Origin of the sequence: Priestia sp. YIM B13490, from assembly GCF_042787735.1 — a bacterium.
Taxonomy (GTDB): domain Bacteria; phylum Bacillota; class Bacilli; order Bacillales; family Bacillaceae_H; genus Priestia; species Priestia megaterium.
Genome location: NZ_JBHZOT010000017.1, coordinates 1 through 56,381, shown reverse-complemented (window position 1 = coordinate 56,381; position 56,381 = coordinate 1). Strand labels below are relative to the sequence as shown.

Here is a 56,381-nt window from a genome sequence, read left to right as displayed (position 1 = left end):
TCTTTTGAAAGCCGCTGAAGAAACACAAGGTGGACAAAAACAAAGCAGCGACGATGGTGGTTCTTCTTCCTCTGGATCTGATTCAGGCGGAGAACAGCAACAGCAGTGATTAAATACGCATCTCATATGAGGTGCGTATTTAATTATGTCATTTATTTTTATTAAAAAACCTAAATAACTTCTTTATATTTTTTAATACTTAGTATTTTTATTGGAATTGTAAACTTTAATTCTTAGCTTTATGGTAAAATATTAGAAATTAACACAATCGTTTTATAGCAAAAGGAGGGAATTCGATGGAATTTCGCGTTATTAAAACGTTTCAAACCATTGTTCGTTTAGGAAGCTTTCAATTAGCCGCTGAATATTTAAAGTACTCTCAGCCTACCATTACACTGCACATTCAAAAGTTGGAATCCGAACTAGGATTTAAGCTTTTAGAACGAGGAAAAAGCATAAAACTTACTGAAGCAGGTAAAATCTTTTACGAGCGGGCAAATATTTTACTAAAGGAATATGAATATCTAAATAACACCTTAAAGGATTATTCAACAGGCGAAGCTGGCACTATCCGTATAGGTGCTGCAGAGCCTACAGCAAGCAGTCGACTGCCTTCCATTCTCTCATTATTTAAAAAAAGATATCCCAACACAGAAATTAGCTTACTCGTTGCAGACGAAAAGCATCTTCATCAACATATACGCAATCAAGAAATTGATTTCGCGATTGGCACTGTCTCAGAATCGTTCAGAGATATAGAATTTGAGGCACTACTAACGGAAAAACTTGTGCTGCTACTACCATTCAATCATGCTCTAACAAAAAGAAAAACAATCTTTGCAAAAGATTTAATACACGAAACGCTGATTACAGCTGGGCACTCTTCCGTTCAAAAGAAAATTGAGCAGCTAATCTTTGAACGAACAGGCCAACTGCCTGCTAAAGTCCAGTTAGGCACTATTAGCACACTTCAGCATTTTGTAAAAGAAAACTTAGGAGTAGCCGTTGTTCCACAAATAAGCGCAACTCTTCCGCCAGATCAAGTGGTGGTTAAAACGATTCATGACTTGCATGAGGGGCCTGCAATCGGCATTTTAAAGCACCAGTCTCACACCGTAAGTACAGCCGGAAAAACATTTTTAGCTCTCTTAAAACAAAACCTTGCATTTGATTTAAAAAAGGCGCAGATTGAACTCTCTGTATAATAGCAAAAAGCACGCGCTGTTCGAGCGCGTGCTTTTCGTTATTTTCCTGTTGCTGCTTTTTCATTTTCGCAAATAAATGCAATCTTGCTTGCAATCTCTCCATATATTTTACCTAAACGATGCGATTCATCGTAAATGGAAGGTGCAAAATCTTCTTCATTCCAGTCAGGCTGACTTAACGGAAGCTGTCCTAACAGCTCTGTCTGAAGTTCCTCAGCGAGTTTTGGACCTCCGCCTTTACCAAATACATACTCTTTTTCCCCTGTTAGCTGGCTTTCAAAGTAGGCCATATTTTCTACAACTCCAATTACCTCATGGTCGGTTTTCAAAGCCATAGCACCCGCTCTAGCTGCAACAAATGCCGCTGTAGGATGTGGTGTTGTAATAATCACTTCTTTACAAGCAGGAAGCATAGAGTGAACGTCTAATGCGACATCACCTGTTCCGGGAGGTAAGTCTAGTAGAAGATAATCTAATTCTCCCCATTCAACTTCTGTAAAAAAGCTTGTCAACATTTTTCCAAGCATAGGTCCTCGCCAGATAACAGGTGAATTATCTTCTACAAAGAAGCCCATGGAAATAACTTTTACTCCGAAACGGTCAACTGGGATAATCTTTTCACCTTCTACTACAGGACGCTGTGTGATTCCCATCATATCTGGAACGCTGAATCCATAAATGTCAGCATCAATTAAACCAACTTTCTTTCCTAAACGAGCTAGAGAAACGGCCAAGTTAACAGAGACTGTTGATTTACCAACGCCTCCTTTACCGCTAGCAATAGCAATAAATTCAGGCGCATTCGGACTAGTTAGTAAGTTGCCAGTATTCGGCTGCTCAGCGCGGTACTGCTGAAGTTCCTCAGGCGTAAACTCAACAAATCGCAGTCCAACCGACTGTACACCTGCTTTTTTTAATTCTTCTACAATTGTGCCTTGAAGGCTCAGCTGTTCACTAGTACCTGTTTTTGCAACAGCAATCTTCAGGCTTATATGCTGTTTTTCAGATTTAATCGTTATTTCTTTAATCGCATCTGTTTCTGATAGTTTTTTATTTAAAAATGGATCTGTAATTTCCCCTACTACTTCTTTTACTTGCTTTTCCGTTAGCATACTCCCACCACCATGTTAAAATCTATTTATTTATACTATCAAGTATATCATACATATTAGATTTTTCTGAATAGAAGGATGCTATGCTTTTTATTTCGGCTTTTCTCCAGTAAAATACCGGCTGACTCCTTCATAAACGGATTCAGCTAACTTTTTTTGATAGCGTTTCGATTGAAGCATTTTACGTTCTGTAGGATTTGATAAGAACCCTACTTCAACCAAAGCACCGGGTGGCTTAGAATGCTTAAGAAGGTAAAGAGTTTGAATAGCTTTTGCTTCACGAGTCGTATTGTCCAGGTTATTTCTTAGCTCTTGTTGAATGAGTTTGGCCACTTGCTCGTTTTCTTTTAGGGATCCGTAATAGAAAGTTTGAGCCCCTCTCCACGCAGAGGATGGAATAGCATTCAAGTGAATACTTAAGTACAAATCAGCATTGGATTTATTAATCATCGTTAAGCGATTTTTTAAGTCTTCTACTTTTCTGCGACTGTATCCTCTTGTATCTTTGGCCGCTAAGTCTTCGTCTTTTTCTCTCGTCATAATAACAAGTGCCCCTTGCTCTTGTAGATAGTCCCGAAGCATTAATGAAATTTTAAGAGTTATTTCTTTTTCAAGCACTTCATCCTCTCCTACCGCTCCTCCATCAACACCGCCGTGTCCAGGATCTAGTACAATAACTCTCCCGCTAAGAGGGAGTGAAAGCGAACCGGATGATGTTCTATGATCTATCTGATATTGTACAATGACAAAAAGAACGAGAAGCGCTATAATTGTGCTCATTATTTTTACTTTAGACATTTTATCCCTTCCCTTCTTGCCTCACCTATTTATTTCTATATGGGACAAGAACGGGAATTATGAGTACTTTTTAATGCAAACGTAACCGACGTCTTTTTTCTGCGGTACGATAACCTTCTTTCCACCAGTCTTGCACATATCCTTGACACAAATAATACAGACCGTCTTGATAAAGATCTGTTACAGACATGCTGACGGCTCCGTACAATGTATCAATTAAAAGAGACTCTTCTTGCTTACTGTGCTTCTGAAAGTCTTCGTAGCCTTTACCACGTTTACTCACCCGGGCACCTAATAAAAATGATTCGATGGCAATATCAAGACAGTACTCCTCCACATGTTCGTCTCCTAGCATATTCCACTGAAACATGGGATGAAAATAACGGCGCAGCCTCTCTTGAAGTAAATCAAACGACAGTTCTCTTAGGACTTTGCGTTCATATTTCATTTCTTTTTCATAACGTTTTTCTTTTAAATATGTAACCTCGTTCACCATAACGCCTCCCTTTTTTACATATTGTCTGCACAAGCCTTCGTCTCATACGCAAACAACAAATAAAAAAAGCCTTGGTCCAAAGACCAAGGCTTGAAACGTAATATAAAATTAACGTTTTGAGAATTGTGGTGCACGACGAGCGCCTTTAAGACCGTATTTTTTACGTTCTTTCGCACGAGCGTCACGAGTTAATAGACCAGCACGTTTTAATGTTCCACGGTATTCAGGGTCTGCTTCTAATAAAGCACGAGAGATTCCGTGACGAATAGCGCCAGCTTGACCTGCATAACCTCCACCATTAACGTTTACAAATACGTCATAGTTACCTACAGTTTCAGTTAAAGCAAGTGGTTGTTTTACTACTTCACGTAGTGCAGCAAATGGAATGTATTCTTCGATTTCACGACCGTTGATTGTTACGCGACCGTTACCTGGTACTAAACGTACACGAGCAACAGAGCTTTTACGACGACCAGTTCCGTAATATTGTACCTGTGCCAAGATAATAACCTCCTCTTATTAATTATCCGCGAAGTTCGTAAACTTCTGGTTTTTGTGCTTCATGTGGATGTGTTTCACCAGCATACACATGTAATTTTTTGAACATTTGACGGCCTAGGCTACCTTTTGGAAGCATGCCTTTGATTCCTAATTCAAGCATTTTCTCAGAGTAGTTAGTACGCATTTCTAATGCTGTACGTTGTTTCAAACCACCTGGGTGCATGCTGTGACGGTAATAAATTTTATCAGTTAATTTTTTACCTGTTAGTTCGATTTTTGACGCATTGATAAGGATCACGTGATCACCAGTATCAACATGTGGTGTAAAAGTTGGTTTATGTTTACCGCGTAAGATTGATGCTACTTCACTTGCTAAACGACCTAAAGTTTTACCTTCAGCATCGACAACATACCATTTACGCTCTACTTCGTTTGCTTTCGCCATGAAAGTTGTACGCATGAGTTTCCCTCCTAATTTTCATCATCAATTATAAAATTATTTCAACCTTCTATTTCAACACGATTAATTTCCGGGGCTAACCGTGGGGTTAAAATACATACCATATGATATATTATATCTTTAAGCTACTAATGTCAAGAAAATGTTACACCAGGTTTAGTTGTCATAGAAAACGCGCCATAAATATAGTCCTTGCGAAGGCGCAGTTTTTCCTGCACGAGGACGTGATTTGCTTTCTAGAATATCTTTTATAGCATCTGGTTCAATACGGCCTTGTCCCACTTCTAAAAGCGTTCCAACAAGAATACGAACCATATTATACAGAAAGCCACTTCCAACGAATCTAAACACAAGCTGACTATTCTCTTCATACATATCAATCTTGTAAATCGTACGAATCTTATCTTCCACTTCTGTTCTCGCTGAACAAAAGCTTGTAAAGTCGTGTGTACCGAGTAAATATGTGATGGCTTTTTTCATTTTTGAGTAGTCTAATGGATAAGGGTAATGGTATGCATAAGAACGAGTGAAAGGATTTCGATCTTCGCCGCGCAAAATATGATAGCGATACTCTTTTGAAGTAACGTCATACCGGGCGTGAAAATGTGCATCAACTTCACATACATTCTTCATTACAATATCATCTGGTAGCATTGAATTCAATGCTTTTTTCCACTTATCACATGGAATATTTAGGTTTGTATCAAAATGAATGACTTGCCCCTGTGCATGAACATTTGTGTCCGTTCGTCCAGAGGCGTAAATCGGAACTTTTTTGTTATGCATTTTCTCTAAAACGGCTTCAATCTCCAGTTGAACAGTTCGCTTATTGGGCTGAACTTGATAACCTGAAAAGTGTGTACCGTCGTATGCAACTATACATTTTAAACGTTTCATCTTTTCACCAAACAATCTTTACGTTCTAATCAGCACTAAAACAACTGCTACTGCCAGCAGAAGTAAAAGCATAATTGTATCTATGCTTCCCCATTTCAATTGACGATACTTTGTACGCCCTTCTCCGCCTTTATAACCCCTTGCCTCCATGGCAATAGCTAGCTCTTCAGCACGCTTAAATGAACCTATAAATAGAGGAACAAGTAAGGGAACGACAGCTTTCAAACGATCCCTAAGGGGGCCGCTGCTAAAGTCCACTCCTCGTGCTGTCTGCGCTTTAATAATTTTATCTGTCTCTTCCATCAATGTAGGAATAAAGCGAAGAGAAATGGACATCATTAAAGCTAATTCGTGTACGGGAAGCTTAAGCTTTTTAAATGGATTCAGCAAGCTTTCCATTCCATCTGTTACTTCAATAGGCGTAGTCGTTAAAGTTAGCATCGTCGTAATTAAAATTAAGAACAAGAAGCGCAAGGAAATTAAAAGACCTTGAATAAGGCCGCCTTTATAGACAGAAAACCATCCCCATTCAAACAAAAGAGGACCTTCCTTTGTCATAAAAATGTGCAAAAGAAACGTGATGATAATAATAAACATAACGGGCTTTAACCCTCTTAAAATAAACGAGACGGGCACTTTACTCATGGCCACTATCATAAGGGTATACACACCTAAAAAAGCATAGCCGATAGGATTATTTGCTAAAAACACAATTAATACATACGCAAATACGAGAAGCAGCTTGGCCCGAGGATCCATTCGATGGACAACCGAATGACCCGGCACATACTTACCAATAATGATTGAGTTCATCATAATCGTTCACCTTGCTGCATAAGGTGCTGCACTTTCTCTACCACCTCAGAAAAGGTAATAACCGTATCCGATGCTTCAAGCTGAAATTTCTCTTGCAGCTTCAGCATAAAGCGAAGCGATTCTGGAACATCCAATCCATATTCTTTTAACTGCGTATGCTGACCAAATACTTCTCTAGGTGACCCTTTCATCGCAATCGTTCCCTTATTCATCACAATTAGCTCATCTGCGTACATAGCTGCATCTTCCATGCTGTGAGTCACGAGAATCGTCGTCAAGCCTTTTTCTTTATGAAGACGATAAATCATATTCATAATTTCTTGACGCCCTCTAGGGTCCAATCCAGCAGTTGGCTCATCTAAAATTAGCACACTAGGATTCATCGCTAGAATACCTGCTATCGCTACACGACGCATTTGTCCACCACTCAAATCAAAAGGAGATCTGGCGAGAATGTCTTCTGGCAATCCTACTAACTTGATAAGCTCTCTTGCTTTTTGCTTTGCTTCTTTTTCCGAAACGCCATAATTCATTGGTCCAAAAGCTATATCTTTTTCCACCGTTTCTTCAAAAAGCTGATGTTCTGGAAATTGAAACACCACGCCTACTTGCTGACGAATAGCTTTTAAATTCTTTTCTTTTCGATTGGCTTTAATGGTGCGCTCACCGATTTGAATTTCACCAGCAGTTGGCTTCAATAAGGCATTCAGATGCTGTATGATTGTTGATTTCCCAGAACCAGTATGGCCAATAACAGCCAAAAATGTACCTGATTGAATGTTTAAATTTAAGTCATGTAGAGCAATTCGTTCAAATGGTGTATTAACTTGATAACGGTGCTCTACTTCTTTGAATATAATGTCCATAGTTCGTCCACCAAGTCCTCATCTGTTAAATGAATTTTTGATAAAGGAATTCCTACGGAAGCAAAACGATGGCTTAGTTTAACGGAAAACGGCAAGTCTAGTCCAATATCCGTTAACTTGGAACCTAATGCAAATACTTCGCGTGGAGTACCTGTTGCATAGATCTTCCCTTTGTTCATCACAACGACTCTGTCAGCCATTGCTACTTCATCTAAATCGTGAGTAATTGAAATAACCGTCAGTTGTTTTTCTTCTTTTAATTTTCTAACAGTTTCAAGTACTTCAGTTCGCCCAATAGGATCTAACATAGATGTTGCTTCATCTAGAATGATGACAGATGGCTGTACGGCAATTATACCCGCAATGGCCACACGCTGTTTTTGTCCACCTGATAGCTGATGAGGCTCTTGATCCAGAAAAGCACTCATATTGACCATTTCGATTGCTTCAGGTATACGTTTTTCCATAATCTCAAATGGAATCCCGTTGTTTTCAAGCCCAAAAGCAATATCGTCTTGAACGGTTGAGCCAACAAATTGATTATCTGGATTTTGAAACACCATTCCAATCTGCTTGCGCACATCCCATATTGTTTCTTCAGATAAAAGAGTATCGCCCACTCGAACCGTTCCTTTTTCAGGTAGCAAAAGGCCGTTTAGAATTCGTGCCAGCGTCGACTTACCAGATCCATTATGTCCAGCTATCGCTAACCATTCACCTTTATAAGCAGAGAGAGAAAGGTGATCTAATGTTAGGTCTGCTTCAGGATCGTATCGAAAGCATAAATCTTTTACCTCTAAAGACATTTCTTTCAACGCTATCTTCCTCTCAGCTTTTTCTATTGCAGCATTGCCTACATTGATTTTTTACGCTATTTACCCAGTTTTAGGTATAAAAAAAGGGCAACGACTAGTTACACACTGTCTCGCCCTTTTCTATCTGTATTAAAAATATTAAACTAATTCAATGATAACCATTGGAGCACCGTCACCACGGCGAGGTCCAACTTTTAAGATACGAGTGTAACCGCCTTGGCGATCTTCGTAGCGAGTAGCAATATCGCTGAATAGTTTTTGTAAAGCGCTTTGACCAGCTTCTTCGTTAGCTACTTCATTACGGATGTAAGATGCAGCTTGACGACGAGCGTGTAGATCTCCACGTTTACCTAAAGTAATCATTTTTTCAACAGTTGAACGTAATTCTTTTGCACGAGCTTCAGTTGTCTCAATGCGTTCACTGATGATTAAATCAGTTGTTAAATCACGAAGAAGCGCCTTGCGTTGTGCGCTTGTACGACCTAATTTACGGTAAGACATGTGAGGTCCCCTCCTTTGTTAAGTAGTTAAACAGGTAGATATAATCAGTCGTCCTTACGTAGACCCAAACCTAATTCTTCAAGTTTAGCTTTAACTTCTTCTAAAGATTTACGGCCTAAGTTACGAACTTTCATCATATCTTCTTCTGTTTTATTAGCAAGCTCTTGTACAGTATTGATGCCTGCTCGTTTTAAGCAGTTGTAAGAACGAACAGATAAATCCAGTTCCTCGATCGTCATCTCTAGAACTTTTTCTTTCTGGTCTTCTTCTTTTTCTACCATAATCTCTGCTTTTTGAGCTTCATCTGTTAAGTTAACGAAGATATTTAAGTGTTCAGTTAGAATCTTTGCACCTAAAGCAACAGCTTTTTCTGGCTCGATGCTACCGTCAGTCCAAACATCCAACGTTAACTTATCGTAATTTGTCATTTGACCAACACGAGTATTCTCTACATAATACGATACGCGAGTAACAGGCGTATAGATTGAATCAATTGGAAGTACACCAATTGGTTGGTCTTCACGCTTGTTAGCATCGGCAGGATTATAACCTCGACCTGTGCGAGCAGTAAGTCTCATACGGAAATGAGCATCTGACTCAAGTGTTGCAATATGAAGATCCGGATTTAGAACTTCGATATCGCTGTCTGCTTGAATGTCAGCAGCCGTTACTGTACCAGGACCTTTAACATCGATCTCAAGTGTTTTCTCTTCATCAGAGTAAATCTTTAACGCTAACTTTTTAACGTTTAAAATGATGTTTGTTACATCTTCAACAACTCCAGGAACTGTTGAAAATTCATGTAATACACCTTCAATTTGAATAGATGTTACAGCTGCACCAGGGAGTGAGGATAATAGGATACGACGTAAGGAGTTACCCAAAGTAGTACCATATCCACGCTCAAGTGGTTCGACGACGAATTTACCGTACTTTCTATCATCGCTGATTTCTACCGTTTCGATTTTTGGCTTTTCAATCTCTATCAATATAAACCCTCCTTCAAAACGTCGAAACCTCGGCTAGACGGCTGATTTCTCAAATGCCTAACCGAAATTCCCTATTAGACAGTTCCCGAATGTGCACAACAAATGGAAAACATTTCGTTGCATGAATAAATTCTACACCATCATCATTATAGACAACGAAATAGAATCTATACATATTAATTATACACGACGACGTTTTGGTGGGCGGCATCCGTTGTGAGGTACAGGAGTAACATCTTTAATAGCTGTTACTTCTAAACCTGCAGCTTGAAGAGCACGGATAGCTGCTTCACGACCAGCACCAGGGCCTTTAACTGTAACTTCAAGAGTTTTCATTCCGTTATCCATAGAAACTTTAGCAGCAGTTTCAGCAGCCATTTGCGCAGCAAATGGAGTAGATTTACGAGAACCTCTGAAGCCAAGTGCGCCTGCACTAGACCAAGCAATCGCATTACCGTGAACATCTGTAATTGTTACAATAGTGTTGTTAAACGTTGAGCGAATATGAGCTACACCAGCTTCAATATTCTTTTTCACGCGACGTTTACGTGTATTAGTTTTACGTGCCATCTGTTAATGACCTCCCTTACTAATTATTTCTTCTTGTTCGCTACAGTACGGCGTGGGCCTTTACGTGTACGAGCATTGTTTTTACTGTTTTGACCACGAACTGGTAAACTACGACGGTGGCGGATACCACGGTATGAACCAATCTCAATTAAACGTTTGATGTTTAAAGAAACTTCACGACGAAGATCGCCTTCTACTTTATAGCTATCTAAAATATCACGAATTTTACCTAATTCTTCTTCTGTTAAGTCACGAACGCGAGTATCTTCAGAAACTCCAGCTTCAGCTAGAACTTTTTCAGCAGTTGGACGACCAATACCGAAAATGTATGTTAATGAAATTACTACACGCTTGTCACGAGGAATATCAACACCAGCAATACGTGCCATATGAATAGTGCACCTCCTTATTGATTAACCTTGTTTTTGTTTATGCTTAGGGTTTTCACAAATTACCATTACTTTACCTTTTCTACGGATAACTTTACATTTTTCGCAGATTGGTTTAACTGATGGTCTGACTTTCATGTTTCATACCTCCTTGATAGTACGGAGTGCATAGGTTTTATTTGAAACGGTACGTAATTCTACCGCGAGTTAAATCGTATGGTGACAATTCTACAGTTACTTTATCACCAGGTAAGATTCGAATGAAATGCATGCGAATTTTTCCTGATACGTGAGCAAGTACTGTATGACCATTTTCTAATTCTACCTTGAACATAGCGTTAGGTAAAGTTTCAGCAACTGTACCTTCAACTTCAATTACATCGTCTTTTGCCATTAAAGTGCTCTCCTTTCTTTGAAACAGTAACAAGCTATCATTAAACGACTTAAAAAGAACCTGTTCTGAACATCCGGAGATCGTAATCATTAAATTCAAGATGATTGACGCTAATATACATCTTTACCATTTTAACAGCAATTCAGACGAAAAACGATCATCGTGAATTTAGATAATTACTGTTTACTGTCCAGTGCATCTAGCGAGGAATGGATAGAGATAACATCCTTTAACATTACAATGCTGTCAGAATTTCATATCCCGTCTCAGTAATTGCAATAGTATGTTCGAAGTGCGCACACATTTTACCATCTACTGTGACAACTGTCCAGTTATCAGGTAATGTTTTTACATATCGCATACCAGCATTCACCATTGGCTCAACTGCCAATACCATGCCTGGACGTAGACGCGGTCCTTTATTCGGTGGACCATAATGAGGTACTTGCGGATCTTCATGTAAGTCTTTGCCGACCCCATGGCCAACATATTCTCTTACAATCGAAAAGTTACGTGATTCTGCGTACTGTTGAATAGCATGTGAAATATTCGACAAACGCTCACCCGGCTTAGCTTCTGCTAATCCCTTGTAGAGAGATTGCTCAGTCACATTAAGCAGCTCTTGATTTTCTAATGAAATCTTTCCTACTCCATATGTCCAAGCTGAATCACCGTGATAGCCACCGAATTTAGCTCCGATGTCTAAACTGATGATATCTCCTTCATTAAGCTTGCGTTCACCCGGAATACCATGAACTAATTCTTCATTCACAGAAGCACATACACTGCCGCGAAAACCATTATACCCTTTAAAAGACGGAATTGCATCATGTTGACGAATAAAATTTTCAGCAATTGCATCCAATTCTATAGTCGTAATACCTGGAGCGATATGCTTTTTTAACTCTAGATGAGTTAAAGCCACGATTCGTCCAGCTTCACGCATGACCTCAATTTCCTCTGGTGTCTTGCAAATGATCATTGCTTAACCCCAGCAAGTAATTGACGAACATCCTCAAACACAATGTTAATATCTTGATTACCATTAATATTGCGTAGATAACCTTTTTCTTGATAGAAATCAAGTAGAGGTTGAGATTGTTTAACATTAACTGAAAGTCTAGTTGAAACCGTCTCAGCATTGTCATCTGCACGTTGGTAAAGCTCTCCGCCACATTTGTCACAAACTCCTTCTTTCGCAGGAGGATTGAATACTAAGTGGTAAGTAGCTCCGCAATCTTTACAAATGCGGCGTCCAGTAAGACGCTCCATTAAAATGCTTTGATCTACATCAATATTAATCACATAATCAATTTGCTTGTTTAGTTCTTTTGTAATTGTTTCAAGAGCTTCTGCTTGGGCTACTGTTCTTGGGAAGCCATCAAGTAAAAAGCCGTTTTCACAATCTTGTTTGTTTAAACGCTCGCGCACAATTCCAATTGTTACTTCATCAGGAACAAGGTTACCTTGGTCCATAAATGATTTAGCTTTTAAACCTAGTTGCGTTCCTTCTTTAATTGCAGCTCGGAACATATCTCCTGTTGAGATATGAGGGATATCGTAATGCTCAACGATTTTTTCTGCTTGAGTACCTTTCCCAGCACCAGGAAGGCCCATTAACACTAAATTCATTTCTTGCTTCCCCCTCAGTATCTTATCCGTTTAATGGGAAAGCAGCTTGCTTCCCACTAAACAGCTTTACTTAATAAATCCCTTATAATGGCGTTTCACTAATTGACTCTCAAGCTGTTTCATTGTCTCAAGAGCTACACCGACAACAATTAACAAACTAGTACCGCCGATCTGAGCAGATGATGGTAAGTTTGCAATTTTGATGAACAGAACCGGCAACACAGCAATTAACGCAAGGAATATCGAACCGATTAATGTCAGACGATATAACACTTTCGTTAAATAAGCTTGTGTGCTTTTACCAGGACGGATGCCTGGGATGTAGCCACCTTGCTTTTTCAAGTTCTCTGCTACTTGTTCAGGGTTAACTTGAACAAATGTATAGAAGTAACAAAAAGCAATGATTAACGCTACATACACTATCATACCAATTGGCTTAGTATAGTCAAATGTATTCTGAATCCACGTCGTTACATCATTTGGACCGAAAAATGATGCAATTGTTGGTGGTGTGATAATAAATGAAACTGCAAAGATAACAGGAATAACCCCAGCTGCATTTACTTTTAACGGTAAATGAGTGGATTGACCTCCAACAGGATTACGACCAGCTGAACCCTTTGCATATTGAATAGGAATTTTTCGTAGCGCTTGTTGGAAGTAAATAACCCCAACAATAATAGCTAAAACTGCAATCGCAATTAAAACTACCGTTACGATACGAATGAATAATTGATCCCCAACGTCTTCAAATTGCTGTGCATAAATTTGATTTAATGTTGTCGGAATACCAGCTGCAATCCCAGCAAAGATAATGATGGAAATACCGTTACCTACGCCTTTTGCAGTAATCTGCTCTCCTAACCACATTAAGAAGGCAGTACCTGCCGTTAACACTGTAGCAATTAGAAGATACGTAGAAATTCCTGGATTAGCGATCAATTGTCCGCCCGAAATATTGTTGAATCCTATAGACATACCTAAAGCCTGGATAAATCCAAGCACAATTGTTCCATAACGAGTTACTTGAGCTAATTTACGGCGCCCAACATCTCCCTGCTTTGACCATTCTGTAAACTTAGGTACAACATCCATCTGCAATAATTGGACGATGATGGATGCTGTAATATAAGGCATAATGCCCATAGCAAGAATGGAGAAGTTTTTTAACGCGCCGCCGCCAAATGTATTCAGAACCCCGAATACATTTAACCCATCTTGCAATTTTAGTACATCCGTATTAACACTTGGTACAGGAATAAATGTACCAATTCGGAAGACAATTAACATTAACAAAGTGAAAAAGATTTTTTGTCTTATTTCACGCACGCGCATTAAATTGGAGATTGTTTGAAACATTAGATCACCTCAACTGTACCGCCAGCAGCTTCGATAGCTTCTTTAGCAGTTGAAGAGAATTTAGCAGCTTTAACAGTTAGCTTAGAGTTTAATGTACCGTTTCCTAGTACTTTAACGCCAGCTTTTGCTTTGCTTACTAAACCAGTTTCGATTAATAATTCTGGTGTTACTTCAGTTCCATCTTCAAAACGGTTAAGAGCTTCTAAATTAACGATCGCGTATTCTTTGCGATTGATATTAGTGAACCCACGTTTTGGAAGACGACGGAATAAAGGAGTTTGACCACCTTCGAAGCCAGGTCTTACGCCACCGCCAGAGCGAGCGTTTTGCCCTTTGTGACCTTTACCTGAAGTCTTTCCGTTACCTGAACCAGTACCACGACCTACACGGTTACGTACTTTACGTGAACCTTCAGCTGGTTTCAATTCATGAAGTTTCATTCCGGAGCACCTCCTTAGAGTGACAATTTATACTTATTGCTCTTTTACTGTAACAAGGTGAGCTACTTTGTTAATCATTCCGCGAATTGCAGGATTATCGTCTTGAACGACAGTTTGATTTAACTTACGTAGGCCAAGTGTACGAACAGTTACACGTTGATCTTCTGGACGACCAATTACGCTACGAGTAAGGGTAATTGCTAGTTTGTTTGCCATTCCATATCCCTCCCTTATCCTAACAGTTCTTCTACAGTCTTGCCACGTAGTTTTGCAACATCTTCAGCACGTTTTAGGTTAGCTAAACCGTTAAGAGTTGCACGTACCATGTTGATTGGAGTGTTTGAACCTAAAGATTTAGATAGAATATCACTTACTCCACCCAATTCTAGTACCGCACGAACTGGGCCACCAGCGATAACTCCTGTACCTTCAGAAGCAGGTTTTAAGAAAATTTGACCTGCACCAAATTGTCCAAGGATTTCGTGTGGAATAGTTGTACCAACCATAGGTACAGTAATTAAGTTTTTCTTCGCATCTTCAATTGCTTTACGGATTGCATCTGGTACCTCTTGTGCTTTACCAGTACCGAATCCAACGTGACCGTTTTTGTCACCAACTACAACTAATGCAGCGAAGCGGAAACGACGTCCACCTTTCACAACTTTAGCTACGCGGTTAACGGTAACAACACGTTCTTCAAGCTCTAATTTATTTGGATCAATACGACGCATGATTTTCCCTCCTTTTACAATTAGAATTGTAATCCAGCTTCACGAGCAGCGTCAGCTAATGCTTTAACACGGCCATGATATAAATAACCGCCACGGTCGAATACTACTTCGTTTACACCTTTTTCTACTGCGCGTTTAGCGACTAATTCGCCAACTTTGATAGCAGCTTCAGTGTTACCAGTGCTTTCTAAAGTCAGGTCTTTATCTAACGTTGAAGCACTTGCGATTGTTACTGAATTTAAATCGTCGATAACTTGTGCGTAAATATGTTGATTAGAACGGAACACGTTTAAACGCGGACGAGTTGCAGTTCCAGATAACTTCGCACGAACACGAGCATGTCTTTTTTTACGAACTTTGTTTTTATCAAGCTTCGTGATCATTTCGGGCACTCCTTTCTTTTACCTAACCGGCATTACTTCTTAGCAGTTTTACCTTCTTTACGACGTACATATTCGCCTTCGTAACGAATACCTTTACCTTTGTAAGGCTCTGGTGGACGAACGTCACGAATATTTGCAGCTAATGCACCTACGCGTTCTTTATCAATACCTTTAATAACGATCTTAGTTTGAGAAGGAACTTCGATTTCGATTCCTGTTTCAGGAGTAATCTCAACTGGGTGAGAGTATCCAACGCTCAATACTAATTTGCTACCAGATTTTTGTGCACGGTAACCTACACCGACTAATTCTAAACCACGTTCGAATCCTTTAGTAACACCTTCAACCATGTTACCTAAAAGGCTACGAGTAGTTCCGTGAAGAGCGCGGTGCTCTTTATTGTCACTAGGACGATTAACAACTAATACGTTGTCTTCAACTTTAATTTCGATTTCAGGGTGGAATGTACGAGTTAATTCACCCTTTGGTCCTTTTACAGTTACAGTGTTGCTCTCGTTCGTAACTGTAACACCTGCTGGAAGTTCTAAAGGCTTTTTACCAACACGTGACATAGTTACACCTCCATTCACATTTAAAACTTATTACCAAACGTACGCTAATACTTCTCCACCAGCTTGCTTTTGACGAGCTTCTTTGTCAGTTAAAACACCTTGAGAAGTAGAAACGATTGCGATACCTAAACCGTTAAGTACACGTGGTACTTCGTTATTTTTTGCATAAACACGTAGACCAGGTTTACTGATACGTTTTAAGCCTGTAATTACACGTTCGTTATTTGAACCGTATTTTAAGAAGATACGGATAATACCTTGTTTGTTGTCTTCGATGTATTCTACATCACGTACGAAACCCTCACGCTTAAGGATTTCTGCAATTTGCTTCTTAATGTTAGAAGCAGGAACTTCAATTTTCTCATGACGAACCATGTTCGCATTGCGGATACGAGTTAGTAAATCTGCAATAGGATCAGTCATTACCATATTAATTTACCTCCTTCCCAAACTTGGGTTTTACCAACTAGCTTTTTTAACACCAGGAATTTGACCTTTATAAGCAAGCTCACGGAAACAAATACGGCAAAGCTTGAATTTACGTAGTACTGAGTGTGGACGTCCACAACGTTCGCAACGTGTATACTCTTGTACTTGGAATTTTTGCTGGCGTTTTTGCTTCGCAATCATTGATTTTTTAGCCACATTTTCGCCTCCTCTGCTTAACGTTGGCAGTTATTACTTCTGGAATGGCATACCGAACTGAGTTAAAAGCTCACGAGCTTCTTCATCAGTGTTTGCTGTTGTAACAATAACGATATCCATACCACGAACTTTAGTTACTTTATCATAATCGATCTCTGGGAAGATCAATTGTTCTTTAACACCTAACGTGTAGTTTCCACGACCATCAAATGCTTTTTTAGATACACCACGGAAATCACGCACACGTGGAAGTGATACTGATACTAGTTTATCGAAGAATTCGTACATACGCTCGCCGCGTAAAGTAACTTTCGCACCGATTGGCATACCTTCACGAAGACGGAAACCAGCGATAGATTTTTTCGCACGAGTTACAACAGGTTTTTGACCAGTGATTTCAGCTAGTTCTTCAACAGCATTATCTAAAGCTTTTGAGTTAGAAACAGCATCACCGATACCCATGTTGATTACGATCTTGTCGATTTTTGGCACTTGCATTACAGATTCATAATTAAACTTGCTAACTAGAGCAGGAGTAATCTCTTTTGTAAATTTCTCTTTAAGACGGTTCATGTGAACTAAACCTCCCTTCACATTTCATTAATTATTTATCTAAAGTTTCACCAGATTTTTTTGCTACACGTACCTTTTTGCCATCGATAACTTGGTACCCAACACGAGTTGGCTCACCAGATTTAGGATCCAACGGCATTACGTTTGATACGTGGATAGGTGCCTCTTGGCTAACGATTCCACCTTGTGGATTTACTTGAGAAGGTTTAGAGTGTTTTTTCACAACGTTCACACCTTCAACAAGTACACGGTCTTTCTTTGGGAAAGCTGCAAGTACTTCACCTTGCTTACCTTTGTCTTTACCAGAGATAACCACTACTTTGTCGCCCTTTTTAACATGCATCCTATTCGCACCTCCTTAAAAGGCATTTTGTATTTGTTCTATATATCAATTAGATAACTTCTGGAGCTAATGATACGATCTTCATGAAGTTGTTATCACGTAATTCACGAGCAACTGGTCCGAAGATACGAGTACCACGTGGTCCTTTGTCGTCACGGATGATTACGCAAGCATTTTCGTCGAAACGGATGTAAGAACCGTCAGTACGGCGAACACCACTTTTTGTACGTACAACAACAGCTTTAACAACGTCACCTTTTTTAACAACGCCTCCTGGTGTTGCTTGTTTCACCGTACAAACGATAACATCACCAATGTTTGCTGTCTTGCGACCTGAACCACCAAGTACTTTAATAGTAAGTACCTCACGTGCACCAGAGTTGTCTGCAACTTTTAAACGAGATTCTTGTTGAATCATGTACGAAACCTCCCTTCGGATGAATCATTCTTATCCGATCTATCTTAACTATTAGATGATAACAGCTTTTTCTACAACTTCTACTAGACGGAAACGTTTAGTAGCTGATAACGGACGAGTTTCCATGATCTTCACGATATCGCCTAGTTGAGCTGTATTGTTTTCATCGTGAGCTTTGAATTTCTTTGAGTATTTTACACGCTTGCCATAAAGCGAATGCTTTTTGTAAGTTTCAACAAGAACAGTAACAGTCTTATCCATTTTGTCAGAAACTACGCGGCCAGTGTAAACTTTACGTTGGTTGCGTTCACTCATTCTGAAAGCCTCCTCTCAGACTTAATTATTTATTAGCAGCAATCTCTCTTTCACGAACTACAGTTTTCATACGAGCGATCGATTTGCGCACTTCGCGAATACGAGTAGTATTCTCTAATTGTCCAGTCGCTAATTGGAAACGAAGGTTAAACAACTCTTCTTTTAAAGCCTTAACTTTTTGTTCAATTTCAGCAGTGGTAAGGTCACGAATTTCATTAGCTTTCATTAGAATCACCACCAATTTCTTCACGTTTTACAAACTTACATTTTACAGGTAGCTTGTGTGCAGCTAAACGTAAAGCTTCACGTGCAACCTCTTCAGATACACCTGAAATTTCAAACATTACTTTTCCAGGTTTAACAACTGCTACCCAACCTTCAGGAGCACCTTTACCAGAACCCATTCGGACTTCTAGAGGCTTAGCAGTATAAGGTTTAGAAGGGAAAATTTTAATCCATACTTTACCGCCACGTTTCATGTAACGAGTCATTGCGATACGAGCAGCTTCGATTTGACGGTTTGTAATCCAAGAAGCTTCAGTAGCTTGTAAACCGAATTCACCGAAATGTACTTCCGTACCACCTTTAGCGCGTCCACGCATTTTTCCGCGGTGTTCGCGACGATATTTAACGCGTTTTGGTAATAACATAATTATTTTCCTCCTTCCTCAGTTTTCTTTTTAGTAGGAAGAACCTCTCCACGATAGATCCATACTTTCACACCAAGTTTACCATAAGTAGTATCTGCTTCAGCGTGAGCATAGTCAATATCAGCGCGAAGTGTATGAAGTGGAACTGTACCTTCACTGTAATATTCAGAACGAGCAATATCAGCTCCGCCTAAACGACCAGATACCATTGTTTTGATACCTTGTGCGCCAGCACGCATGCTACGTTGGATAGCTTGCTTTTGAGCACGACGGAATGATACACGGTTCTCAAGTTGGCGAGCGATGTTTTCAGCTACTAGTTTAGCATCTAAATCTGCTCGTTTAATTTCAAGGATGTTAATGTGTACACGCTTGCCTGTTAATTGGTTAAGAGCTTTACGAAGTGATTCTACTTCAGTACCACCTTTACCAATTACCATACCAGGTTTTGCAGTGTGGATCGTTACGTTTAAGCGGTTAGCAGCGCGTTCGATTTCAACTTTAGAAACAGCTGCATCGTTTAAACGTTTAGCGATATATTCACGTACTTTTAAGTCTTCATGTAATAAGTCAGCGTAGTCTTTGCCAGCGAACCATCTTGATTCCCAATCACGGATGACACCGACGCGAAGACCGACCGGATTTACCTTTTGACCCATGAATTATCCCTCCTTCTTTTCTGATACCACGATTGTGATGTGGCTTGTGCGCTTGTTAATTTGGCTTGCACGTCCCATAGCGCGTGGACGGAAACGTTTTAAAGTTGGACCTTCGTTAACAAAAGCGTCAGTAATAACTAAATTGTTAGCGTCCATTTCATAATTGTGTTCTGCATTGGCAATAGCAGATTTTAATACTTTCTCAACGACTGGAGAAGCAGCCTTCGGCGTGTGAAGTAGCACTGCTAGCGCTTCACCCACTTGCTTACCTCGAATTAAATCTACAACTAAACGAACTTTACGAGGAGCAATACGTACTGTTCTCGCGACAGCTTTAGCTTGCATTTAAAAGCCTCCTCTCATATTAGCGTCTTGTTTTCTTATCATCACTTGCGTGACCTTTGTAAGTACGAGATGGTGCGAATTCACCAAGTTTGTGACCTACCATGTCTTCAGTAACATAAACTGGTACATGTTTACGACCGTCATATACAGCAATTGTATGACCAATGAACTGAGGGAAGATAGTTGAACGACGAGACCAAGTTTTTACTACTTGCTTGCTGTCAGTTTCGTTTAACTTCTCAATTTTGTTGATTAAATGGTCATCTACAAAAGGTCCTTTCTTTAAGCTGCGACCCATAAATGAACCTCCCTTCGTGATTGTCCTACGGTTCGTTTGAACCGTAGCTCAATCCCGTTATTTTTTACGACGACGAACGATAAATTTATCGGATTTGTTTTTCTTCTTACGAGTTTTGTAACCAAGTGTTGGTTTACCCCATGGACTCATTGGAGACTTACGTCCGATTGGAGCACGTCCTTCACCACCACCGTGTGGGTGATCGTTAGGGTTCATTACAGAACCACGTACAGTTGGACGGATACCTAACCAACGAGAACGACCGGCTTTACCGATGTTGATTAACTCGTGTTGTTCGTTACCAACTTGACCTACAGTTGCACGACAAGTTGCAAGGATCATGCGTACTTCACCAGAAGTTAAACGTACTAATACGTATTTACCTTCTTTACCAAGTACTTGAGCAGATGTACCTGCAGAACGAACTAATTGTCCACCTTTACCAGGTTTCAATTCGATGTTGTGTACTACTGTACCAACAGGAATGTTAGCTAAAGGAAGCGCGTTACCTACTTTAATGTCAGCTTCAGGACCTGACATAACTTCTAAACCTACTTTTAGGTTTTTAGGAGCAAGGATGTAACGTTTTTCACCATCAGCATAATGAATTAATGCGATGTTAGCTGAACGGTTTGGATCATATTCGATTGTAGCAACGCGTCCAGGTATTCCATCTTTATCGCGTTTAAAATCGATGATACGGTATTGACGCTTGTGCCCACCACCTTGGTGACGAACAGTCAATTTACCTTGGTTGTTACGACCACCTTTTCTCTTGACAGGTGCAAGTAACGATTTTTCTGGTTTGTCAGTAGTAATTTCAGCGAAATCAGAAACTGACATGCCACGACGACCATTTGAGGTTGGTTTATACTTTTTAATCGCCATCTCAATTTCCCTCCTTCTCTAGTAATCTTAAGCTTCGAAGAATTCGATTTCGTTGCTCTCTTGAGTTAGTGTTACTACCGCTTTACGACGACGGTTAGTAAGACCACTGTAGCGACCTACACGCTTGAATTTACCTTTGTAGTTCATGATGTTTACTTTTTCAACTTTTACGTCAAAGATTTTTTCGATAGCATCTTTAACCTCAGTTTTATTAGCTCTTACATCAACATCAAACGTATATTTTTTCTCAGCCATTAAGTCTGTTGAACGTTCTGTAATTACGGGGCGCTTAATAATATCACGAGGATCTTTCATTATGCAAGCACCTCCTCTACTTTTTCAACTGCGTCTTTAGTGATTACAAGCTTATCATGGTTCATAACGTCTAATACGCTTAAACCATTAGCTGCAACAACTGTTACACCAGGAATATTACGTGCTGAAAGTGCAACGTTTTCGTTAAGATCAGCAGTTACTACTAATGCTTTGCGTTCTACTGTTAGGTTTTTAAGAACTGCTACCATTTCTTTTGTTTTTGGAGCATCAAAAGAAAGAGCTTCAAGAACAACGATGCTGTTATCTTGAACTTTAGTTGATAATGCAGACTTAATTGCTAAACGACGAACTTTTTTAGGTAATTTGTAGCTATAGCTTCTTGGAACTGGACCAAATACTACGCCACCACCACGCCATTGTGGAGAACGGATAGATCCTTGACGAGCACGACCAGTACCTTTTTGACGCCATGGCTTACGGCCACCGCCTCTTACTTCAGAACGATTTTTAACTTTAGAAGTACCTTGACGTTGAGATGCGCGTTGCATTACGATCGCGTCGAAAAGTACTTTGTTGTTTGGTTCGATACCGAAAACGGCATCTTGAAGTTCGATTTCTCCAACGTTTTCACCGTTTTGGTTAAACAATGCTACTTTTGGCATTGGTTATTCCTCCTTTCTCGAAGAATTATTATTTAGATTTAACTGCAGATTTAACAGTAACTAGAGATTTTCTAGCTCCTGGCACGTTACCTTTTACTAATAAAAGATTGCGTTCTGCGTCAACTTTAACGATTGATAAGTTTTGCACAGTGATGCGCTCTCCACCCATGCGTCCTGGTAATAATTTACCTTTGAATACGCGGTTTGGAGCTACAGGACCCATTGAACCTGGGCGACGGTGGTAGCGAGAACCATGAGACATAGGTCCGCGAGATTGTCCGTGGCGTTTAATAGCACCTTGGAAACCTTTACCTTTTGAGATTCCTGTTACATCAATTACATCGCCTTCTGCGAAAATATCAACCTTGACTTCTTGACCAACTTCATATGCTGAAGCGTCCACACCGCGTAACTCACGGATGAAGCGCTTAGGAGCAGTATTAGCTTTAGTAGCATGTCCTTTTGCAGGTTTGTTAGATAGTTTTTCACGGATATCTTCGAAACCTAATTGGATCGCTTCGTAACCGTCTGTCTCAGCGTTTTTAACTTGAAGAACTACGTTAGCAGAAGCTTCAATTACTGTTACTGGGATCAAGTCACCATTTTCAGCAAATACTTGAGTCATACCGATCTTTCTTCCTAAGATTCCTTTGGCCATTAGTCACACCTCCTAAGTATCTTTTCATTCTTTATTTTAAATTAAAGTTTAATTTCGATATCTACACCAGATGGTAAGTCTAAACGCATTAATGAATCAACAGTTTGTGGTGTTGGATTCACGATATCAATTAAGCGTTTATGCGTGCGCATTTCGAACTGCTCACGAGAATCTTTATATTTGTGTACTGCACGTAGAATTGTATAAATTGATTTTTCAGTCGGTAATGGAATCGGACCAGATACAGCCGCACCAGAACGTTTTGCAGTTTCTACGATTTTCTCAGCAGATTGATCAAGAATTCTGTGATCATATGCTTTTAAACGAATGCGAATTTTTTCTTTTGCCATTATTTTCCCTCCTTTTTCGCCTATTTTACAATAGACATTCTCCGCGGAAATTTCCCCACACTCGCCATGGCAAAGCGGCCGGGTGTGTCGGCAACCTTCCGCATCATCGCAGTCAAAGACCAACATTTTTATTATACTAAAAATGGGTTCATATTGCAACAATAAAGTTAAAAAACTTTTTTATGTGTCGCACACTTTTTTCATTATATATAAAAGGAGATCATTTTGCAAGTGTAATAGTAAAAACTATCTTTACCTTTTATCACCAAATAAAAAAGGAGTAGGTTACCCTACTCCCTTTACTGAAACGAGAAATTACTCGCTGATTTTAGCTACAACGCCAGCGCCTACTGTACGTCCACCTTCACGGATTGAGAATTTAGTACCTTCTTCAATCGCGATTGGAGCGATAAGTTCAACAGTCATTTCGATGTTGTCGCCAGGCATTACCATTTCTACGCCTTCAGGTAAGTTACAAATACCAGTTACATCAGTTGTACGGAAGTAGAACTGTGGACGGTAGTTTGTGAAGAATGGAGTGTGACGTCCACCTTCGTCTTTAGAAAGAACGTATACTTCAGCAGTAAATTTAGTGTGTGGAGTGATTGAGCCTGGTTTAGCTAATACTTGTCCACGTTGGATTTCTTCACGTGCTACACCACGAAGTAAAGCACCGATGTTGTCGCCAGCTTCAGCATAGTCAAGAAGCTTACGGAACATTTCTACACCTGTTACAGTAGTAGATTTTGGCTCTTCAGTTAAACCGATGATGTCGATAACGTCACCAACTTTAACTTGTCCACGCTCTACACGACCTGTAGCAACTGTACCACGACCAGTGATTGAGAATACGTCCTCAACTGGCATCATGAATGGTTTTTCAGTGTCACGTTCTGGAGTTGGGATGTACTCATCAACAGCGTCCATAAGCTCGATGATTTTAGCTTCCCAATCAGCTTCGCCTTCAAGAGCTTTAAGAGCAGAACCTTTGATTACTGGTACATCGTCACCAGGGAAGTCGTATTCAGAAAGAAGGTCACGTACTTCCATTTCTACTAATTCAAGTAGCTCTTCGTCGTCTACCATGTCACATTTGTTTAAGAATACAACTAGGTAAGGTACACCTACTTGACGAGAAAGAAGGATGTGCTCACGAGTTTGTGGCATTGGACCATCAGCAGCAGATACTACTAAGATACCGCCATCCATTTGAGCAGCACCAGTGATCATGTTTTTAACATAGTCAGCATGTCCTGGGCAGTCAACGTGTGCATAGTGACGAGTGTCAGTTTCGTACTCAACGTGTGCAGTTGAGATTGTGATTCCACGCTCGCGCTCTTCTGGAGCAGCGTCGATCATGTCGTAAGCCATTGCTGCACCTTTACCACTTTTCTTAGCAAGAACAGTAGTGATAGCAGCTGTTAAAGTTGTTTTACCATGGTCAACGTGACCAATTGTACCGATATTGGCATGTGTTTTTGAACGGTCGAATTTTTCCTTAGCCATTCGAAAATCCTCCTTAAAATTCATGTAGTTTATGTTTTATGAGGCCGTGAAAGGGAATGAACTCCACTTTCACAGCGTACATAAGTAGTTATACTTCAATAAAGAGTGAAAATCAATTATTCACCTTTATTTTTTTTAATAATTTCTTCTGAAATTGATTTAGGAACTTCTTCGTAGTGATCGAAGTGCATAGAATATGTTCCGCGACCTTGAGTGTTTGAACGTAATGCAGTTGCATAACCAAACATTTCAGAAAGTGGAACGAATGCACGTACAACTTGAGCGTTACCGCGTGCTTCCATACCTTCTACACGTCCACGACGAGACGTAATGTCACCCATGATATCTCCTAAGTATTCGTCAGGGATAACAACTTCAACCTTCATCATTGGTTCAAGGATAGCTGGGCTACATTTTGATACTGCGTTTTTAAGAGCCATAGAAGCGGCAATTTTAAACGCCATCTCACTTGAGTCAACGTCATGGTAAGATCCATCAACTAAAGCAGCTTTGATATCGATTAATGGATAACCAGCAACAACACCGTTTTGTAATGCATCTTCAAGACCAGCTTGAACTGCAGGGATGTATTCACGTGGAACTACACCACCAACGATTTTGTTCTCAAATTCAAAGCCTTTTCCTTCTTCGTTAGGTTCGAACTCAATCCAAACGTGACCGAATTGTCCACGACCACCAGATTGACGAGCGAATTTACCTTCAACTTTCGCACCAGCGCGGAAAGTTTCACGGTAAGCTACTTGAGGAGCACCAACGTTTGCTTCTACTTTGAATTCGCGACGCATACGGTCAACGATGATATCAAGGTGAAGCTCACCCATACCAGAGATGATGATTTGACCAGTCTCTGTATTAGTTTCCGCACGGAAAGTTGGATCTTCTTCTTGTAACTTTTGAAGAGCTGTAGTCATTTTATCTTGGTCAGCTTTTGATTTTGGCTCAACAGATAAAGAGATAACTGGCTCTGGGAATTCCATAGACTCAAGAATTACAAGACTCTTTTCGTCACATAGAGTATCACCAGTAGAAGTATCTTTTAATCCTACAGCTGCCGCGATATCTCCAGCGTATACTTCAGAAATCTCTTCACGAGAGTTAGCATGCATTTGTAGGATACGACCTACACGCTCACGCTTACCTTTTGTAGAGTTTTTGATGTATGAACCAGAGCTTAGTACACCAGAGTACACACGGAAGAATGTTAATTTACCAACATAAGGGTCCGTCATAACTTTGAACGCTAATGCTGAGAAAGGAGCGTTGTCGCTAGACTCACGCGTAACTTCTTCTTCTGTGTCAGGTACGATACCTTGGATTGATGGTACATCTACTGGAGATGGTAGGTAATCAATTACTGCATCTAGCATTAATTGTACACCTTTGTTTTTGAATGCTGAACCACAGATAACTGGGTAGAATTCAACGTCACAAGTACCTTTACGGATACCAGCTTTTAGTTCTTCAACTGTAAGCTCGCCTTCGTCTAAGTACTTCATCATTAATTCTTCGTCAAGTTCTGCAACAGCTTCTACTAAGCTTGCACGGTATTCTTCAGCTTGCTCTTTGTATTCCTCAGGAATTTCACGAGACTCTGAACGAGTACCTAAGTCATCTTCGTAGAAGTATGCTTTCATTTCCACTAGGTCAATGATTGCTTCGAACTCATCTTCAGCACCAATTGGCAACTGAATTGGGTGAGCATTTGCACCTAAACGATCGTGGATCGTTTTTACAGAGTACAAGAAGTCAGCACCAATTTTGTCCATTTTGTTAACGAATACGACACGGGGAACACCGTACGTAGTCGCTTGACGCCATACTGTTTCTGTTTGAGGCTCAACACCAGATTGAGCATCAAGAACTGCCACAGCGCCATCAAGTACACGTAATGAACGCTCAACTTCAACAGTGAAGTCTACGTGTCCAGGAGTATCAATGATGTTAACGCGGTGACCTTTCCAAGAAGCAGTTGTCGCAGCAGACGTGATAGTGATACCACGTTCTTGCTCTTGCTCCATCCAGTCCATTTGTGAAGCTCCTTCATGAGTTTCACCAATTTTATGGATACGGCCAGTATAATAAAGAACACGCTCAGTTGTTGTTGTTTTACCAGCATCAATGTGAGCCATGATCCCAATATTACGAGTGTTTTCTAAGGAGAACTCTCTTGCCATCTTAGGTATTTCTCCTTCCATATTATAATTTGTTTTTTAAAAAGTTTCGTTAAAAGATTACCAACGGTAATGAGCAAATGCTTTGTTAGCTTCTGCCATTTTGTGAGTATCTTCACGTTTCTTAACTGCAGCACCAGTGTTGTTAGCTGCATCAAGGATTTCGTTAGCTAAACGCTCTTCCATCGTTTTTTCTCCACGAAGACGAGCATAGTTTACTAACCAACGAAGACCTAAAGTAGTACGACGCTCTGGACGTACTTCTACAGGAACTTGGTAGTTAGAACCCCCTACACGGCGTGCTCTAACTTCTAGTACAGGCATGATGTTTTTAAGAGCTTGGTCGAATACTTCCATAGCTTCTTTACCACTGCGCTCTTGTACTAAATCGAATGCTCTATAAAGAATAGCTTGTGACTTACCGCGCTTTCCATCAAGCATCATTTTGTTGATTAAGCGAGATACAAGCTTAGAATTGTAAATCGGATCTGGTAATACGTCTCTTTTTGCAACAGGTCCCTTACGTGGCATTCTACTTCCTCCTTTCACTTTTAAAAGTTTATCTATTAATTGTTAAGCTATTATTTTTTAGCTGCTTTTGGTCGCTTAGTACCATATTTAGAACGACCTTGCATACGGCCATCCACACCAGCAGTATCAAGTGCACCACGTACGATATGGTAACGTACCCCTGGTAAATCTTTTACACGTCCACCGCGGATAAGTACCACGCTGTGTTCTTGTAAGTTGTGACCAATACCTGGGATATAAGCTGTTACCTCGATACCGTTTGTTAAACGTACACGAGCATATTTACGAAGAGCCGAGTTCGGTTTCTTCGGTGTCATAGTACCCACACGTGTACATACACCACGTTTTTGTGGAGAAGATTGGTTAGTTTGAGCTTTTTTGAAGCTGTTGTAACCTCTGTTTAAAGCAGGTGAGTCAGATTTTTTACCTTTACTCACACGACCATTACGGATTAATTGGTTAATAGTAGGCATTTAAATTTTCCTCCTTTCGCCTTTTGTAAGACCACACATCCAGGTGGTTCATTTTTTAGCAAAAAACAAAGTCTTTGAAACTAAAAGTTCAAAAACGTGTTAACTAATAATTGCAACAGTTGCAGCGTTAACTTCTATCCTACAAGCTTGACCAAGCTTTCGCATAGAAGGGACATACGTATACGGAACGTTTTCTTGCTGTGCTGTTTTTGCCACAATGGATGTGACATAAAAATCAGCGTCTTCAGCAATGATGACTTCCTTTACTGTACCTTTTTTTAATGCTTTCACCGTCTGCTTTGTTCCTACAATAATATGATCAGCCTGTAATACTTTTTCATAAGACATTATCATATCCTCCAAAGTAACAGGTAGTTTATAGGAGCACCTTTGATATAGTATCATTCCCTAGAATGGATGTCAACTAACGTTTTGTAGTTTTTTTAAAAAACATCCATTCTAGAGTAATGATTTTATAATTAGTCGATTGTTACCGTTTCTTCAGCTTGGTTTTTGATCGGTTCAGCATTACGATATCTCGTCATACCTGTACCAGCCGGAACTAGCTTACCAATGATAACATTCTCTTTAAGTCCAAGCAACTCATCACGTTTTCCTTTGATTGCAGCATCGGTAAGAACACGCGTTGTTTCTTGGAATGATGCAGCAGATAAGAAGGAATCAGTTTCAAGAGATGCTTTTGTAATACCAAGTAATACAGGACGACCCGTCGCTGGACGATTGCCTTCAAGTAATACTTTTTCATTTGCATCAGTGAATTGGTGAATATCAAGTAATGAACCTGGTAATACATCTGTATCTCCTGAATCCATTACGCGCACTTTACGAAGCATTTGGCGAACCATTACCTCTACGTGTTTATCTCCAATTTCTACCCCTTGCATACGGTATACTTTTTGCACCTCACGAAGCAAGTACTCTTGTACAGCCGTGATGTCTTTTACTTTTAGTAGTTCTTTAGGATCAATTGAACCTTCTGTTAATTCTTGACCACGTGCAATGCGCTGTCCTTCAATAACTTTCAGGCGTGCACTGTACGGAGCTGTGTAAGAACGCGTTTCAATCTCTCCTTGAACAGTAATTTCATGTTGACGATCGCGTCCTTCAGAAATGCCGGCAATTGTACCTTCAATTTCAGAAATAACGGCTTGACCTTTAGGGTTACGCGCTTCGAAGATCTCTTGGATACGCGGTAAACCTTGAGTGATATCGTCTCCAGCAACCCCACCTGTATGGAATGTACGCATCGTTAACTGTGTACCTGGCTCACCGATAGATTGAGCAGCGATGATACCAACTGCTTCACCCACTTCAACTTCTGAACCAGTTGCAAGGTTACGACCGTAACATTTTTTACATACACCGTGGCGAGTGTTACAAGTGAATGCAGAACGAATCCATACTTCTTCAACACCAGCATCCACAATTGTTTCAGCTAGGTCTTCTGTAATTAGTTCGTTTTCTTTCACTAACACTTCGTTTGTTCCTGGGTGAAGTAGGGTTTTTCTTGCATAACGTCCAATTAGACGCTCATCAAGTTTCTCAATTTCTTCTGTTCCTTCTTTGATTGCAACAGCCAGAATACCGCGGTCTGTACCACAGTCGTCATCACGTACGATAACGTCTTGTGCCACGTCAACCAGACGACGAGTAAGGTAACCTGAGTCAGCAGTTTTAAGAGCCGTATCGGCAAGACCTTTACGTGCACCATGGGTAGAGATAAAGTACTCTAATACTGTTAAACCTTCACGGAAACTAGATTTGATTGGTAACTCAATGATACGACCAGACGGGTTGGCCATTAGTCCACGCATACCTGCAAGCTGAGTGAAGTTAGATGCGTTACCACGGGCACCAGAGTCACTCATCATGAAGATTGGGTTGCGTTTGTCTAATGACGCCATTAATTTACCTTGGATAACGTCTTTCGCGCTACTCCATACAGAGATAACACGCTCATAACGCTCATCTTCAGTAATTAAACCGCGACGGAATTGTTTTAGTACGTTATCTACTTTAGCTTGCGCTTCTGTTAAGATAACTTCTTTTTCTCCTAAAACCACGATATCAGCTACACCAACTGTAATACCGGCTTTAGTAGAATATTTGAAACCTAGGTCTTTCATACGGTCAAGCATTTTAGAAGTCTCAGTAATTTTGAAACGTTTAAATACTTCAGCGATAATATTACCTAAGATTTTTTTCTTAAACGGTGCGATAGCCGGTTGATTCTTGATGAATTCCTTCACATCTGCACCTTTTTCAACAAAGTACTTCTCAGGAGTTTTCACTTCTAAGTTTTCTCTTGTTGGTTCGTTAATGTATGGGAACGATTTTGGTAAAATTTCGTTGAAAACTAATTTACCAACCGTTGTAACAAGCAACTGTTGATTTTGTGCTTCTGTAAACGTTTCGTTGTTTAAAGAACCTGCATACACACCTACACGTGTATGAAGATGCACATAACCGTTTTGGTACGCTAATAGTGCTTCATTTGTATCCTTGAACACCATACCTTCTCCAACTGCCTCTTCACGCTCAAGCGTTAAGTAGTAGTTACCTAATACCATATCCTGTGAAGGTGTAACAACTGGTTTACCATCTTTAGGGTTCAAGATATTTTGAGCAGCAAGCATTAAGATACGTGCTTCTGCTTGTGCTTCTGCAGATAATGGAACGTGAACCGCCATTTGGTCACCGTCAAAGTCAGCGTTATATGCTGTACATACAAGCGGGTGAAGACGGATAGCGCGACCTTCTACAAGCGTAGGTTCAAATGCTTGAATACCTAGTCTGTGTAGCGTTGGTGCACGGTTTAAAAGAACTGGATGCTCTTTAATAACCGATTCTAATACGTCCCATACTTCAGGTTGCACGCGTTCAATTTTACGTTTTGCACTCTTGATGTTATGAGCTAAACCGCGTTCAACAAGCTCTTTCATTACGAAAGGTTTGAAAAGCTCTAACGCCATTTCTTTTGGAAGGCCACATTGATACATCTTTAAGTTCGGACCTACAACGATTACCGAACGGCCAGAGTAGTCAACACGTTTACCTAATAAGTTTTGACGGAAGCGACCTTGCTTACCTTTTAACATGTGAGAAAGAGATTTTAATGGACGGTTACCTGGTCCTGTTACCGGACGTCCGCGACGACCATTATCGATTAATGCATCTACAGCTTCTTGAAGCATACGCTTTTCGTTTTGAACGATAATGCTAGGAGCTCCAAGGTCTAATAAACGCTTTAAGCGGTTGTTACGGTTAATTACACGACGATATAAATCATTTAGATCAGACGTAGCAAAGCGTCCACCATCTAATTGAACCATTGGACGAAGTTCTGGCGGAATAACCGGTAGAACGTCTAAAATCATCCAAGAAGGTTCGTTACCAGAATGACGGAAAGCCTCTAGTACTTCTAAACGTTTAATAGCACGTGTACGACGTTGACCTTGAGCAGTTTTCAATTCTTCTTTCAAAGCATCTACTTCTTTATCAAGATCGATGTCATGCAATAATTTCTTAACAGCTTCAGCACCCATTGCTGCATGGAAAGTTTGTCCGTACTTCTCACGATACGCACGGTATTCTTTCTCTGATAAAAGCTGTTTCTTTTCAAGTGGTGTATCACCAGCATCTGTTACTACATAAGAAGCAAAATAAATGATTTCCTCTAGCGCACGAGGGGACATGTCTAAGACAAGTCCCATGCGGCTAGGAATACCTTTAAAGTACCAAATATGAGAAACAGGTGCAGCTAGTTCGATATGACCCATGCGTTCACGACGAACTTTTGCGCGCGTAACTTCTACGCCGCAACGATCACATACAACACCTTTATAACGAACGCGCTTATATTTTCCACAATGACATTCCCAGTCCTTTTGTGGACCAAAAATACGCTCACAGAATAAGCCGTCTTTTTCAGGTTTTAACGTACGATAGTTGATCGTTTCAGGTTTTTTTACCTCACCGTACGACCAAGAACGAATTTTATCTGGCGAAGCTAGACCGATTTTCATATACTCAAAGTTATTTACATCTAGCAAGGAGCCTACCTCCCTTTTAATCTACAGGTTTTTTCCCTTAACGTTTATATGAAAGTAATTCCTTACTCTTTTGTGACAGGATCTTTTTGTCCTTCAGAAAGGCTTTCTTCGTTATCAGCAATAATTGATTCTGTTGGTTGCTCATGGTCCTCTTCTGAGTCCATGATATCAATTTCTTGCTCGTCAGCAGAAAGCATCTTCACATCCATACCTAAACTTTGCAGTTCTTTAATTAATACTTTGAACGATTCAGGTATGCCAGGTTCTGGAATGTTTTCACCTTTAACAATTGCTTCGTATGTTTTCACACGACCTACTACGTCATCTGATTTCACTGTTAAGATCTCTTGTAATGTGTAAGCAGCACCGTATGCTTCAAGTGCCCATACCTCCATCTCACCAAAACGCTGTCCACCGAACTGCGCTTTACCACCAAGTGGTTGTTGTGTAACAAGTGAGTATGGTCCAGTAGAACGAGCGTGAAGTTTATCGTCTACCATGTGAGCAAGTTTGATCATGTACATGATTCCTACTGATACACGGTTATCGAATGGTTCACCTGTTCGACCATCATATAGAACTGTTTTAGCATCACGAGACATGCCAGCTTCTTCGATTGTTGCCCAAACATCTTCCTCACGCGCACCATCAAATACTGGAGACGCAACGTGAATGCCAAGCTTACGAGCAGCCATACCTAAATGAAGCTCTAGCACCTGACCGATGTTCATACGAGATGGTACCCCTAATGGGTTTAACATGATGTCAATTGGCGTACCGTCTGGTAGATAAGGCATATCTTCTTCAGGTAAAATACGTGAAATTACACCTTTGTTACCGTGACGACCGGCCATTTTGTCACCTTCAGAAATTTTACGCTTCTGAACAATATATACACGGACTAATTGGTTTACACCTGGTGGTAATTCGTCGCCATCTTCACGGTTGAAGACTTTAACATCAAGAATGATTCCACCGCCGCCGTGCGGTACACGAAGAGAAGTATCACGAACTTCACGCGCTTTTTCACCGAAAATAGCGTGTAGAAGACGTTCTTCAGCTGTTAGTTCTGTTACACCTTTTGGCGTTACTTTACCAACTAAAAGATCTCCGTCTTTTACTTCTGCACCAATGCGGATGATTCCACGCTCATCTAAGTTACGAAGCGCATCTTCACCTACGTTTGGAATGTCACGCGTAATTTCTTCAGGTCCAAGCTTCGTATCACGAGACTCAGATTCATATTCTTCAATATGAACAGACGTATATACATCGTCTTTCACAAGGCGTTCACTCATGATGATGGCATCCTCATAGTTGTAACCATCCCATGTCATGAAACCAACCATTACGTTTCGTCCTAAAGCAAGCTCACCTTTTTCCATTGAAGGACCGTCGGCTAAGATCTCACCTTTTACTACTTCGTCGCCAACTGAAACAATTGGACGCTGGTTGTAACAAGTACCTTGGTTAGAACGAACAAATTTTAATAATTTGTATTGATCTAAGTTACCTTTAACTTTTTGTCCGTCTACTTCTTCATAGCGGCGAACAAAAATTTGTTTTGCTTCTACGCGCTCTACAACACCAGGATATTTACAAATCACGGCTGCACCAGAGTCTTTACCAGATACGTATTCCATACCTGTACCTACGATTGGTGCTTCAGGATTTAATAAAGGTACTGCTTGACGTTGCATGTTCGCACCCATTAATGCACGGTTAGAGTCATCGTTCTCTAAGAATGGGATACATGCTGTAGCGGCAGATACAACTTGTTTTGGTGATACATCCATATAATCTAAACGATCGCGACGGATAACCGTGTTTTCTCCACGGAAACGTGCAACGACATTTTCATCTAAGAATGAACCATCATCACCTAGACGAGCGTTCGCTTGGGCTACAACATAGTTATCTTCTTCATCAGCTGTTAAGTAGTCAATTCGCTCTGTCACTTTACCTGTTTCAGGATCGATACGACGGTAAGGTGTTTCGATGAAACCGAATTTGTTTACTTTTGCATAAGAAGATAGTGAGTTGATTAACCCGATATTCGGACCCTCTGGCGTTTCAATCGGACACATACGGCCATAGTGGGAGTAGTGAACGTCACGCACTTCGAAACCAGCGCGCTCACGAGTTAGACCACCAGGTCCTAGAGCTGAAAGACGACGTTTGTGCGTCAATTCGCCTAATGGATTCGTTTGATCCATGAACTGTGATAATTGAGAACTTCCAAAGAACTCTTTAATCGCCGCAATAACTGGGCGAATATTAATTAATTGTTGAGGTGTGATTGTATTCGTGTCTTGAATTGACATTCTTTCACGAACAACACGTTCCATACGAGATAAACCGATACGGAATTGGTTTTGTAACAATTCACCTACAGAACGCAGACGACGGTTACCTAAGTGGTCGATATCATCTGTGTCTCCTACTTGATGAAGCAAGTTAAAGAAGTAACTGATTGATGCTAAAATATCAGCAGGTGTGATATTTTTAACTTCTTCTGTTACATATGCGTTACCTGATACAGTGATGATTTTTTCACCTTCTGGATCATTTGGCGCATAAATCTTAATAGATTGTAATGTAACATCGTCTTCTACTACTCCACCAACCGGACTATAAGTCTTGAAGTTTACTCCACCTTCAAGCATCGGAATCAAGCGATCTAGCAGACGGCGGTCAATCATTGCGCCTTTTTCTGCAATAATTTCACCTGTTTCAGGATCAACTAATGTTTCAGCTAGCTTTTGATTAAATAAGCGATGTTTGATATGAAGCTTTTTATTAATTTTATAGCGACCTACGTTCGCTAAGTCATATCGTTTTGGATCAAAGAAGCGAGATACTAATAGAGACTTCGCATTCTCAACTGTCGGTGGTTCACCCGGACGTAAACGCTCATAGATTTCTAATAGCGCTTTTTCCGTTGTTTCCGTATTATCTTTTTCAAGCGTATTACGGATGTATTCATTATCACCGATTAAATCGATAATCTCTTGGTCAGAACCGAAACCTAGCGCGCGTAACAGCACTGTTACTGGCAGTTTACGAGTACGATCAATACGCACGTATACTACATCTTTTGCATCAGTTTCATATTCTAGCCATGCACCACGGTTAGGGATAACAGTTGCTGTATATCCTTTTTTACCGTTTTTATCAAGCTTTCCACTATAGTAAACACTTGGTGAACGAACCAACTGTGATACGATAACACGCTCAGCACCATTAATTACAAAGGTACCTGTTTCGGTCATCAATGGGAAATCCCCCATGAACACATCTTGGTCTTTTACTTCACCTGTTTCTTTATTAATTAACCGCACCTTAACACGAAGAGGTGCTGCATAAGTTACATCACGTTCTTTGGACTCTCCTACTGAATACTTTGGCTCACCTAAGCTGTAATCAATAAATTCTAGTGATAAGTTACCTGTAAAATCATCAATTGGAGAAATATCTTGGAACATTTCTCGTAAACCTTCATCTAAAAACCATTGGTATGAAGCCGTTTGAATCTCGATTAAGTTCGGTAACTCTAAAACTTCACTAATACGAGCATAACTTCTGCGTTGGCGGTGGCGTCCATACTGAACTAGTTGACCTGTCAACTGATTCACCCCTCAAATCAAGCGTTATTATTCAAAATATATAATAAACCATATGTTTATTATTGAACAAAAGAAAAATGGTCTCTTTAAATAGAAAACCACAATTTCATAAAAACGTACTATTGATTTTATTAGTTTTTCCCATATAATTCAAAATTATACCTTTTATTTTATGTATAACCCGAGCTTATATGGAATATTTATATATTGGCATTTTATAATGCTAACACACTAAAAAATATTAGTCAACATTTTTTAGCACATATGATATAATACCCTTTTTTCTTGTCTACTACTTCCACTTCATTAAATAGAGATTCTAATTTCGCAAGAGCAGATGGCGCTCCTTGCTTTTTCTGAATCACAATCCAAAGTTCTCCTTGGTCGGCAAGGTGATCTAATGATTTTTCTAGAATTTCATGAACAACTTTTTTACCCGCACGGATCGGCGGATTACTAAGAATAGCTGCAAAATTCGTTTCCTTCACATTTTCATAGCAAGAGCTTTGATAGATTGAAACATTTGATACTGAATTAACTTCAGCATTTTTTTGAGCTAGCGCTAATGCACGTTCATTAACATCAACCATATGAACGTTTCTTTGGCTGTCCTCTTTTGCAAGTGCCAACCCAATTGGGCCATATCCGCATCCAACATCCAGAAGCGGGCTGGGATTCTCGGGCATTTGAAACGTTTCAATTAACAGGCGCGATCCAAAATCGATCTCTTTTTTTGAAAAAACACCGCGGTCACTCGTAAATGAAAAAGAGGTTCCTCTCAATTCAAATGAAAAGCGCTCTTCATTACTTGCAGACGATGGTGTATTAGAAAAATAATGTTCTGTCAAAATAGAACCTCCTAATCAATATGTTCTTCTTTACTATAAATGAAAAGGATGACAGAAGCAAAAAAGCTCGCTTGTACAAGCGAGCTTTTTTATATCAGTTGTTAAGCAATAATTACTTAACTTCTACAGAAGCGCCAACTTCTTCAAGTTTAGCTTTTGCTTCTTCAGCTTCTTCTTTAGAAATACCTTCTTTAAGAGCTTTTGGAGCGTTATCAACGATTTCTTTAGCTTCTTTTAAGCCAAGACCAGTGATTTCACGTACTACTTTGATAACTTTGATTTTTTGTCCGCCAGCACTTTCAAGTACTAGGTCAAATTCAGTTTTCTCAGCAGCAGCTTCACCAGCAGCACCGCCAGCTACAGCTACAGGAGCAGCAGCAGTTACGCCAAATTCTTCTTCGATTGCTTTTACTAAATCGTTAAGTTCTAAAACAGTCATATTTTTAACTGCTTCAATGATTTGTTCTTGAGTCATTGTTAATTTCCTCCTTGTGATTGTGTTATATATAACAGACTAGATTATGCACCTTGTTCTTCTTTTTGATCTGCCACAGCTTTTGTAGCAAGAGCAAGGTTGCGAATTGGAGCTTGAAGCACGCTAAGCAACATAGAAAGTAAGCCTTCGCGAGATGGTAGTTCTGCAAGTGCTTTAATTTCTTCAACAGATGCAACATTACCTTCAATTACACCAGCTTTGATTTCTAACGCTTCGTGTTCTTTCGCGAAGTTGTTTAAAATTTTAGCTGGAGCAACAACATCTTCTCCACCAAATGCGATTGCATTTGGACCTACTAACGCATCATTAAGATCTGTTAGTTCAAGTTTTTCTACAGCACGGCGAGTTAAAGTGTTTTTGTAAACTTTGAACTCAATGCCTGCTTCACGTAATTGCTTACGAAGTTCAGTAACTTCAGCAACATTCAAACCACGGTAGTCAACGACAACTATTGAGTTACTCGCTTGAAGTTTTTCAGCAATTTCGTCTACGACTTGTTTCTTTTGTTCAATTACGTTGCTCATCTTTACACCTCCTGTAGATTTCCTTCCGTACACTCAGACAAGGTGCAATAAAAAACCTCCATGACAATAAAGACATGGAGGTGTAGTAAGCGAACCATAACGTTTCACTAATTTATCTCACACACCTCGGTAGGAAATTAAGCTTTGCAGCACCTACTGTCTACGGTACAAATGTTATTCTTTTTAACAACATTATCTATTATAATCAGGGACTTTCAAAAAGTCAACACCGATTTATTTCCAAATTTATTAAGCAGAGAATGAAGCAGTATCAACTTTGATACCAGGGCCCATTGTTGAAGTAACAGCTACGTTCTTCATGTATGTGCCTTTTGCTGCTGCCGGCTTAGCTTTTACCATAGTTTCGAAGATTGTAGTGAAGTTTTCAACTAACTTGCTCTCTTCGAAAGATACTTTACCGATTGGTACGTGGATGTTACCAGCTTTATCAACGCGGTATTCTACTTTACCAGCTTTGATTTCGTTAACTGCTTTTTGAACATCAAATGTTACTGTACCAGTTTTAGGGTTTGGCATTAAACCTTTAGGTCCTAATACACGACCAAGTTTACCAACTTCACCCATCATATCTGGAGTAGCTACGATTACATCGAACTCGAACCAACCTTGTTGGATTTTGTTGATGTAGTCAGCATCGCCAACGTAGTCAGCGCCTGCAGCTTCAGCTTCTTTAGCTTTTTCGCCTTTAGCGAATACTAATACACGTTGAGTTTTACCTGTACCGTTTGGTAGTACTACTGCACCACGAATTTGTTGGTCAGCTTTCTTAGGGTCAACTCCTAAACGGAATGCTACTTCTACAGTTGCATCAAATTTAGTTGTGTTTGTTTTCTTTACTAATTCAATCGCTTCTTGTACTGAATAAGTTTGTGTACGATCTACAAGCTTAGCAGCTTCAACGTACTTTTTACCTTTTTTAGCCATTTTTGTTTCCTCCTTATGTGGTTTTAACGGAATAACCTCCCACTAATAAAGGTTGCGAGCATAGGAAAACTTCCATTTCTCGCAACCTTCTAACACCCAATCAAATGGAATTAGTCTTCAACTACGATTCCCATACTGCGCGCTGTACCTTCTACCATGCGCATTGCAGATTCAACGCTAGCAGCGTTTAAGTCAGGCATTTTAGTTTCAGCAATCTCACGCACTTTGTCACGCTTGACTGTTGCAACTTTATTACGGTTTGGTTCACCAGAACCAGACTCAATACCAGCCGCTTTCTTAAGTAGTACAGCAGCAGGTGGAGTTTTCGTAATAAATGTAAATGAACGGTCTTCAAATACCGTGATTTCAACAGGAATGATAAGACCAGCTTGATCAGCTGTGCGAGCGTTAAACTCCTTACAGAAACCCATGATGTTAACACCGGCTTGACCTAATGCAGGACCAACTGGTGGCGCTGGATTTGCTTTACCTGCAGGAATTTGTAACTTAACAAGTTTAATTACTTTTTTAGCCACGAGACACACCTCCTTAAGTCCGTGATGTGGTAATAGGGCGATGCCCTCCCACTCAATGTTCTTTATATATAAAATAAAGAAATAGTTGTTTTAGTCTCTAGTTTTGAGACATACTGACTTATGAAATATTAACATTAAACTTCATGAATTGCAAGGTCTTACAGATTATATTTTTTCAATTTGTGTAAAGTCTAGCTCTACTGGTGTTTGTCTTCCGAACATATCCACATGAACCTTAACTTTACGTTTATCTGTATCGATTTCTTCAATGGTACCTTCGAAGTTTGCAAACGGACCTTCTTGAACCAATACTGTTTCTTTTAGTTCAAAGTCAAAGTCAGCATGCTTCTCGTCCATGCCCATTTGTTTTAAGATCATTTCTACTTCTTCTGGTAGAAGAGCAGTTGGCTTTGAGCCAGAACCTGCTGAACCTACAAAGCCCGTAACGCCAGGTGTATTACGAACTACATACCATGAATCATCCGTCATGATGATTTCAACTAACACGTACCCTGGAAATACTTTTTTCTTTGTAATCTTTTCTTTGTTGTTCTTAATTTCTCTTTCTTCTTCTTCAGGAACAACAACGCGAAAAATTTTATCTTGCATACCCATTGTTTCTACGCGTTTTTCTAAATTTGTTTTTACTTTATTTTCATATCCAGAATAAGTATGGACTACATACCAATTTTTCTCCATTTCTGAGGACTATACGTCCTTCCCTCCCAGCTCACTATAAAATAAGATGTCCTAATCTATTGCACAGACAACGCACTAGGAAAATAGTTGACTCCTAGCACAATCATTCTTAAAGCAAATTAAAAAACCCGTCTCCGGGCTTTTCTGAAAAAAACATAATTTAGCTTTATTATACCATGATTCAAGTCAATTTATTCAAGGGATTAAACGAATAAGTGACGAAATTCCGTAATCAACTACTACAAAAAAGAGTGTCATAAATACAACTGTAGAAATAACAGTAATTGTATAACGAGTTAGCTCATTTTTTTTAGGCCAACTTACCTTCTTCATCTCACGCCCAACATCACGCAAGAAATTTCCTACACGGTTCATGTTTGTAACCTCCAATAAATTAAAAGGGGTATTAGTCTGTGCAGATTATTGATCTACTTTGTTTCACGATGAATCGTATGTGCGTTACACGTTTTGCAAAACTTCTTCATTTCTAAACGCTCTTCGTTTTGCTGTGTGTTTTTCATAGTCGTATAGTTACGACTAGCGCATTGCACACACGCAAGTACAACTTTTTTACGCATAATGTCAACCACCTATAGAGTGATAATGTCTATAAAAAAGTATCACAGACTTTCTTAGCATGTCAATATGAGGATAGAAGGCTACATTGTGATTTCACGAATCTCGAGGTAGCGCTCTAATTTCCTCTTCACACGCTGAAGTGCATTATCGATGGATTTGACGTGGCGGTTTAACTCTTCTGAAATCTCTTGATAAGATTGACCATCTAAATAAAGAACGAGAACTTTTCGCTCAAGATCACTTAAAAGTTCAGCCATCTTTAATTCAATATCATCAAACTTCTCTCGATTAATGAGCAACTCTTCTGGATTTGCTACTTTTGTCCCCGAAATAACATCCATTAAGGTTCGGTCGGACTCTTCATCATATATTGGCTTGTCCAATGATACATAAGAGTTTAATGGAATATGTTTTTGCCTTGTTGCGGTTTTAATAGCGGTAATAATTTGCCTGGTAATGCAAAGTTCAGCAAAAGCTTTAAACGAAGTTAGCTTATCTTCTCTAAAATCTCTAATTGCCTTATATAACCCTATCATACCTTCTTGTACAATATCTTCACGGTCTGCCCCAATTAAAAAATATGACCGCGCCTTTGCTCGCACAAAGTTTTTGTATTTATGAATCAAATACTCTAATGCGTCAATATCGCCTTTATGCACAAGATCGACAACTGTTTCATCCTCTTGTTGTTCGAAATGAGCATGCAGTTTTCTCCCATAATTATCGCCCATATCGATCCCCCCGACCGCACAGTAGATAGAAATATTATACAGTAGCTAATTCCGTACCGTCAATAACCTCACCGCTGTCCCCGACGCCATTTTTCGAAAATTTCGGCTACTTGATTGGAAAGTTGAATGCGTGCCGCTGGCTTTTGATTTTGAATAGACTTCACATCAAGATTAATATGTTTCTCAATCTGCTCAATTTCGTTGTACAATTCTCGAGCAGAAATTCTGAGCGCACCTTGTCCAAAGATTGCCCACTGCTCCGTGAAATCAGATGTAGCAACATGAATCTGTGTCTTTACATTGTTTAGCTCTTGAGCCAGCTTTTCAATGTACTCATCCGCTGTTTCATTTTCTCTTGTAAATACAACGTCAACCTTATGATTTTTTGCCTTCTTTTCAATTCCTTCGACCATATGAGCATCGAAGACAATAATGACACGATACCCCATATATGCTTGATACTCTGCCATCTTTTCGATTAACAGATCTCGAGCACCGGCTAAATCATTATCTCTAAGCTTTCTTAGGTCGGGCCACGCACCTATCATGTTATAACCATCCACCAGTAGAATATCCATTCTTATTCACCTAGAGGATGGCGTTTTCGGTAAACCTCATACATGAGAAGACTAGCTGCTACAGATGCATTTAACGATGTAACATGCCCAACCATTGGAAGCTGTACAAGGAAGTCGCATTTTTCACGAATCAAACGACTCATGCCTTTTCCTTCGCTTCCAATAACTAACGTAAGCGGCATACCTCCATCTAAGTTGCGATAATCATCGCTTTCTTTCGCATCTGTTCCAACAATCCATACGCCTCGATCTTTTAATTCATCAATCGTCCTTGATAGGTTTGTTACCCTTGCTACGGGAACATGTTCAATCGCTCCTGTAGAGGCCTTAGCTACAGTGGCCGTTAATCCAACTGAACGGCGCTTTGGAATAATAATACCGTGTGCGCCAACGGCATCGGCTGTTCGCATAATAGAACCTAAATTATGGGGGTCTTCAAGCTCATCTAGCAGAAGAAAAAACGGACTTTCATTACGTTTTTCCGCTAAGTTAAATAAATCATCTAACTCTGCATATTGATAAGCAGCAACTTGTGCAGCTACTCCTTGATGAATACCTTCTACCATTTGCTCAATTTTCTTTTTCGGTACAAACTGCACCAATACACCATTACGTTTTGCTAACTGCGTGATTTGCCCCATAGAACCGCCTTGCGATCCTTCGGCAATCCATAGTTTGTTAATGTCGCGCCCAGACTTTAGGGCTTCTAGGACCGGATTACGTCCAATGATAAATTCATGTTCCATGATTCATTCCTCCCTCTCCTTCATCGACGAAAGAGATAGCTTTAGTAATAAGTTCCATCATTCTTTCTTCTTCACCTAAAAGATACAAATAGCCTACGACCGCTTCAAATGCCGTACTGTAGCGATACGTTTGCACATCTGTGTTTTTAGGGACTGTACCGGACTTTGCATTGCGTCCTCGGCGCAGTACACCTTCTTCTTCTTCAGTAAAAAAGTTTTCATTTTTAAAATAATATACGATTTGCGCTTGTGCTTTTGCTGATACGTATTTTTTAGCTTTATTATGAAGCTGGTTAGGGCGCACTGTCCCTAACACCAGCAGGTGGCGGCGAACATGTAAATCAAACACCGCATCACCCATATAAGCAAGAGCTAAGCTATTTAGCTGTTTTACATCTAATTTACTGCTGCTCATAACACTATTATCCTCTTTTCCATCTTGTTCCTTGCGCCGTATCTTCTAAAATAATATTTTTAGCCTTTAATTCATCTCGAATTTGATCTGCTAATTGGAAATTACGATCTTTACGAGCCTGAATACGATCTTGGATCAATTGATCAATTTCTTCGTCTAGAAGTTCAGCTTCTCCAAACGTAATGCCTATTGCAGCACCTAGTTCTTTAAACTCTTTAATAAAGGCTTCAATTACATCTGTAGACGTTGTTTGTTCTAATAAATACAAGTTAGCTTGCTTTGCTAGCTCGAACAGAACAGAAATGGCATTTGCCGTATTAAAATCATCATCCATCTCTTCAACAAACGTTTCGCGAAGCTCTTTTAGCTTTTCGAACCATTCTGAAGCATCTTCTTGAAGATTTGTTGCTGCCTCTAGACGGTGAGTTAAGTTGCCGTAAGCTGTTTGCAGACGCTCAAACCCTTTGCGCGTATTCTCTAAAATTTCTTCGTTATAGTTAATTGGGTGACGATAGTGAACGGATAAAATAAAGAATCGAAGTAGGGACGGATCATGCTTTTTAATAATGTCATGAACTAACACGAAGTTCCCTAGTGATTTAGACATCTTTTCATTATCAATATTGATATATCCGTTATGAAGCCAGTATTTCGCAAACGATTTCCCAGTGAGCGCTTCTGATTGGGCAATTTCATTTTCGTGATGAGGGAAAGCTAAATCCTGACCGCCTGCGTGGATATCAATTGTATCACCTAAATACTTGCGTGCCATCGCAGAGCACTCGATATGCCAGCCTGGTCTTCCTTGACCCCAAGGGCTATCCCATGCGATTTCTCCATCTTTGGTTGCTTTCCAAAGAGTAAAGTCTAATGGATCTTCTTTCTTTTCTCCAACTTCGATACGAGCACCGGATTGCAATTCATCAATAGATTGATGTGATAATTTTCCGTATCCTTCAAACTTACGTGTACGATAGTATACATCACCCTCTGACTCATATGCATATCCTTTTCTCACCAGTTCATCAATGAACTCAATAATGATATCCATATTTTCAGTTACGCGTGGATGCACATCGGCATGCTTGCATCCAAGAGCTGACGTATCTTCAAAGTAAGCATCGATAAAGCGGTTTGCGATCGTTGGAACATCTTCTCCTAACTCTTTTGCTGCCTTAATTAATTTATCATCCACATCTGTGAAGTTTGAGACATACTCTACATCGTAGCCTCTAAATTCTAAATAGCGGCGCACCGTATCAAATACGATTGCAGGACGCGCATTTCCAATATGAATATAGTTATACACGGTCGGTCCGCACACGTACATTTTGACTTTGTTTTCTTCTAGAGGTACAAATGTCTCTTTTTGACGTGTTAACGTGTTATATAGCTTAATTGCCATGGTGAATCTTCCCTTCTTTTAATTCCTTTAATTGATTTTGCAGGTGTAAAATTTCTTTCTCTAGCTGTTTAAAACGCTCTGCATCTGGATCTGGCAAATCTTGATGATTCAAATCTTTTGGAATCCGGACGCCATTTTGAATGACGACTCGGCCAGGGATACCAACAACCGTTGAGTTTTCTGGGACGTCATTTAACACAACTGAGCCCGCTCCAATTTTGGAGTGCGCATGAATCGTAATCGACCCTAGTACTTTAGCACCTGTTGCAATTAAGACATTGTCCTCGATCGTCGGGTGACGCTTTCCTTTTTCTTTCCCTGTTCCTCCGAGTGTTACTCCTTGATATACTGTTACATTATCTCCAATTTCGCACGTTTCCCCAATCACAATTCCCATTCCATGGTCAATAAAAAAGCGGCGGCCAATTTTCGCACCCGGATGGATTTCAATCCCTGTGAAGAATCGGCTAATTTGTGAGATTACACGTGCCAGAAAAAACCACTTTCTTTTAAAAAGCCCGTGAGCGAATCTATGTGCCCAAATAGCATGCAACCCCGAATAGGTTAATATCACTTCAATATAACTTCTTGCTGCAGGATCTTGTTCAAATATGGCTTCAATGTCTTCCTTTAACAACTTTAGCATCATCTCACCCCAATTCCGCTATTCCTCTATCTACTCATTGATTGTATAAAAAAACGCCCCTATGTCAAATGACACAGAGACGTATATACGCGGTTCCACTCTGTTTGGATCAACAAACGATCCCAACTCTTCTCTCATAACGTGAAAGTACCCGCTTTTGCCTACTTACTTTAGCAGCATTCAACAAAAGACTCAAAGGCGCACTTCAACAAGTTTTGTCATAGGTTACTTTCAGCCGGTGATAACCCTCTCTGATATGCAATGAACTTGCCTACTCTTCCTTCTCAACGATATCCATATTTGATTATTCTATCATATGGGCAAAATAGAAATTTGTTAACTATAAATGCTTTCTAGACGAGCTAAAACTGTTTCTTTCCCTAAAAGAGAAATAGCTTTTGGAAGCTCAGGACCGTGTGTTTCGCCTGTTGTTGCTACACGAATTGGCATAAATAGTTTTTTACCTTTTTGACCTGTTGCTTTTTGTACAGCTTTTGTTGCTGCCTTAATTTCATCAGCACTGAATTCTTCTAAGGAAGAAATTTCTTCAGCAAATGCTTTTAACACTTCCGGTACTTGCTCTTCAGCAAGCACTGCTTTTGCTTCTTCACTGTAATCAATTTCTTTCTTAAAGAACATTTCAGTAAGTTCAACAATCTCAGCGCCAAAGCTCATTTGTTCTTGGTATAGAGCGACTAAGTCACGTACCCATTGTTCTGTTTCTGCATCGCGCGTTTCTTCAACTTTTCCAGCTTTCACTAAGTGAGGAACTGATAAAGCTACTACCTCGTCTAAATCCAATTGTTTCATGTATTGGTTGTTCATCCAACGTAATTTGCTTGTATCAAATAGTGCTGGAGATTTTGATAAACGAGCTGGGTCAAAAATTTCAATGAACTGTTCTTTAGAGAAGATTTCTTCTTCTCCCACAGGTGACCAGCCAAGCATTGTAATAAAATTAAACAGTGCTTCCGGCAAGTAGCCTAATTCTTTATATTGCTCAATAAACTGAATGATTGACTCATCACGTTTACTTAGCTTACGGCGATTTTCATTTACGATTAATGTCATATGACCAAATACAGGAGGCGTCCAGCCTAAAGCTTCATACACAAGAATTTGCTTCGGTGTATTAGAAATATGGTCATCTCCGCGTAGAACATGTGTCATCTTCATTAGATAATCATCAATGGCTACAGCGTAGTTATATGTTGGTGTACCGTCTTTTTTCACAATAACGAAATCACCAATGCCTTCAGATTCAAATGATACTTCATCTTTGACTATATCATTCCATTTAATTTCTGTGTTGCTAGGAACACGGAAGCGAATGCTTGGCTCACGGCCTTCTGCTTCTAGTTCAGCACGCTGTTCAGCTGTTAAGTTACGGCACTTACCTGAATAGCGCGGCATTTGACTGTTCGCCTGCTGTTCTTCACGCTCTTTTTCAAGCTCTTCTGACGTACAGTAACAGTGATAAGCTAATCCTTTTTCAAGAAGTTCTTCCGTATATTTTTGATAGATTTCCGTACGTTCAGACTGGCGATAAGGACCGTACTCGCCGCCTACGTCGATACTCTCATCCCATTCAATACCTAACCATTTTAAATAGCGCAGCTGACTTTCTTCTCCGCCTTCGATATTACGCTTTTGATCTGTATCTTCAATACGGATAATAAATTTACCGTTTTGATTTCGTGCAAATAAATAATTAAATAGTGCTGTTCTTGCATTCCCTATATGAAGATGTCCAGTTGGACTCGGGGCATAACGAACTCTTACTTCGCTTGACATAACTAAGATGACCTCCAATTTAATATTACTTATAGTATGTATTTATATGTTTTAGACATGTTCTAATTTTATCACCAAATAGGTATCTGTCAAAGTCAACTGTTTTTATTTTTGATAAACTAAAACGGCTGCTTGGGCGGCAATTCCTTCTTCACGTCCCGTAAAGCCTAACTTTTCTGTTGTTGTTGCCTTGACGTTAATTTGAGAAATGCTTGCTTCTAACAGCTGCGCAATACGCTCTCTCATTGGTTCAATGTAAGGAGCCATTTTAGGTTTTTGCGCGATAATTGTGCAATCTACATTGCTTAATTCATAGCCTTCATCTTTTAGCAGTTTCCATACGTGTTGAAGAAGCTTTGCTGAATCAGCATCTTTAAATTCAGGGTCTGTATCCGGAAAATGCTTTCCGATATCTCCCTTAGCCGCCGCTCCTAATAAGGCATCTGCGATTGTATGCAACAGCACATCTGCATCTGAGTGGCCTAATAATCCTTTTTCATACGGAATTTCTAAACCGCCGATGATTAAAGGTCTTCCTTCTGCAAATTCATGTACGTCGAAACCTTGTCCTACTCGAATGTTCATTTTTCCACTCCTTCAGTCTTGTTTAGCTTTGTTAATATAGCTTCTGCATATAACAAATCTTCTGGTGTTGTTAGTTTTATATTATCGTAATTTCCCTCTACAATCGATACTTTTTGCCCCGCTTTTTCTACTAAGCTTGCATCATCGGTGCCTAAGTATTCATTTGTTTTTGCTTTTTCGTGTGCATCCATTACTACATCAAAAAGAAAAGCCTGCGGCGTTTGAATAGCCCACAAGCTAGAGCGCTCAACTGTTTCAACGACAGTACCCTGTTCCACACGCTTAATTGTGTCTTTTACTGGAACAGCCAGCACAGCAGCCTTATCACTAGCAGCTTTTTCTACTAACTCATGGATTGTGTTTTGTTGAACAAATGGACGAGCACCATCATGAATTAATACCATCTGAGCCTGCTTTAAACTTTTAAGGCCGTTATAAACGCTATGTTGACGTTCATCGCCTCCAACTGTCAATGATTGAACCTTTTGAATTGGATATTCGATTAATAACTCTTCAAAAATCTCCATTTCTTTTTCGTTTACAACTAGTACAATTCCACTGCACCAAGGATCTTGTTCGAATTTTTGCAGCGTATGAATGATAAGCGGAACGTTTTGAATAGTTAAAAATTGTTTGTTCCGCCCCGCTTTCATTCGCTTCCCCTGACCTGCAGCTAACACGATAATTTCATACTTCATAGGTATACTCCCTTTACCTGTTACGTCACAGTGCTTTTTCTAATAACTTGGGTTTCGCAAAAATCATACGGCCTGCTGAGGTTTGGAGTACGCTCGTCACCAGTACATCAATTTGCTTTCCAATATAATTTCTACCTTCTTCTACCACGATCATTGTACCGTCATCAAGATAGGCAATACCTTGATTGTGCTCTTTACCGTCTTTTATAACCAATACGTTCATTTCTTCTCCTGGAAGTACAATTGGCTTGACGGCATTTGCTAAGTCATTGATATTTAAAACGCCAACATTTTGAAGTTCACATACTTTATTTAAATTAAAATCGTTTGTCACGACCAAACCGGAAGTTAGCTTTGCCAATTTAACCAGCTTGCTGTCTACTTCTTGAATGTCTTCGAAATCGCCTTCATAAATTTCTACCTTCATTGCCAGTTCTTTTTGAATACGGTTTAGAATATCTAGACCTCGTCTACCTCTGTTTCGTTTTAGAACATCCGACGAATCAGCAATATGCTGAAGTTCCTCAAGCACAAAGCGCGGAATAACAATCGTTCCGTCTAAAAATCCTGTTTGACAAATATCTGCGATACGGCCGTCAATAATAACGCTCGTATCTAAAATCTTAAGAGACTTTAATGATTCTTCGTTATCTGTTTCTTCTTCTTGTCCTTTTTTCTTCCCAATTCGAGCCGGCATCGAAAACACGCTTACAAGTTCATCACGTTTTTTAAACCCGACTTGAAACCCTAAGTAACCTAAAAGAATACTTAGAAAGATTGGTAAAATGGTACTTACTACTTGAAGTTGAATTCTGCCTAAAAAAGCTCCGACCAAGTAGGCTACAATAAGCCCTAAAATCAATCCTAAGCTCCCAAAAAGCACATCCGTTACAGGCGCCTTCAGTAACGCCTCTTCCACTCGGCGAATTAATTCAACTATATAATCAACAATCCAAAACGTGACAAGGAAAAACAAAATGGCTCCTAGTATTGCATCGACGTAAGGCTTTTCTAGAAATGCTACATCTTGCAGATTTAATAATTGAATAAGTTCAGGTATAAAAAAGACGCCCAATGTACCACCTGTAATAATAAAAAATAACTGTACAAAACGTTTTAACACGCCTTCACCTCCCTTTATCATTATAAACAGTTTACAATGATTGAAACCTGTTATTTAACCAAAAAACAGAATTTGTAAACAAACTGTCACTTTTTTTGTATTTTCACAATATCTTAATGAATCAAACATTTAATGTCAATTAATATCCTATAGCTGGCGGTTTGTAAGATGCTGCTCTTTTAGTCTTTTTAGGCCTTCTCTGATTTTGCGTGCTCGAATTTCACCGATGCCTTCTACCTCATCCAATTCTTCTACCGACGCATCTGCTATCGTTTTTAAATCCCCTAATTCATCAATGAGATTTTCAATAATAATCGATGGAAGTCTTGGAATTTTATGAAGCATTCGATACCCTCTAGGAATAACGCTGTCTTCAAAGCTTGTATACATGGGATATCCCATTAAGCGAAGAAGCGTTTGGTCATCGAGAAGAACATTATTTGACGGCTGCTGCATGCGTTCAATTACTCGGTAAGGGTCAAAGCTGAGGTCATACATATAATCTTTGATTAATAAAGTTGCTTCTTCCTCTAAGTGGGAAAGTAGTTCATTCATTTGGAGACGGATTAGTCTTCCTTCTGTTCCTAACTCGCTAATATAGCTCAAAATTTCATTTTTAATACGCAGAACCATTTCTGTACGATGAAGCGACTGCAGCACATCTGTATGAGTTACTTGCTCTTCAAACTCTAATGCACTGAGACTTGTAATCGATTCGTCTAATACCGCCTTGTACTTTTCAAGTGTTCCAAGCGCTTGATTCGCTTTTGCTAAAATAACGCTAATGTCTTTCAATACATACTGCAGAGACCCTTTGTAAAGCGTAATCACATTTCTTCTTTGTGAAATGGCTATTACCAATACACCTGACTGCTTAGCTACACGCTCTGCTGTACGGTGTCGCATTCCTGTCTGTGAAGAAGGAGTAGAGGGGTCTGGCATGAGCTGAGCATTAGCAAATAATATCTTGCTTCCGCTGTCATTTAAAATAAGCGCTCCATCCATTTTGGCTAACTCGTATAAATGCGCAGGTGTAAATGCACAATTAATCGAAAATCCTCCATCTACCATCTTTTTGACTTGTTCATTGTAGCCCATAACAATTAAGCCGCCCGTCTTTGCCCGCAAGACGTTATCGATACCGTCACGAATAGGGGTTCCTGGTGCTACAAACTGCAGAATTTCTGATATTTGTTTTTGACTAACTGTTGTTTTTTCTCCTTCCACTGCTTATCCTCCTAATGTATATTGCAGAGCCTCCGCTACTGTTGATACCCCAATCACATCAATACCATCTGGGACTTTCCATCCTCCTAAATTTTTCTCTGGGATAATAATTCGTTGGAACCCTAATTTTACCGCTTCTTGAACGCGCTGTTCAATTCTAGATACTCGGCGTACTTCACCTGTTAATCCTACCTCTCCTACAATAACATCCGTAGCGCTAGAAGCAGCATCTCTGAAGCTTGAAGCAATACTAACGGCTACAGCTAAATCAATTGCTGGTTCATCTAATTTCACTCCACCTGCTACTTTTAAATAAGCATCTTGATTCTGCAGCAGCATTCCTACACGCTTTTCTAAGACAGCCATGATAAGCGAAACGCGATTATGATCTACTCCCGTCGCCATTCTTCTAGGGTTTCCAAAGCTCGTTGGACTGATTAGCGCCTGCAGCTCTACTAATACAGGTCTTGTCCCTTCCATTGAAGCGACAACAACCGATCCTGCTGCTCCCTGAGACCGTTCTTCTAGAAAGATTTCAGATGGATTCAATACTTCTTCTAGCCCACTTTCTTTCATTTCAAAAATGCCCATTTCATTTGTGGATCCAAATCGGTTCTTAACTGCTCTTAATATACGATACGTATGATGGCGCTCTCCTTCAAAATAAAGAACCGTATCCACCATATGTTCAAGAAGTCTTGGTCCTGCAATGGCCCCTTCTTTCGTTACATGACCCACAATAAAGATGGCAATTCCATTCGTTTTAGCAACACGCATTAGTTCAGCCGTACACTCTCGCACCTGTGAGACGCTTCCTGGCGCTGATGTGACATCAGCATGGTAAATGGTTTGAATTGAATCAATCACCACAAAATCAGGCTGCATGCTTGAGATGGCCTCTAGTATTAATTCTAAGTTTGTTTCTGCGTGAACATAAAGCTCTTCAGCTTTTACACCTAGCCTGTCCGCTCTTAACTTCGTTTGTTTGGTTGATTCCTCTCCCGAAATATATAGTACTTTATTTTGTTTCATTGCTAACTGCGCGGAGGTTTGCAAAAGTAAAGTAGACTTTCCGATACCCGGATCTCCCCCTATTAAAACGAGTGACCCTCTGACAATACCTCCTCCTAATACACGATTTAACTCTGCAGAAGGTGTGAAAATTCGTGGTTCTGTTGTAGATTCAATCGCTGTAATTGACTGAGGTTTTTGGACTTTAGAAGCAGTAGCTCCGGAAAAAGCTCCTCGGCGTGATGATTTCGTTTCTTCCATTTCTTCTACCATAGAATTCCAGCTTCCGCACCCGGGACATTTCCCCATCCATTTTGCTGATTCATATCCGCAATGCTGACATGCAAATTTTGTTTTTCGTTTCGCCATTATGTTATCAATCTCTCCGTTCATTCAATCGATTTCTATCTCTATTGTACACTATTTCCTAAGCTAAAATAAAAAGGGAGGCATACGTGTTTTTTCGTATGCCTCGTCTTGGTTTGAGTAAATTTAGCTGATGCTGCTTGGAGCGGAGGATTTAACAACAAATTCTCCTTTGTCTACATCTAGCGTCACTTTCTGACCTTTTTGAACAACCCCTTTTAGCAGCTCTTCAGATAAACGGTCTTCAATATGTTTTTGAATTGCTCTACGAAGTGGACGAGCACCGTATTCTGGATCAAAACCTTCCTCTGCAATCTTATCAATTGCCTCTTTTGTTAATTCAAGATCAATTTCTTGCTCTTTTAAGCGTCTTGTTAACTGATCCGCCATTAATTTAACGATTTCAGCTAAGTGAGGTTTCTCTAATGAATGGAAGACGATAATTTCATCGATACGGTTTAGGAACTCAGGACGGAACGCGCGCTTCATTTCCGCCATTACTTTTCCTTTCATATCTTTGTAGTCTTGCCCTTCCGCTTCTACTGTGAACCCTAAGTGCTTGCTTCGTTTTAATGTATCAGCACCTACGTTTGATGTCATAATTAAAATCGTATTACGGAAATCAACTGTACGGCCTTTTGAATCTGTTAAGCGTCCATCTTCTAACACTTGTAATAAAATGTTAAATACATCCGGATGCGCTTTTTCAATTTCGTCTAAAAGAACAACTGAGTAAGGTTTTCTTCTTACTTTTTCCGTTAACTGGCCGCCTTCTTCGTATCCAACATATCCCGGAGGTGAACCTACTAAGCGTGAAGTAGAATGTTTCTCCATGTACTCAGACATATCGATACGAATCATTGCATCTTCATCGCCGAAGATTGACTCCGCTAATGCACGTGCAAGCTCTGTTTTACCAACCCCTGTTGGTCCTAAGAAAATGAATGAACCAATTGGACGTTTTGGATCTTTCAAGCCTGCTCTAGCACGGCGCACAGCTTTTGCAACTGCTTTTACCGCTTCTTCTTGCCCAATTACACGAGAGTGAAGAATCTCTTCCATGTTCAGCAGTCTTTCTGTCTCTTCCTGTGCCAGTTTAGAGACCGGTACACCCGTCCAGCTAGATACCACCATCGCAATATCTTCTACGGTTACAGCTGAGTTTTCTTTACCTTGCTGCTCTTTCCAAATTTTCTTTGTGTCTTCTAATTCTTCGCGTAGGCGTTGCTCTGTATCGCGTAAAGATGCTGCTTTTTCAAATTCTTGACTTTGAACAGACGCATCTTTTTCATTGCGTACTGATTCTAATTTTTGCTCTAATTCCTTTAAATTTGGCGGCGTTGTAAATGAACGTAAACGCACTTTTGAACCAGCTTCATCAATTAAATCGATTGCTTTATCCGGTAAGAAACGATCGGAAATGTAGCGATCTGATAGTTTCACCGCTTGCTCGATTGCCTCATCAGAAATAGATACTCGGTGATGGGCTTCATAACGGTCACGAAGCCCTTTTAAGATTTGAATAGACTCTTCCAACGTTGGTTCATCCACTTGAATTGGCTGGAAGCGACGCTCTAACGCTGCATCTTTTTCAATGTACTTTCTGTATTCATCTAAAGTCGTAGCACCGATACACTGAAGTTCTCCACGAGCAAGAGACGGTTTTAAAATATTAGAAGCATCGATAGCACCTTCTGCACCACCAGCGCCAATTAATGTGTGTAACTCATCGATAAAGAGAATGATATTACCTGCTTGACGAATTTCATCCATTACTTTCTTCAGGCGATCTTCAAATTCTCCGCGGTATTTTGTACCAGCAACGACCGTTCCCATATCCAAAGTCATAACGCGTTTATCGCGTAAAATTTCTGGAACCTCATTGTTGACGATTTGCTGAGCCAAACCTTCAGCGATTGCCGTTTTACCGACACCTGGCTCCCCAATTAATACAGGATTGTTTTTTGTACGTCGGCTTAACACTTCAATAACACGCTGAATTTCTTTCCCACGTCCGATAACAGGGTCTAAGCTTCCTTCGCGCGCTACAACTGTTAAATCGCGTGCTAAGCTGTCTAGCGTAGGTGTATTAGCGTTTGAAGAGCCTCCGCCTTGATGACTTGAAGCAGCTTCATTGCTACCTAATAAATGAAGCACTTGCTGACGAGCTTTATTTAGGCTGACACCTAAATTATTTAAAACGCGTGCTGCAACGCCTTCACCTTCACGAATTAAGCCTAGTAAGATATGTTCTGTTCCTACATAAGAATGACCAAGCTTTCGGGCTTCATCCATTGAAAGTTCAATGACTTTTTTCGCTCGAGGTGTATAATGAATGGTCTGCGTTAATTCTTGGCCTCTGCCAATTAATGCTTCCACTTCTTTTTGAATTTTTTCAGTGCTTAGGCCTAGAGCAGAAAGAGCTTTTGCTGCAATTCCTTCACCTTCACGAACGATACCTAATAAAATATGCTCCGTTCCAATGTTGTTGTGACCTAGGCGTAGTGCTTCTTCCTGTGCTAAAGCTAATACTTTTTGTGCGCGCTCTGTAAATCTACCAAACATCATATAATCGTCACCCTCCACGTTTAATTTGTGTTTTTATTTATAGTGAGACGTTCTCGAATTAAGGTGGCTCTTTTAATGTCACGTTCTTGAGGCTTTAGGGGACCTCCCGAATACTGTTGTAAAAAGCCTGGCTGCGTCATAATGATAAGTTCATTCAATATATTTTGACTCAGTCCTTTTATATACCCTAAATCGATTCCTAATCGAACATCTGATAAACATTGTGAAGCTTCTTTTGACTCAATAATACGGCTATTGGCCAATACTCCATATGAACGATACACTCGATCTTCTAACTCTACATGAGATGTTTTAAACAGCGCGTCTCTTGCAGAGTGCTCTTGTGTAATCAACTGCTGTACGACACTATTTAAATCTGCCACAATATCTTCTTCAGATTTCCCTAAGGTTATCTGATTAGAAATTTGAAAGATATTCCCTAAAGCTTCGCTACCTTCTCCATAAATTCCTCTCACCACTAGGCCAAGCTGGTTAATAGCGGGAATAATACGATGAATTTGACGGGTCATCACTAAAGCCGGCAGATGCATCATCACAGATGCACGTAGCCCAGTACCCACATTTGTGGGACAGCTGGTTAAATACCCTCTATTTTCATCAAACGCATAATCTACGTATTTCTCAATCCAATTATCTACTTTATTCGCTGTGCTTAAAGCTTCAGATAATTGAAGGCCTGGAAATAAACATTGTATGCGTAAATGATCTTCTTCATTAACCATAATACTCAAATCTTCTTTTTCTGATAAAAAACAAGCTCCGTTGTTATCTCCTTCAGCCAAGTTAGGACTGATAAGATGCTTTTCAACCAACACTTGCTTTTGAAGAGGCTGTAATTCGTTCATCTTTAGTAAATGCAAATTCCACTGATTGGTGTTTTCACTTTTTTGAAAAACTTGCTCGAATACTCGAACCACTTCAACTGCGTGTTCTTTAGAAAAGAGAGTTGGAAAAAGATAATGAGTTAAATTTCGAGCCAGCCTGATTCGACTGCTTAGAACAATATCTGAATTCGAAGCTTCTTGACGCATCCAAGAGCTAACAGGCTGGGAAAAGAACAAATCCTGGGACATGAATTACGCTTCCTCCTCTCTCGATTCGTTCATCTTCTTTTCTAGTAACCGAATGTGATCTCGGAGTTCAGCTGCTTTCTCAAACTCCTCTTTTTCGATATACTCTTTTAAGTTCAATCTTAATGCCTGTAATTCCTTTTTTAAATGAAGATTACTTGCAATTCTTGCTGGTATTTTTCCATGATGCAGATAATTACCTCCATGCAGCCTCTTCAGGAAAGGAATAAGAGGTCGCTCAAATGTTTTGTAGCAATCTGCACATCCAAACCTGCCGATTTTAGCAAATTTTTGATATGTCATGCCACAAGTAGGGCAAGAAAGAACCTCCTGACTTTGTTGCTTATAATTTTCAGTTACTGCTGGATCTAGGTTAAGTAGGCCAGCTAGTAAGTTATTGATTGAAAAACCTTGCTGATTTGAAAAAGAAAATGCATCTCCATTTTCTGAAGCGCATTGTTCACATACATGCATCTCCGTCTTTTCACCATTAATGATTTTTGTGAAGTGAAGAGTTGCAGGTCTCGTTTCACATTGCTGACAAATCATCCTGTCATCACTCCCTGTTCTAAATAAAATAGATCATGAGCTTATCGGTAGCGTAATGAATTAAGCATTGCTTTTAAAAGATTAGCCCTTAGCTCATCACGATAAGGAAGTTCAATATTAATAACTGAACGATTGATAACACTCAACATAATTTTTGCTTCTCGTTCTGTGATGACTTTTTCTTCAACTAACCTAATAATGACGTTTTCAGCACTTACTTGTGAAATTTCATTTTGAATCATCTCAATTACTTGCTGAAACAAATCCGCTGCATCATGCATTTTTACTTTTGCAATACGAATAAAGCCGCCGCCGCCTCGCTTACTTTCTACAAGATAACCTCTCTCAACTGTAAAACGGGTATTGATAACGTAATTAATTTGCGACGGAACGCATTGAAATTTATCAGCAATCTCACTGCGCCTTATTTCAACAATTTCTCTTTCACTTAATTCAAGTACTTGTTTTAAATACTGTTCGATAATGTCAGAGATATTTGGCACGCTGCCCCCTCCTTCTGACTTTGACTATATTTGACCTTAATTTAAATATAAAAGGAAACGAAAAAATTTTCAACTATGTACTATTAAAGTTTATTCTTTACTTTTATCGTTGCCACTAAAATTTATTTCAAAACCTGCAAATCGTGAATTTTATTGTTCTTACTATACTTTTTCATAAAACAAATAAATTGTAAACAAAAAAGGACTAGCTAAAATAGCTAGTCCTTTTTCAGGTGCCTGGCAACGTCCTACTCTCACAGGGACAAAGTCCCAACTACCATTGGCGCTAAAGAGCTTAACTTCCGTGTTCG

The 56,381-nt window shown here is 39.8% G+C and carries 72 protein-coding genes, 1 rRNA gene and 2 other annotated features (1 of these 75 running past the window's edge); of the genes, 2 read left to right on the top strand and 71 right to left on the bottom strand.

The genetic code is table 11. The features are described from left to right. Positions 1-109 carry the 3' portion of a spore germination lipoprotein GerD gene (gene gerD, locus ACFX4R_RS26595; RefSeq protein WP_013054964.1) on the top strand. It extends 521 nt beyond the left edge of the window, so only the last 109 of its 630 coding nucleotides appear in the window; its start codon lies off the left edge, out of view; the stop codon is at positions 107-109. A 187-nt stretch (positions 110-296) separates the two neighbouring features. Further along, positions 297-1,205, top strand: coding sequence for a LysR family transcriptional regulator (locus tag ACFX4R_RS26590; protein ID WP_043982703.1), 909 nt, complete (start codon positions 297-299; stop codon positions 1,203-1,205). A 38-nt stretch (positions 1,206-1,243) separates the two neighbouring features. Here the strand turns inward: ACFX4R_RS26590 and ACFX4R_RS26585 are convergent, their stop codons facing one another. The 71 genes from ACFX4R_RS26585 to rrf form a co-directional block, all read right to left on the bottom strand. Then, complete coding sequence (locus ACFX4R_RS26585) at positions 1,244-2,317, bottom strand: Mrp/NBP35 family ATP-binding protein (protein WP_034654900.1); 1,074 nt, start codon at positions 2,315-2,317, stop codon at positions 1,244-1,246. Positions 2,318-2,407: 90 nt separating this feature from the next. Beyond that, positions 2,408-3,115, bottom strand: a complete 708-nt coding sequence (gene cwlD / locus ACFX4R_RS26580; RefSeq protein ID WP_165575659.1) for an N-acetylmuramoyl-L-alanine amidase CwlD — start codon at positions 3,113-3,115, stop codon at positions 2,408-2,410. Positions 3,116-3,185: 70 nt separating this feature from the next. Continuing rightward, on the bottom strand, positions 3,186-3,611 hold the full coding sequence (locus tag ACFX4R_RS26575) for a DUF2521 family protein (RefSeq protein WP_013081382.1): 426 nt from the start codon (positions 3,609-3,611) through the stop codon (positions 3,186-3,188). Between the two features lie 108 nt (positions 3,612-3,719). Then, a complete protein-coding gene (rpsI, locus tag ACFX4R_RS26570; protein ID WP_013054959.1) occupies positions 3,720-4,112 on the bottom strand; it encodes a 30S ribosomal protein S9 in 393 nt (130 codons plus the stop codon). 22 nt (positions 4,113-4,134) lie between these two features. Continuing rightward, on the bottom strand, positions 4,135-4,572 hold the full coding sequence (gene rplM, locus ACFX4R_RS26565; protein ID WP_013054958.1) for a 50S ribosomal protein L13: 438 nt from the start codon (positions 4,570-4,572) through the stop codon (positions 4,135-4,137). A gap of 156 nt (positions 4,573-4,728) precedes the next feature. Next, a complete protein-coding gene (gene truA / locus ACFX4R_RS26560) occupies positions 4,729-5,469 on the bottom strand; it encodes a tRNA pseudouridine(38-40) synthase TruA (RefSeq protein ID WP_013054957.1) in 741 nt (246 codons plus the stop codon). An 18-nt stretch (positions 5,470-5,487) separates the two neighbouring features. Further along, the gene (locus ACFX4R_RS26555; RefSeq protein WP_377571156.1) at positions 5,488-6,285 is read right to left on the bottom strand and encodes an energy-coupling factor transporter transmembrane component T family protein; all 798 of its coding nucleotides are present in this window, start codon (positions 6,283-6,285) and stop codon (positions 5,488-5,490) included. Then, complete coding sequence (locus ACFX4R_RS26550; RefSeq protein ID WP_162215143.1) at positions 6,282-7,151, bottom strand: energy-coupling factor ABC transporter ATP-binding protein; 870 nt, start codon at positions 7,149-7,151, stop codon at positions 6,282-6,284. The genes ACFX4R_RS26555 and ACFX4R_RS26550 overlap by 4 nt, the downstream gene beginning before the upstream one ends. Then, a complete protein-coding gene (locus ACFX4R_RS26545) occupies positions 7,127-7,966 on the bottom strand; it encodes an energy-coupling factor ABC transporter ATP-binding protein (protein WP_013054954.1) in 840 nt (279 codons plus the stop codon). Before ACFX4R_RS26545 ends, ACFX4R_RS26550 begins: the two co-directional genes overlap by 25 nt. Positions 7,967-8,104: 138 nt before the next feature. Then, the gene (rplQ, locus tag ACFX4R_RS26540; RefSeq protein ID WP_013054953.1) at positions 8,105-8,467 is read right to left on the bottom strand and encodes a 50S ribosomal protein L17; all 363 of its coding nucleotides are present in this window, start codon (positions 8,465-8,467) and stop codon (positions 8,105-8,107) included. Positions 8,468-8,511: 44 nt separating this feature from the next. Then, positions 8,512-9,456, bottom strand: a complete 945-nt coding sequence (locus ACFX4R_RS26535; RefSeq protein WP_013054952.1) for a DNA-directed RNA polymerase subunit alpha — start codon at positions 9,454-9,456, stop codon at positions 8,512-8,514. A 180-nt stretch (positions 9,457-9,636) separates the two neighbouring features. Continuing rightward, positions 9,637-10,026 carry a 30S ribosomal protein S11 gene (gene rpsK, locus ACFX4R_RS26530; protein WP_013054951.1) on the bottom strand — a complete coding sequence of 130 codons (390 nt, stop codon included), beginning with the start codon at positions 10,024-10,026 and terminating at the stop codon, positions 9,637-9,639. A 23-nt stretch (positions 10,027-10,049) separates the two neighbouring features. Then, positions 10,050-10,415, bottom strand: a complete 366-nt coding sequence (gene rpsM / locus ACFX4R_RS26525; RefSeq protein WP_013054950.1) for a 30S ribosomal protein S13 — start codon at positions 10,413-10,415, stop codon at positions 10,050-10,052. Between the two features lie 24 nt (positions 10,416-10,439). Then, the gene (rpmJ, locus tag ACFX4R_RS26520) at positions 10,440-10,553 is read right to left on the bottom strand and encodes a 50S ribosomal protein L36 (RefSeq protein WP_003156543.1); all 114 of its coding nucleotides are present in this window, start codon (positions 10,551-10,553) and stop codon (positions 10,440-10,442) included. 37 nt (positions 10,554-10,590) lie between these two features. Then, positions 10,591-10,809, bottom strand: coding sequence for a translation initiation factor IF-1 (gene infA / locus ACFX4R_RS26515; RefSeq protein WP_010285101.1), 219 nt, complete (start codon positions 10,807-10,809; stop codon positions 10,591-10,593). Positions 10,810-11,044: 235 nt separating this feature from the next. After that, positions 11,045-11,791, bottom strand: coding sequence for a type I methionyl aminopeptidase (gene map / locus ACFX4R_RS26510; RefSeq protein WP_043982709.1), 747 nt, complete (start codon positions 11,789-11,791; stop codon positions 11,045-11,047). Continuing rightward, a complete protein-coding gene (locus tag ACFX4R_RS26505) occupies positions 11,788-12,441 on the bottom strand; it encodes an adenylate kinase (protein ID WP_013054948.1) in 654 nt (217 codons plus the stop codon). Before ACFX4R_RS26505 ends, map begins: the two co-directional genes overlap by 4 nt. 66 nt (positions 12,442-12,507) lie before the next feature. After that, positions 12,508-13,800, bottom strand: coding sequence for a preprotein translocase subunit SecY (gene secY / locus ACFX4R_RS26500; protein ID WP_013054947.1), 1,293 nt, complete (start codon positions 13,798-13,800; stop codon positions 12,508-12,510). Next, entirely contained in the window at positions 13,800-14,240 is a 441-nt protein-coding gene (rplO, locus tag ACFX4R_RS26495) for a 50S ribosomal protein L15 (protein ID WP_013054946.1), read from the bottom strand. Before rplO ends, secY begins: the two co-directional genes overlap by 1 nt. Before the next feature lie 33 nt (positions 14,241-14,273). Then, positions 14,274-14,456, bottom strand: a complete 183-nt coding sequence (gene rpmD / locus ACFX4R_RS26490) for a 50S ribosomal protein L30 (protein WP_013054945.1) — start codon at positions 14,454-14,456, stop codon at positions 14,274-14,276. 14 nt (positions 14,457-14,470) lie between these two features. After that, positions 14,471-14,971, bottom strand: a complete 501-nt coding sequence (gene rpsE, locus ACFX4R_RS26485) for a 30S ribosomal protein S5 (protein ID WP_013054944.1) — start codon at positions 14,969-14,971, stop codon at positions 14,471-14,473. Positions 14,972-14,991: 20 nt separating this feature from the next. Next, positions 14,992-15,354, bottom strand: a complete 363-nt coding sequence (rplR, locus tag ACFX4R_RS26480; protein ID WP_013054943.1) for a 50S ribosomal protein L18 — start codon at positions 15,352-15,354, stop codon at positions 14,992-14,994. A gap of 32 nt (positions 15,355-15,386) precedes the next feature. Next, the gene (rplF, locus tag ACFX4R_RS26475; RefSeq protein WP_013054942.1) at positions 15,387-15,926 is read right to left on the bottom strand and encodes a 50S ribosomal protein L6; all 540 of its coding nucleotides are present in this window, start codon (positions 15,924-15,926) and stop codon (positions 15,387-15,389) included. A gap of 30 nt (positions 15,927-15,956) precedes the next feature. Then, complete coding sequence (gene rpsH / locus ACFX4R_RS26470; protein ID WP_028410368.1) at positions 15,957-16,355, bottom strand: 30S ribosomal protein S8; 399 nt, start codon at positions 16,353-16,355, stop codon at positions 15,957-15,959. 30 nt (positions 16,356-16,385) lie between these two features. After that, a complete protein-coding gene (locus tag ACFX4R_RS26465; protein ID WP_013054940.1) occupies positions 16,386-16,571 on the bottom strand; it encodes a type Z 30S ribosomal protein S14 in 186 nt (61 codons plus the stop codon). A 33-nt stretch (positions 16,572-16,604) separates the two neighbouring features. Continuing rightward, positions 16,605-17,144: a 50S ribosomal protein L5 gene (gene rplE / locus ACFX4R_RS26460; RefSeq protein WP_013054939.1), complete on the bottom strand. Its 540-nt coding sequence runs from the start codon at positions 17,142-17,144 to the stop codon at positions 16,605-16,607. 31 nt (positions 17,145-17,175) lie between these two features. Then, positions 17,176-17,487: a 50S ribosomal protein L24 gene (rplX, locus tag ACFX4R_RS26455; protein ID WP_013054938.1), complete on the bottom strand. Its 312-nt coding sequence runs from the start codon at positions 17,485-17,487 to the stop codon at positions 17,176-17,178. A gap of 49 nt (positions 17,488-17,536) precedes the next feature. Next, entirely contained in the window at positions 17,537-17,905 is a 369-nt protein-coding gene (rplN, locus tag ACFX4R_RS26450; protein WP_013054937.1) for a 50S ribosomal protein L14, read from the bottom strand. Between the two features lie 51 nt (positions 17,906-17,956). Next, a complete protein-coding gene (gene rpsQ, locus ACFX4R_RS26445) occupies positions 17,957-18,220 on the bottom strand; it encodes a 30S ribosomal protein S17 (RefSeq protein ID WP_013054936.1) in 264 nt (87 codons plus the stop codon). Between the two features lie 25 nt (positions 18,221-18,245). Beyond that, a complete protein-coding gene (gene rpmC, locus ACFX4R_RS26440) occupies positions 18,246-18,446 on the bottom strand; it encodes a 50S ribosomal protein L29 (RefSeq protein ID WP_013054935.1) in 201 nt (66 codons plus the stop codon). Continuing rightward, positions 18,436-18,870, bottom strand: a complete 435-nt coding sequence (gene rplP, locus ACFX4R_RS26435; protein WP_013054934.1) for a 50S ribosomal protein L16 — start codon at positions 18,868-18,870, stop codon at positions 18,436-18,438. Before rplP ends, rpmC begins: the two co-directional genes overlap by 11 nt. 2 nt (positions 18,871-18,872) lie before the next feature. Beyond that, entirely contained in the window at positions 18,873-19,529 is a 657-nt protein-coding gene (gene rpsC / locus ACFX4R_RS26430; RefSeq protein ID WP_013054933.1) for a 30S ribosomal protein S3, read from the bottom strand. A gap of 3 nt (positions 19,530-19,532) precedes the next feature. Further along, positions 19,533-19,874 (bottom strand): 50S ribosomal protein L22, encoded by a 342-nt coding sequence (rplV, locus tag ACFX4R_RS26425; RefSeq protein WP_013054932.1) that lies wholly within the window; start codon positions 19,872-19,874, stop codon positions 19,533-19,535. Between the two features lie 19 nt (positions 19,875-19,893). Continuing rightward, a complete protein-coding gene (rpsS, locus tag ACFX4R_RS26420) occupies positions 19,894-20,172 on the bottom strand; it encodes a 30S ribosomal protein S19 (RefSeq protein ID WP_013054931.1) in 279 nt (92 codons plus the stop codon). Between the two features lie 57 nt (positions 20,173-20,229). Beyond that, a complete protein-coding gene (gene rplB, locus ACFX4R_RS26415) occupies positions 20,230-21,060 on the bottom strand; it encodes a 50S ribosomal protein L2 (protein WP_013054930.1) in 831 nt (276 codons plus the stop codon). A gap of 27 nt (positions 21,061-21,087) precedes the next feature. After that, the gene (rplW, locus tag ACFX4R_RS26410) at positions 21,088-21,375 is read right to left on the bottom strand and encodes a 50S ribosomal protein L23 (RefSeq protein WP_013054929.1); all 288 of its coding nucleotides are present in this window, start codon (positions 21,373-21,375) and stop codon (positions 21,088-21,090) included. Further along, positions 21,375-21,998, bottom strand: a complete 624-nt coding sequence (gene rplD, locus ACFX4R_RS26405; RefSeq protein WP_013054928.1) for a 50S ribosomal protein L4 — start codon at positions 21,996-21,998, stop codon at positions 21,375-21,377. Before rplD ends, rplW begins: the two co-directional genes overlap by 1 nt. Positions 21,999-22,026: 28 nt before the next feature. After that, positions 22,027-22,656: a 50S ribosomal protein L3 gene (gene rplC / locus ACFX4R_RS26400; RefSeq protein ID WP_013054927.1), complete on the bottom strand. Its 630-nt coding sequence runs from the start codon at positions 22,654-22,656 to the stop codon at positions 22,027-22,029. A gap of 41 nt (positions 22,657-22,697) precedes the next feature. After that, entirely contained in the window at positions 22,698-23,006 is a 309-nt protein-coding gene (gene rpsJ, locus ACFX4R_RS26395; protein ID WP_013054926.1) for a 30S ribosomal protein S10, read from the bottom strand. 315 nt (positions 23,007-23,321) lie between these two features. After that, positions 23,322-24,512, bottom strand: coding sequence for an elongation factor Tu (gene tuf, locus ACFX4R_RS26390; RefSeq protein ID WP_013081371.1), 1,191 nt, complete (start codon positions 24,510-24,512; stop codon positions 23,322-23,324). 116 nt (positions 24,513-24,628) lie between these two features. Beyond that, positions 24,629-26,707: an elongation factor G gene (fusA, locus tag ACFX4R_RS26385; RefSeq protein WP_043982712.1), complete on the bottom strand. Its 2,079-nt coding sequence runs from the start codon at positions 26,705-26,707 to the stop codon at positions 24,629-24,631. Between the two features lie 57 nt (positions 26,708-26,764). Beyond that, positions 26,765-27,235, bottom strand: a complete 471-nt coding sequence (gene rpsG, locus ACFX4R_RS26380; RefSeq protein ID WP_013054923.1) for a 30S ribosomal protein S7 — start codon at positions 27,233-27,235, stop codon at positions 26,765-26,767. 50 nt (positions 27,236-27,285) lie between these two features. Beyond that, positions 27,286-27,708, bottom strand: a complete 423-nt coding sequence (gene rpsL, locus ACFX4R_RS26375; RefSeq protein WP_013054922.1) for a 30S ribosomal protein S12 — start codon at positions 27,706-27,708, stop codon at positions 27,286-27,288. A 99-nt stretch (positions 27,709-27,807) separates the two neighbouring features. Continuing rightward, entirely contained in the window at positions 27,808-28,056 is a 249-nt protein-coding gene (locus ACFX4R_RS26370; RefSeq protein WP_013054921.1) for a 50S ribosomal protein L7ae-like protein, read from the bottom strand. A 131-nt stretch (positions 28,057-28,187) separates the two neighbouring features. Next, entirely contained in the window at positions 28,188-31,781 is a 3,594-nt protein-coding gene (rpoC, locus tag ACFX4R_RS26365; RefSeq protein ID WP_013081369.1) for a DNA-directed RNA polymerase subunit beta', read from the bottom strand. A gap of 62 nt (positions 31,782-31,843) precedes the next feature. Then, positions 31,844-35,407 carry a DNA-directed RNA polymerase subunit beta gene (rpoB, locus tag ACFX4R_RS26360; RefSeq protein WP_013081368.1) on the bottom strand — a complete coding sequence of 1,188 codons (3,564 nt, stop codon included), beginning with the start codon at positions 35,405-35,407 and terminating at the stop codon, positions 31,844-31,846. Between the two features lie 245 nt (positions 35,408-35,652). Beyond that, positions 35,653-36,255, bottom strand: a complete 603-nt coding sequence (locus ACFX4R_RS26355) for a class I SAM-dependent methyltransferase (protein ID WP_162215140.1) — start codon at positions 36,253-36,255, stop codon at positions 35,653-35,655. Between the two features lie 112 nt (positions 36,256-36,367). Continuing rightward, the gene (gene rplL / locus ACFX4R_RS26350) at positions 36,368-36,730 is read right to left on the bottom strand and encodes a 50S ribosomal protein L7/L12 (protein ID WP_013054917.1); all 363 of its coding nucleotides are present in this window, start codon (positions 36,728-36,730) and stop codon (positions 36,368-36,370) included. A 44-nt stretch (positions 36,731-36,774) separates the two neighbouring features. After that, positions 36,775-37,275 (bottom strand): 50S ribosomal protein L10, encoded by a 501-nt coding sequence (rplJ, locus tag ACFX4R_RS26345; RefSeq protein ID WP_013054916.1) that lies wholly within the window; start codon positions 37,273-37,275, stop codon positions 36,775-36,777. Positions 37,276-37,315: 40 nt separating this feature from the next. Further along, positions 37,316-37,459, bottom strand: a sequence feature (ribosomal protein L10 leader region). Positions 37,460-37,524: 65 nt separating this feature from the next. Next, positions 37,525-38,220 carry a 50S ribosomal protein L1 gene (gene rplA, locus ACFX4R_RS26340; protein ID WP_013054915.1) on the bottom strand — a complete coding sequence of 232 codons (696 nt, stop codon included), beginning with the start codon at positions 38,218-38,220 and terminating at the stop codon, positions 37,525-37,527. 110 nt (positions 38,221-38,330) lie between these two features. Then, complete coding sequence (gene rplK / locus ACFX4R_RS26335; RefSeq protein ID WP_013054914.1) at positions 38,331-38,756, bottom strand: 50S ribosomal protein L11; 426 nt, start codon at positions 38,754-38,756, stop codon at positions 38,331-38,333. 165 nt (positions 38,757-38,921) lie between these two features. Next, positions 38,922-39,455 (bottom strand): transcription termination/antitermination protein NusG, encoded by a 534-nt coding sequence (gene nusG, locus ACFX4R_RS26330; protein WP_013054913.1) that lies wholly within the window; start codon positions 39,453-39,455, stop codon positions 38,922-38,924. Positions 39,456-39,650: 195 nt separating this feature from the next. After that, entirely contained in the window at positions 39,651-39,830 is a 180-nt protein-coding gene (gene secE / locus ACFX4R_RS26325) for a preprotein translocase subunit SecE (protein ID WP_013054912.1), read from the bottom strand. 53 nt (positions 39,831-39,883) lie between these two features. Then, positions 39,884-40,033 (bottom strand): 50S ribosomal protein L33, encoded by a 150-nt coding sequence (gene rpmG / locus ACFX4R_RS26320; RefSeq protein WP_013081365.1) that lies wholly within the window; start codon positions 40,031-40,033, stop codon positions 39,884-39,886. Between the two features lie 81 nt (positions 40,034-40,114). Further along, positions 40,115-40,765, bottom strand: coding sequence for an RNA polymerase sporulation sigma factor SigH (gene sigH, locus ACFX4R_RS26315; protein WP_013054910.1), 651 nt, complete (start codon positions 40,763-40,765; stop codon positions 40,115-40,117). A 68-nt stretch (positions 40,766-40,833) separates the two neighbouring features. Continuing rightward, the gene (locus tag ACFX4R_RS26310) at positions 40,834-41,343 is read right to left on the bottom strand and encodes an NYN domain-containing protein (RefSeq protein ID WP_013081364.1); all 510 of its coding nucleotides are present in this window, start codon (positions 41,341-41,343) and stop codon (positions 40,834-40,836) included. A gap of 2 nt (positions 41,344-41,345) precedes the next feature. Next, complete coding sequence (rlmB, locus tag ACFX4R_RS26305; RefSeq protein WP_043982715.1) at positions 41,346-42,089, bottom strand: 23S rRNA (guanosine(2251)-2'-O)-methyltransferase RlmB; 744 nt, start codon at positions 42,087-42,089, stop codon at positions 41,346-41,348. Next, on the bottom strand, positions 42,079-42,504 hold the full coding sequence (locus ACFX4R_RS26300) for a Mini-ribonuclease 3 (RefSeq protein WP_013054907.1): 426 nt from the start codon (positions 42,502-42,504) through the stop codon (positions 42,079-42,081). Before ACFX4R_RS26300 ends, rlmB begins: the two co-directional genes overlap by 11 nt. A 7-nt stretch (positions 42,505-42,511) precedes the next feature. Beyond that, positions 42,512-43,909, bottom strand: a complete 1,398-nt coding sequence (cysS, locus tag ACFX4R_RS26295) for a cysteine--tRNA ligase (protein WP_043982717.1) — start codon at positions 43,907-43,909, stop codon at positions 42,512-42,514. Further along, positions 43,899-44,555, bottom strand: a complete 657-nt coding sequence (gene cysE / locus ACFX4R_RS26290; RefSeq protein WP_025753192.1) for a serine O-acetyltransferase — start codon at positions 44,553-44,555, stop codon at positions 43,899-43,901. The genes cysS and cysE overlap by 11 nt, the downstream gene beginning before the upstream one ends. Before the next feature lie 72 nt (positions 44,556-44,627). Continuing rightward, positions 44,628-44,852, bottom strand: a binding site (T-box leader). A 39-nt stretch (positions 44,853-44,891) separates the two neighbouring features. After that, entirely contained in the window at positions 44,892-46,349 is a 1,458-nt protein-coding gene (gltX, locus tag ACFX4R_RS26285; protein WP_028412658.1) for a glutamate--tRNA ligase, read from the bottom strand. A 105-nt stretch (positions 46,350-46,454) separates the two neighbouring features. After that, positions 46,455-46,934 carry a 2-C-methyl-D-erythritol 2,4-cyclodiphosphate synthase gene (gene ispF, locus ACFX4R_RS26280; RefSeq protein WP_013054903.1) on the bottom strand — a complete coding sequence of 160 codons (480 nt, stop codon included), beginning with the start codon at positions 46,932-46,934 and terminating at the stop codon, positions 46,455-46,457. Next, the gene (ispD, locus tag ACFX4R_RS26275) at positions 46,931-47,632 is read right to left on the bottom strand and encodes a 2-C-methyl-D-erythritol 4-phosphate cytidylyltransferase (protein WP_043982719.1); all 702 of its coding nucleotides are present in this window, start codon (positions 47,630-47,632) and stop codon (positions 46,931-46,933) included. The genes ispF and ispD overlap by 4 nt, the downstream gene beginning before the upstream one ends. Before the next feature lie 25 nt (positions 47,633-47,657). Continuing rightward, positions 47,658-48,755 carry a PIN/TRAM domain-containing protein gene (locus ACFX4R_RS26270; RefSeq protein WP_013054901.1) on the bottom strand — a complete coding sequence of 366 codons (1,098 nt, stop codon included), beginning with the start codon at positions 48,753-48,755 and terminating at the stop codon, positions 47,658-47,660. Between the two features lie 147 nt (positions 48,756-48,902). Then, positions 48,903-49,982 carry a DNA integrity scanning diadenylate cyclase DisA gene (disA, locus tag ACFX4R_RS26265; RefSeq protein ID WP_013054900.1) on the bottom strand — a complete coding sequence of 360 codons (1,080 nt, stop codon included), beginning with the start codon at positions 49,980-49,982 and terminating at the stop codon, positions 48,903-48,905. Positions 49,983-49,985: 3 nt separating this feature from the next. Continuing rightward, a complete protein-coding gene (gene radA, locus ACFX4R_RS26260) occupies positions 49,986-51,362 on the bottom strand; it encodes a DNA repair protein RadA (protein WP_013054899.1) in 1,377 nt (458 codons plus the stop codon). A gap of 123 nt (positions 51,363-51,485) precedes the next feature. Further along, positions 51,486-53,927 carry an ATP-dependent protease ATP-binding subunit ClpC gene (gene clpC / locus ACFX4R_RS26255; protein WP_043982721.1) on the bottom strand — a complete coding sequence of 814 codons (2,442 nt, stop codon included), beginning with the start codon at positions 53,925-53,927 and terminating at the stop codon, positions 51,486-51,488. Between the two features lie 20 nt (positions 53,928-53,947). Then, a complete protein-coding gene (mcsB, locus tag ACFX4R_RS26250) occupies positions 53,948-55,021 on the bottom strand; it encodes a protein-arginine kinase McsB (protein WP_043982723.1) in 1,074 nt (357 codons plus the stop codon). A gap of 3 nt (positions 55,022-55,024) precedes the next feature. Next, positions 55,025-55,567, bottom strand: coding sequence for a protein-arginine kinase activator protein McsA (gene mcsA / locus ACFX4R_RS26245; protein WP_025753183.1), 543 nt, complete (start codon positions 55,565-55,567; stop codon positions 55,025-55,027). A gap of 41 nt (positions 55,568-55,608) precedes the next feature. Continuing rightward, on the bottom strand, positions 55,609-56,070 hold the full coding sequence (locus ACFX4R_RS26240; RefSeq protein ID WP_013054895.1) for a CtsR family transcriptional regulator: 462 nt from the start codon (positions 56,068-56,070) through the stop codon (positions 55,609-55,611). A 235-nt stretch (positions 56,071-56,305) separates the two neighbouring features. Beyond that, positions 56,306-56,381, bottom strand: a 5S ribosomal RNA gene (rrf, locus tag ACFX4R_RS29460); the annotation flags it as partial.

Bases quoted from the DNA above. Each gene is read 5' to 3' on its own strand.
- ACFX4R_RS26590 (WP_043982703.1), top strand. From the start codon at position 297: ATGGAATTTCGCGTTATTAAAACGTTTCAAACCATTGTTCGTTTAGGA.
- ACFX4R_RS26585 (WP_034654900.1), bottom strand. From the start codon at position 2,317: ATGCTAACGGAAAAGCAAGTAAAAGAAGTAGTAGGGGAAATTACAGAT.
- cwlD (WP_165575659.1), bottom strand. From the start codon at position 3,115: ATGTCTAAAGTAAAAATAATGAGCACAATTATAGCGCTTCTCGTTCTT.
- ACFX4R_RS26575 (WP_013081382.1), bottom strand. From the start codon at position 3,611: ATGGTGAACGAGGTTACATATTTAAAAGAAAAACGTTATGAAAAAGAA.
- rplM (WP_013054958.1), bottom strand. From the start codon at position 4,572: ATGCGTACAACTTTCATGGCGAAAGCAAACGAAGTAGAGCGTAAATGG.
- truA (WP_013054957.1), bottom strand. From the start codon at position 5,469: ATGAAACGTTTAAAATGTATAGTTGCATACGACGGTACACACTTTTCA.
- ACFX4R_RS26555 (WP_377571156.1), bottom strand. From the start codon at position 6,285: ATGATGAACTCAATCATTATTGGTAAGTATGTGCCGGGTCATTCGGTT.
- ACFX4R_RS26550 (WP_162215143.1), bottom strand. From the start codon at position 7,151: ATGGACATTATATTCAAAGAAGTAGAGCACCGTTATCAAGTTAATACA.
- rplQ (WP_013054953.1), bottom strand. From the start codon at position 8,467: ATGTCTTACCGTAAATTAGGTCGTACAAGCGCACAACGCAAGGCGCTT.
- rpsK (WP_013054951.1), bottom strand. From the start codon at position 10,026: ATGGCACGTAAAACTAATACACGTAAACGTCGCGTGAAAAAGAATATT.
- rpsM (WP_013054950.1), bottom strand. From the start codon at position 10,415: ATGGCACGTATTGCTGGTGTTGATATTCCTCGTGACAAGCGTGTAGTA.
- rpmJ (WP_003156543.1), bottom strand. From the start codon at position 10,553: ATGAAAGTCAGACCATCAGTTAAACCAATCTGCGAAAAATGTAAAGTT.
- infA (WP_010285101.1), bottom strand. From the start codon at position 10,809: ATGGCAAAAGACGATGTAATTGAAGTTGAAGGTACAGTTGCTGAAACT.
- map (WP_043982709.1), bottom strand. From the start codon at position 11,791: ATGATCATTTGCAAGACACCAGAGGAAATTGAGGTCATGCGTGAAGCT.
- ACFX4R_RS26505 (WP_013054948.1), bottom strand. From the start codon at position 12,441: ATGAATTTAGTGTTAATGGGCCTTCCTGGTGCTGGGAAAGGTACTCAA.
- secY (WP_013054947.1), bottom strand. From the start codon at position 13,800: ATGTTTCAAACAATCTCCAATTTAATGCGCGTGCGTGAAATAAGACAA.
- rplO (WP_013054946.1), bottom strand. From the start codon at position 14,240: ATGAAACTTCATGAATTGAAACCAGCTGAAGGTTCACGTAAAGTACGT.
- rpmD (WP_013054945.1), bottom strand. From the start codon at position 14,456: ATGGCAAACAAACTAGCAATTACCCTTACTCGTAGCGTAATTGGTCGT.
- rpsE (WP_013054944.1), bottom strand. From the start codon at position 14,971: ATGCGTCGTATTGATCCAAATAAATTAGAGCTTGAAGAACGTGTTGTT.
- rplR (WP_013054943.1), bottom strand. From the start codon at position 15,354: ATGATCACGAAGCTTGATAAAAACAAAGTTCGTAAAAAAAGACATGCT.
- rplF (WP_013054942.1), bottom strand. From the start codon at position 15,926: ATGTCACGTGTTGGTAAAAAGCCTTTAGAACTTCCAGCAGGTGTTACA.
- rpsH (WP_028410368.1), bottom strand. From the start codon at position 16,355: ATGGTAATGACTGATCCTATTGCAGATTTACTAACTCGTATCCGCAAT.
- rplE (WP_013054939.1), bottom strand. From the start codon at position 17,144: ATGAACCGTCTTAAAGAGAAATTTACAAAAGAGATTACTCCTGCTCTA.
- rplX (WP_013054938.1), bottom strand. From the start codon at position 17,487: ATGCATGTTAAAAAGGGCGACAAAGTAGTGGTTATCTCTGGTAAAGAC.
- rplN (WP_013054937.1), bottom strand. From the start codon at position 17,905: ATGATTCAACAAGAATCTCGTTTAAAAGTTGCAGACAACTCTGGTGCA.
- rpsQ (WP_013054936.1), bottom strand. From the start codon at position 18,220: ATGAGTGAACGCAACCAACGTAAAGTTTACACTGGCCGCGTAGTTTCT.
- rpmC (WP_013054935.1), bottom strand. From the start codon at position 18,446: ATGAAAGCTAATGAAATTCGTGACCTTACCACTGCTGAAATTGAACAA.
- rplP (WP_013054934.1), bottom strand. From the start codon at position 18,870: ATGTTATTACCAAAACGCGTTAAATATCGTCGCGAACACCGCGGAAAA.
- rpsC (WP_013054933.1), bottom strand. From the start codon at position 19,529: ATGGGTCAAAAGGTAAATCCGGTCGGTCTTCGCGTCGGTGTCATCCGT.
- rplV (WP_013054932.1), bottom strand. From the start codon at position 19,874: ATGCAAGCTAAAGCTGTCGCGAGAACAGTACGTATTGCTCCTCGTAAA.
- rpsS (WP_013054931.1), bottom strand. From the start codon at position 20,172: ATGGGTCGCAGCTTAAAGAAAGGACCTTTTGTAGATGACCATTTAATC.
- rplB (WP_013054930.1), bottom strand. From the start codon at position 21,060: ATGGCGATTAAAAAGTATAAACCAACCTCAAATGGTCGTCGTGGCATG.
- rplW (WP_013054929.1), bottom strand. From the start codon at position 21,375: ATGAAAGATCCTCGTGATATTATTAAGCGCCCCGTAATTACAGAACGT.
- rplD (WP_013054928.1), bottom strand. From the start codon at position 21,998: ATGCCAAAAGTAGCATTGTTTAACCAAAACGGTGAAAACGTTGGAGAA.
- rplC (WP_013054927.1), bottom strand. From the start codon at position 22,656: ATGGCCAAAGGAATCTTAGGAAGAAAGATCGGTATGACTCAAGTATTT.
- rpsJ (WP_013054926.1), bottom strand. From the start codon at position 23,006: ATGGCAAAAGAAAAAATTCGCATTCGTTTAAAAGCATATGATCACAGA.
- tuf (WP_013081371.1), bottom strand. From the start codon at position 24,512: ATGGCTAAGGAAAAATTCGACCGTTCAAAAACACATGCCAATATCGGT.
- fusA (WP_043982712.1), bottom strand. From the start codon at position 26,707: ATGGCAAGAGAGTTCTCCTTAGAAAACACTCGTAATATTGGGATCATG.
- rpsG (WP_013054923.1), bottom strand. From the start codon at position 27,235: ATGCCACGTAAGGGACCTGTTGCAAAAAGAGACGTATTACCAGATCCG.
- rpsL (WP_013054922.1), bottom strand. From the start codon at position 27,708: ATGCCTACTATTAACCAATTAATCCGTAATGGTCGTGTGAGTAAAGGT.
- ACFX4R_RS26370 (WP_013054921.1), bottom strand. From the start codon at position 28,056: ATGTCTTATGAAAAAGTATTACAGGCTGATCATATTATTGTAGGAACA.
- rplL (WP_013054917.1), bottom strand. From the start codon at position 36,730: ATGACTCAAGAACAAATCATTGAAGCAGTTAAAAATATGACTGTTTTA.
- rplJ (WP_013054916.1), bottom strand. From the start codon at position 37,275: ATGAGCAACGTAATTGAACAAAAGAAACAAGTCGTAGACGAAATTGCT.
- rplA (WP_013054915.1), bottom strand. From the start codon at position 38,220: ATGGCTAAAAAAGGTAAAAAGTACGTTGAAGCTGCTAAGCTTGTAGAT.
- nusG (WP_013054913.1), bottom strand. From the start codon at position 39,455: ATGGAGAAAAATTGGTATGTAGTCCATACTTATTCTGGATATGAAAAT.
- secE (WP_013054912.1), bottom strand. From the start codon at position 39,830: ATGAACCGTGTAGGAAATTTCTTGCGTGATGTTGGGCGTGAGATGAAG.
- rpmG (WP_013081365.1), bottom strand. From the start codon at position 40,033: ATGCGTAAAAAAGTTGTACTTGCGTGTGTGCAATGCGCTAGTCGTAAC.
- sigH (WP_013054910.1), bottom strand. From the start codon at position 40,765: ATGGGCGATAATTATGGGAGAAAACTGCATGCTCATTTCGAACAACAA.
- ACFX4R_RS26310 (WP_013081364.1), bottom strand. From the start codon at position 41,343: ATGGATATTCTACTGGTGGATGGTTATAACATGATAGGTGCGTGGCCC.
- rlmB (WP_043982715.1), bottom strand. From the start codon at position 42,089: ATGGAACATGAATTTATCATTGGACGTAATCCGGTCCTAGAAGCCCTA.
- ACFX4R_RS26300 (WP_013054907.1), bottom strand. From the start codon at position 42,504: ATGAGCAGCAGTAAATTAGATGTAAAACAGCTAAATAGCTTAGCTCTT.
- cysS (WP_043982717.1), bottom strand. From the start codon at position 43,909: ATGGCAATTAAGCTATATAACACGTTAACACGTCAAAAAGAGACATTT.
- cysE (WP_025753192.1), bottom strand. From the start codon at position 44,555: ATGCTAAAGTTGTTAAAGGAAGACATTGAAGCCATATTTGAACAAGAT.
- gltX (WP_028412658.1), bottom strand. From the start codon at position 46,349: ATGTCAAGCGAAGTAAGAGTTCGTTATGCCCCGAGTCCAACTGGACAT.
- ispF (WP_013054903.1), bottom strand. From the start codon at position 46,934: ATGAACATTCGAGTAGGACAAGGTTTCGACGTACATGAATTTGCAGAA.
- ispD (WP_043982719.1), bottom strand. From the start codon at position 47,632: ATGAAGTATGAAATTATCGTGTTAGCTGCAGGTCAGGGGAAGCGAATG.
- radA (WP_013054899.1), bottom strand. From the start codon at position 51,362: ATGGCGAAACGAAAAACAAAATTTGCATGTCAGCATTGCGGATATGAA.
- clpC (WP_043982721.1), bottom strand. From the start codon at position 53,927: ATGATGTTTGGTAGATTTACAGAGCGCGCACAAAAAGTATTAGCTTTA.
- mcsB (WP_043982723.1), bottom strand. From the start codon at position 55,021: ATGTCCCAGGATTTGTTCTTTTCCCAGCCTGTTAGCTCTTGGATGCGT.
- mcsA (WP_025753183.1), bottom strand. From the start codon at position 55,567: ATGATTTGTCAGCAATGTGAAACGAGACCTGCAACTCTTCACTTCACA.